The 47,014-nt window shown below is 67.4% G+C and carries 41 protein-coding genes; 21 read left to right on the top strand and 20 right to left on the bottom strand.

All coding sequences use genetic code 11. From position 1 onward, the window contains the following. Together B3K53_RS01985 and B3K53_RS01980 are read left to right on the top strand one after the other, a co-directional pair. Positions 1-569 (top strand): electron transfer flavoprotein subunit beta/FixA family protein (locus tag B3K53_RS01985; RefSeq protein WP_292082401.1); only part of this gene is annotated, 569 nt, incomplete at its 5' end. Beyond that, positions 569-1,498 (top strand): electron transfer flavoprotein subunit alpha/FixB family protein, encoded by a 930-nt coding sequence (locus B3K53_RS01980; RefSeq protein ID WP_292082400.1) that lies wholly within the window; start codon positions 569-571, stop codon positions 1,496-1,498. The genes B3K53_RS01985 and B3K53_RS01980, both read left to right, overlap by 1 nt. Positions 1,499-1,609: 111 nt before the next feature. On the opposite strand, the gene B3K53_RS01975 is transcribed toward B3K53_RS01980, so the two are convergent. From B3K53_RS01975 to B3K53_RS01965, 3 genes are all read right to left on the bottom strand, one after another. Then, a complete protein-coding gene (locus B3K53_RS01975; RefSeq protein WP_292082399.1) occupies positions 1,610-2,737 on the bottom strand; it encodes an acyl-CoA dehydrogenase family protein in 1,128 nt (375 codons plus the stop codon). Continuing rightward, on the bottom strand, positions 2,734-4,041 hold the full coding sequence (locus B3K53_RS01970; protein WP_292082398.1) for an MFS transporter: 1,308 nt from the start codon (positions 4,039-4,041) through the stop codon (positions 2,734-2,736). Before B3K53_RS01970 ends, B3K53_RS01975 begins: the two co-directional genes overlap by 4 nt. Positions 4,042-4,109: 68 nt before the next feature. Beyond that, on the bottom strand, positions 4,110-6,425 hold the full coding sequence (locus B3K53_RS01965) for a TonB-dependent receptor (RefSeq protein WP_292082397.1): 2,316 nt from the start codon (positions 6,423-6,425) through the stop codon (positions 4,110-4,112). Between the two features lie 156 nt (positions 6,426-6,581). Between B3K53_RS01965 and B3K53_RS01960 the strand changes: the two genes are divergently transcribed. The 9 genes from B3K53_RS01960 (at position 6,582) to B3K53_RS01920 (ending at position 14,799) form a co-directional block, all read left to right on the top strand. Beyond that, positions 6,582-7,229, top strand: a complete 648-nt coding sequence (locus tag B3K53_RS01960; RefSeq protein WP_292082396.1) for a TetR/AcrR family transcriptional regulator — start codon at positions 6,582-6,584, stop codon at positions 7,227-7,229. Then, positions 7,226-8,092, top strand: a complete 867-nt coding sequence (locus B3K53_RS01955) for a MaoC/PaaZ C-terminal domain-containing protein (RefSeq protein WP_292082395.1) — start codon at positions 7,226-7,228, stop codon at positions 8,090-8,092. Before B3K53_RS01960 ends, B3K53_RS01955 begins: the two co-directional genes overlap by 4 nt. After that, on the top strand, positions 8,073-8,438 hold the full coding sequence (locus tag B3K53_RS01950) for a Zn-ribbon domain-containing OB-fold protein (RefSeq protein WP_292082394.1): 366 nt from the start codon (positions 8,073-8,075) through the stop codon (positions 8,436-8,438). The genes B3K53_RS01955 and B3K53_RS01950 overlap by 20 nt, the downstream gene beginning before the upstream one ends. A gap of 100 nt (positions 8,439-8,538) precedes the next feature. Then, a complete protein-coding gene (locus B3K53_RS01945) occupies positions 8,539-9,630 on the top strand; it encodes an acyl-CoA dehydrogenase family protein (RefSeq protein WP_292082392.1) in 1,092 nt (363 codons plus the stop codon). Then, positions 9,623-10,780, top strand: coding sequence for an acyl-CoA dehydrogenase family protein (locus B3K53_RS01940; protein ID WP_292082391.1), 1,158 nt, complete (start codon positions 9,623-9,625; stop codon positions 10,778-10,780). The genes B3K53_RS01945 and B3K53_RS01940 overlap by 8 nt, the downstream gene beginning before the upstream one ends. Further along, complete coding sequence (locus B3K53_RS01935) at positions 10,777-12,018, top strand: CaiB/BaiF CoA transferase family protein (protein ID WP_292082390.1); 1,242 nt, start codon at positions 10,777-10,779, stop codon at positions 12,016-12,018. Before B3K53_RS01940 ends, B3K53_RS01935 begins: the two co-directional genes overlap by 4 nt. Then, the gene (locus B3K53_RS01930; protein WP_292082389.1) at positions 12,018-13,172 is read left to right on the top strand and encodes an acyl-CoA dehydrogenase family protein; all 1,155 of its coding nucleotides are present in this window, start codon (positions 12,018-12,020) and stop codon (positions 13,170-13,172) included. The genes B3K53_RS01935 and B3K53_RS01930 overlap by 1 nt, the downstream gene beginning before the upstream one ends. Further along, entirely contained in the window at positions 13,169-14,068 is a 900-nt protein-coding gene (locus B3K53_RS01925) for an acyl-CoA dehydrogenase family protein (RefSeq protein ID WP_292082388.1), read from the top strand. The genes B3K53_RS01930 and B3K53_RS01925 overlap by 4 nt, the downstream gene beginning before the upstream one ends. After that, positions 14,065-14,799, top strand: coding sequence for an SDR family NAD(P)-dependent oxidoreductase (locus tag B3K53_RS01920; protein ID WP_292082387.1), 735 nt, complete (start codon positions 14,065-14,067; stop codon positions 14,797-14,799). Before B3K53_RS01925 ends, B3K53_RS01920 begins: the two co-directional genes overlap by 4 nt. Here B3K53_RS01920 and B3K53_RS01915 read toward each other — a convergent pair whose 3' ends face one another. The 6 genes from B3K53_RS01915 to B3K53_RS01890 form a co-directional block, all read right to left on the bottom strand. Next, positions 14,800-15,573 (bottom strand): SDR family NAD(P)-dependent oxidoreductase, encoded by a 774-nt coding sequence (locus tag B3K53_RS01915; RefSeq protein WP_292082386.1) that lies wholly within the window; start codon positions 15,571-15,573, stop codon positions 14,800-14,802. Then, positions 15,570-17,132: a class I adenylate-forming enzyme family protein gene (locus B3K53_RS01910; protein WP_292082385.1), complete on the bottom strand. Its 1,563-nt coding sequence runs from the start codon at positions 17,130-17,132 to the stop codon at positions 15,570-15,572. Before B3K53_RS01910 ends, B3K53_RS01915 begins: the two co-directional genes overlap by 4 nt. A gap of 5 nt (positions 17,133-17,137) precedes the next feature. Continuing rightward, complete coding sequence (locus tag B3K53_RS01905; RefSeq protein ID WP_292082384.1) at positions 17,138-17,950, bottom strand: SDR family oxidoreductase; 813 nt, start codon at positions 17,948-17,950, stop codon at positions 17,138-17,140. 1 nt (position 17,951) lies between these two features. Next, complete coding sequence (locus tag B3K53_RS01900) at positions 17,952-18,746, bottom strand: enoyl-CoA hydratase-related protein (RefSeq protein WP_292082383.1); 795 nt, start codon at positions 18,744-18,746, stop codon at positions 17,952-17,954. A 16-nt stretch (positions 18,747-18,762) separates the two neighbouring features. Continuing rightward, complete coding sequence (locus B3K53_RS01895) at positions 18,763-19,914, bottom strand: thiolase (protein WP_292082382.1); 1,152 nt, start codon at positions 19,912-19,914, stop codon at positions 18,763-18,765. Positions 19,915-19,993: 79 nt separating this feature from the next. Further along, positions 19,994-20,773 carry an enoyl-CoA hydratase/isomerase family protein gene (locus B3K53_RS01890; protein ID WP_292082381.1) on the bottom strand — a complete coding sequence of 260 codons (780 nt, stop codon included), beginning with the start codon at positions 20,771-20,773 and terminating at the stop codon, positions 19,994-19,996. Between the two features lie 149 nt (positions 20,774-20,922). Between B3K53_RS01890 and B3K53_RS01885 the strand changes: the two genes are divergently transcribed. Genes B3K53_RS01885 through B3K53_RS01875 form a run of 3 tightly spaced genes read left to right on the top strand, consistent with a single transcriptional unit; the run spans position 20,923 to position 24,135 of the window. Further along, on the top strand, positions 20,923-22,089 hold the full coding sequence (locus B3K53_RS01885) for an acyl-CoA dehydrogenase family protein (protein WP_292082380.1): 1,167 nt from the start codon (positions 20,923-20,925) through the stop codon (positions 22,087-22,089). A gap of 38 nt (positions 22,090-22,127) precedes the next feature. Next, complete coding sequence (locus B3K53_RS01880; RefSeq protein ID WP_292082379.1) at positions 22,128-22,949, top strand: acyl-CoA thioesterase; 822 nt, start codon at positions 22,128-22,130, stop codon at positions 22,947-22,949. 16 nt (positions 22,950-22,965) lie between these two features. After that, a complete protein-coding gene (locus B3K53_RS01875; protein WP_292082378.1) occupies positions 22,966-24,135 on the top strand; it encodes an acetyl-CoA C-acetyltransferase in 1,170 nt (389 codons plus the stop codon). Here B3K53_RS01875 and B3K53_RS01870 read toward each other — a convergent pair. From B3K53_RS01870 to B3K53_RS01850, 5 genes are all read right to left on the bottom strand, one after another. Then, a complete protein-coding gene (locus B3K53_RS01870; protein ID WP_292082377.1) occupies positions 24,119-25,414 on the bottom strand; it encodes a spinster family MFS transporter in 1,296 nt (431 codons plus the stop codon). The genes B3K53_RS01875 and B3K53_RS01870 overlap by 17 nt on opposite strands. A 66-nt stretch (positions 25,415-25,480) precedes the next feature. Continuing rightward, on the bottom strand, positions 25,481-26,650 hold the full coding sequence (locus tag B3K53_RS01865) for an amidohydrolase family protein (RefSeq protein WP_292082376.1): 1,170 nt from the start codon (positions 26,648-26,650) through the stop codon (positions 25,481-25,483). A gap of 14 nt (positions 26,651-26,664) precedes the next feature. Beyond that, positions 26,665-28,824 (bottom strand): TonB-dependent receptor, encoded by a 2,160-nt coding sequence (locus B3K53_RS01860; RefSeq protein WP_292082375.1) that lies wholly within the window; start codon positions 28,822-28,824, stop codon positions 26,665-26,667. A 123-nt stretch (positions 28,825-28,947) separates the two neighbouring features. Then, positions 28,948-29,736: an enoyl-CoA hydratase/isomerase family protein gene (locus tag B3K53_RS01855; RefSeq protein ID WP_292082374.1), complete on the bottom strand. Its 789-nt coding sequence runs from the start codon at positions 29,734-29,736 to the stop codon at positions 28,948-28,950. Continuing rightward, positions 29,729-30,640 carry a crotonase/enoyl-CoA hydratase family protein gene (locus tag B3K53_RS01850; protein ID WP_292082373.1) on the bottom strand — a complete coding sequence of 304 codons (912 nt, stop codon included), beginning with the start codon at positions 30,638-30,640 and terminating at the stop codon, positions 29,729-29,731. The genes B3K53_RS01855 and B3K53_RS01850 overlap by 8 nt, the downstream gene beginning before the upstream one ends. Before the next feature lie 152 nt (positions 30,641-30,792). Here B3K53_RS01850 and B3K53_RS01845 point away from each other — a divergent pair, with 152 nt between their 5' ends. Continuing rightward, a complete protein-coding gene (locus tag B3K53_RS01845) occupies positions 30,793-31,998 on the top strand; it encodes an alpha/beta fold hydrolase (RefSeq protein WP_292082372.1) in 1,206 nt (401 codons plus the stop codon). Here the strand turns inward: B3K53_RS01845 and B3K53_RS01840 are convergent. After that, positions 31,919-32,842 carry an IclR family transcriptional regulator gene (locus B3K53_RS01840; RefSeq protein ID WP_292082371.1) on the bottom strand — a complete coding sequence of 308 codons (924 nt, stop codon included), beginning with the start codon at positions 32,840-32,842 and terminating at the stop codon, positions 31,919-31,921. The genes B3K53_RS01845 and B3K53_RS01840 overlap by 80 nt on opposite strands. Positions 32,843-33,026: 184 nt before the next feature. Here B3K53_RS01840 and B3K53_RS01835 point away from each other — a divergent pair, with 184 nt between their 5' ends. Beyond that, positions 33,027-35,357: a CaiB/BaiF CoA transferase family protein gene (locus tag B3K53_RS01835; RefSeq protein WP_292082370.1), complete on the top strand. Its 2,331-nt coding sequence runs from the start codon at positions 33,027-33,029 to the stop codon at positions 35,355-35,357. Between the two features lie 81 nt (positions 35,358-35,438). On the opposite strand, the gene B3K53_RS01830 is transcribed toward B3K53_RS01835, so the two are convergent. The 5 genes from B3K53_RS01830 to B3K53_RS01810 all read right to left on the bottom strand — a co-directional run bounded on the left by B3K53_RS01830 (position 35,439) and on the right by B3K53_RS01810 (position 41,521). Next, positions 35,439-35,873, bottom strand: a complete 435-nt coding sequence (locus B3K53_RS01830) for a MerR family transcriptional regulator (RefSeq protein ID WP_292082369.1) — start codon at positions 35,871-35,873, stop codon at positions 35,439-35,441. 113 nt (positions 35,874-35,986) lie between these two features. After that, on the bottom strand, positions 35,987-36,772 hold the full coding sequence (locus tag B3K53_RS01825) for an NAD(P)-dependent oxidoreductase (protein WP_292082368.1): 786 nt from the start codon (positions 36,770-36,772) through the stop codon (positions 35,987-35,989). 37 nt (positions 36,773-36,809) lie between these two features. Continuing rightward, entirely contained in the window at positions 36,810-38,165 is a 1,356-nt protein-coding gene (locus tag B3K53_RS01820; RefSeq protein WP_292082367.1) for a spinster family MFS transporter, read from the bottom strand. 234 nt (positions 38,166-38,399) lie between these two features. After that, complete coding sequence (locus B3K53_RS01815; protein WP_292082366.1) at positions 38,400-39,164, bottom strand: SDR family NAD(P)-dependent oxidoreductase; 765 nt, start codon at positions 39,162-39,164, stop codon at positions 38,400-38,402. Positions 39,165-39,286: 122 nt separating this feature from the next. Next, positions 39,287-41,521 (bottom strand): TonB-dependent receptor, encoded by a 2,235-nt coding sequence (locus B3K53_RS01810; protein WP_292082365.1) that lies wholly within the window; start codon positions 41,519-41,521, stop codon positions 39,287-39,289. Positions 41,522-42,041: 520 nt separating this feature from the next. Between B3K53_RS01810 and B3K53_RS01805 the strand changes: the two genes are divergently transcribed. From B3K53_RS01805 to B3K53_RS01785, 5 genes are read left to right on the top strand one after another with little or no spacing between them, the layout of a single operon-like run. Further along, entirely contained in the window at positions 42,042-43,139 is a 1,098-nt protein-coding gene (locus B3K53_RS01805; RefSeq protein WP_292083349.1) for an acyl-CoA dehydrogenase family protein, read from the top strand. Then, positions 43,139-44,155, top strand: a complete 1,017-nt coding sequence (locus B3K53_RS01800) for an acyl-CoA dehydrogenase family protein (RefSeq protein ID WP_292082364.1) — start codon at positions 43,139-43,141, stop codon at positions 44,153-44,155. The genes B3K53_RS01805 and B3K53_RS01800 overlap by 1 nt, the downstream gene beginning before the upstream one ends. Beyond that, positions 44,152-44,952 (top strand): crotonase/enoyl-CoA hydratase family protein, encoded by an 801-nt coding sequence (locus B3K53_RS01795; RefSeq protein ID WP_292082363.1) that lies wholly within the window; start codon positions 44,152-44,154, stop codon positions 44,950-44,952. Before B3K53_RS01800 ends, B3K53_RS01795 begins: the two co-directional genes overlap by 4 nt. Positions 44,953-44,964: 12 nt before the next feature. Next, entirely contained in the window at positions 44,965-46,095 is a 1,131-nt protein-coding gene (locus tag B3K53_RS01790; RefSeq protein ID WP_292082362.1) for an acyl-CoA dehydrogenase family protein, read from the top strand. A gap of 22 nt (positions 46,096-46,117) precedes the next feature. Then, positions 46,118-46,897 carry an SDR family oxidoreductase gene (locus tag B3K53_RS01785; protein WP_292082361.1) on the top strand — a complete coding sequence of 260 codons (780 nt, stop codon included), beginning with the start codon at positions 46,118-46,120 and terminating at the stop codon, positions 46,895-46,897. The last annotated feature ends 117 nt before the right edge of the window (positions 46,898-47,014 follow it).

Below are 47,014 nucleotides of genomic sequence, written 5' to 3'. Positions count from 1 at the left end.
TCGTCTCCATCGGCGTGACCCAAGCCCAGGAAACCATCCGCACGGCCCTCGCCATGGGCGCCGACCGCGGCGTCCTGATCCAGTCGGACGCCGACCTGGAGCCGCTGGCCGTCGCCAAGCTGCTGAAGGCGGTCGTGGACGAGGAGAAGCCGGACCTGGTCCTGATGGGCAAGCAGTCCATCGACGGCGACAACAACGCCGTGGGTCAGATGCTGGCCGCCCTGCTGGACTGGCCGCAAGCCACCTTCGCCGGCAAGCTGGTCATTGACGGCGGCAAGGCGACCGTGACGCGTGAAGTCGACGGCGGTCTGCAGACCGTGGCGGCGACCCTGCCGGCCGTGGTCACCGTGGACCTGCGCCTGAACACCCCCCGCTACGCCAGCCTGCCCAACATCATGAAGGCCAAGAAGAAGGAGATCGCGGTCAAGGCGGTTGCCGACTACGGCGTCGATGTCGCGGATCGCCTCAAGGTTCTGAAGGTGACGGAGCCGCCGAAGCGTTCGGCGGGCGTCAAGGTCGCCGACGCGGCCGAACTGGTTTCCAAGCTCAAAGACGCAGGGGTTCTGTAATGGCCGTTCTCGTCATCGCCGACCATGACGGCTCGGCCGTTCGCGACACCACCCACAAGACCGTGACGGCGGCCCTGGCCCTGTCGTCGGACGTGGACGTTCTGGTCCTGGGCCAAGGCGCTCAAGCCGTGGCCGACGCCGCCGCCAAGATCACGGGCGTGCGCAAGGTCCTGCTGGCCGAGGGCGACGCCGTCGCTCACGGCCTGGCCGAGGCCGTCGAGGCCACCGTCCTGCCGCTGGCCGCTGGCTACGACGCCGTCCTGTCGCCCGCCACCACGGACGGCAAGAACTTCGCCCCGCGCCTGGCCGCCAAGCTGGACGTCGCCCCGATCTCGGACATTGTCGAGGTCGTCTCGGCTGATACCTTCGTGCGTCCGATCTACGCCGGCAACGCCCTGGAAACGGTGCAGTCCGCCGACGCCAAGAAGGTCATCACCGTGCGCCCGACGGCCTTCGCCGCCGCCGCTGAAGGCGGCTCGGCCTCGGTCGAGAGCGTCGCCGCTGGTGAAGCGCCCAAGACCGCCTTCGTCTCTGAGGAAATGGTCAAGTCGGACCGCCCCGAACTGGGCGCCGCCAAGATCATCGTCTCGGGCGGCCGCGCCCTGGGCTCGGCTGACGAGTTCCACGCCGTCATGGAGCCCCTGGCCGACAAGCTGGGCGCCGCCATCGGCGCCAGCCGCGCTGCCGTCGACGCAGGCTACGCCCCCAACGACTATCAGGTCGGCCAGACCGGCAAGGTCGTGGCCCCGGCCCTCTACATCGCCATCGGCATCTCGGGCGCCATCCAGCACCTGGCCGGCATGAAGGACTCCAAGGTCATCGTCGCCATCAACAAGGATGCCGACGCCCCGATCTTCCAGGTCGCCGACTACGGCCTGGTCGCCGACTACAAGACCGCCGTGCCGGAACTGATGGCCGCCCTCGGTTAAGGGCTGCCTCTACGCTGAATATGAAGCGCGCCGGACGGGAGACCGTCCGGCGCGTTCTCAGTTCCGACGTCGTGCGGCGGGCCAGTGGGGGCCAAGAAGTCCCTTGGCCCCTCAGAGAGCGCGGGCGATCACCATCCGCTGGATATCGGAGGTGCCCTCGTAGATCTGGCAGACGCGGACGTCGCGATAGATCTTTGCCAGACCATACTCCTCCAGGTAGCCGTAGCCGCCGAGTGTCTGGATCGCCCCGGAACAGACGGCCTCCGCCGTTTCCGACGCCACCAGCTTGGCCATGGACGCCTCCTTTAAACAGGGCTTGCCCGCGTCTTTGGTCGCCGCAGCATGAAGGACGAGCTGGCGGGCCGCCTCGAGCCGAGCGGCCAGGTCAGCCAGTCGGAAGCCGACGGCCTGATGCTCCATGATCGCCTTGCCGAAGGTGTTCCGCTCACGGGCGTAGACGACCGCTGCATCCAGCGCGGCCTGGGCCATGCCGACACTCTGGGCGGCGATCCCGATCCGTCCCGTCTCGAGGTTGGCGAGCGCGATACGATAGCCCTCCCCTTCCCCGCCCAGCAGGAGCCCGTCGTCCAGAAGCATGTCATCAAACTTCAGGGCGCAGGTGTCGGAGGCGCATTGCCCCATCTTGTGCTCGACCTTGTCGACCACAAGACCCGGCGTTCCTGCCGGAACCAGAAAGGCCGAGAGTCCCTTCTTGCCGCGCGCGGGATTCGTCACGGCGAAGACGATCGTCAGACCCGCGATCCGACCGGAGGTGATGAACTGCTTCGACCCGTTAATGCGCCAGGCCGAGGCCTCCCTGACGGCCAGCGTGCTCAGGGCCGCCGCGTCCGAACCGGCGCCGGATTCCGTCAGGGCGAAGGCCCCGATCATCTCGCCGCTGCACAGCCTGGCCATGTAGGCGGCCTTCTGGTCGTCCGACCCTTCACTCAGGAGGGCCGCGACCACGGGCGCGTTGTGGACGGAAACCACGGTCGAAAGCCCCCCGTCGCCCGCCGCCAGCTCCATCAGGGCGAGCGCATAGGAGACATAGTCCGCCTCCCCGCCGCCATAGACGCCCGGCGCGGTCATGCCCATCAGCCCCAGCGCCGCCAGTTCGGAAAACAGCGGCTCGGGATATCGGCCCTCGGCCTCCCATTTCCTGGCGTACGGGGTCACACGGTCTCGAACAAAGGTCTTCACCGCATCGCGGATCATCGTCTGGGTTTCGGTGAGAATCATGCAGCCGCCGCTCGGATCGCCGCTTCCTTGCGCAAGGCGCGCGCGACCATGTAGTGCGCCGTGGCGGCCAGCAGGAAGAAGGGCGTCAAGCACAGCATGGCGACCGTGAGGGCGCCATCTCCATATCTCGGCGCCGCGAGATCGCTGATGAAGCCGACGAACAGCGGCCCGCCGCCCAGACCAACGAGATTATTGATCAATAGAAACAGGGCCGAGGCCACCGTGCGATTGGCGGGCTTCGCGCCGTTCTGGACCACGGCGAGAGCCGGCCCCATGAAGACGATATTGAGAGCGATCGGGATGGCGAACAGCAGGAGCGACGCCGCCCAGCCCGGGGCGATGATCGCCGCCACAAAGGCCGGGGCAGCCAGGACCAGACTGGTCGCAGGCACGAGGCCGTAGGCGGCGGGATTGCGGCGTCCAAGGCGATCAGCCAGTCGGCCGCCGAACCAGAGACCTAGCGCCATGGCCCCTGCATTGACGAAGCCCAGATACTGGGCGACCTCGCCCAGGGCCATGCCCTTCGAGCGCATGAGGAAGGACGGTAGCCAGTTCAGCAGGCCGTAGGTCACAAAGGCCGACAAGCCGCCCGCCACAGCCACGCGCCAGAGCGACGGCGTCGCGAAGAATTCCCGCACCGCGACGCCCAGAGGCGCCTGGGGTTCGATTGTCGCGGCCGCAACGTCAAGGCGGCCGGTCCGGGGTTCCTTGACGAGAAGCCAGAGCAGAAGGGCGAAAAAGACGCCGGGAAGACTGACCACATAGAAGGCCGATCGCCAGCCGAACTCGACCGCCGCCCAGCCGCCCAGCGTCATTCCCAGCAGGATGCCCAGGGGCGCGCCCAGAGAAAAGAGCCCCAGGGCCTGGGCGCGAGCCTCGGGCGGGAAATAGTCCGATATGAGAGAATAGGAGGGCGGCGCGCCCCCGGCTTCGCCGATCCCGACGCCCATCCGCGCAGCGGCCATCTGCCCGAAGTTCTGCGAAAAGCCGCAGGCGATGGAGCAGACGCTCCACACGACGCAGGAGGCGGCCATCGTTCGTACGCGCCCGAAACGATCGGCGATCCAGCCGACGGGAATGCCGAAGACCGAATAGAACAGAGCGAACGCCAGCCCGGTAAGCAAGCCAAGCTGGGTGTCAGACAGGCCCATCTCGGCCTTGATCGGTTGGGCGAGGATGGAGACGATCTGCCGGTCCAGAACATTGAAGGTGTAGATCAGGATCAGCAGGCCCAGAACGAAATTGGGCCGCTGGGTCAGACCGGTCAGACCGCGCGGCGCGGCTGGGTGAACAGGGGCGTGCATGGACTGTCCTCAGAAGAAAGGACGGCCCGGCTTGCGCACGGGCCGTGGTCGCGAACAGGAGGTCCGACCTAGAACTCGACGCCCAAGGAAACCCCATAGGTCCGGGGCTGGCCGGCAACCCGCACCACCGAGTCTTGGACGCGGATCACGCTATGCCAATAGTATTCGTCCGTGAGGTTGCGGCCCCAGACCGAAAACCGCCAGCGGCCGTCGGCTGACGTCACGCCGAGACGGGCGTCCACCAGGGTGTAGGCGTCGATGTCGAACAGGGGATTGCTGTCGAAGTCGGCGCTCGCGTCGCTGCGATAGGCGACGCTGCCGCCCACGAAGGCTTCGAGACCATTGGAAAGCGGCCAGACATAGTCGAGGTCAAGATTGGTCTGCAGCTCAGGGGCGAAGCTGAAGGGCTTGCCTGCGAAGTCCCTCTGTACGCCAAGCGCATCGAACCCGATGAACTCCTCGATCTCGGTGTCGAGATAGGCCAGCCCTCCATTGACTGTCAGACCCGTCATGGGCAGCCATTGAAGCTCGATCTCGCCGCCCTTGGCGTTGGCGCTCGGGATATTCACCAGCGCCTGAAGCGGCCCGAAGACGGGATCCACGATCTTGGACCGCGCCTGCTTGTCGATGTAGTCATAGTAGAAGATCGATGCATTCAGTTGCATGGTTCGATCGAACAGGGTGGCTTTGACTCCGGTCTCGTAGGCCGTCAGCTCTTCCTGGCGGACCGGATTATACTGGGTGTCGAACGACCCGGCGACGGTGATGGAATTGCCGGCCTTGTAGCCGCGGCTCGTCGAGGCGAACAACCTGATGTCGTCGGCCACCTCCCAGTTGAGGGCGACGCGCCACGACACATTGTCCTCGTCCAGGATCTTGTGCGGTTCGGTGGCCAGGAAATCCCGCCCCAGAACCACGCAGCCGTTGACCGGAATGAAGGGAGCGGGCGGCAGGCCGTTGGCGTTGCGGAAGAAGGCGCTGATGTTGGAGAAGGCCTGGATCGCAGCCGGTTCCGTCACATTGGTGCAGCCGACAAAGTCCAGTTCGGCCTTGGTGTAGCGCAGACCCGTGGTCAGAGTGAGGGAATCCGTGAGCTTCCAGTCTCCGGAAGCGAAGATCGCCGAGGATTTGATCTCATTGTTCACGCGACTGGAGGCGTCGCTGAACTTCACCCCGAAACTGTTCTGGACGTTGGAGGAGCTCTCGATGTTGACCGTCGAATTTTCCTCGGTGTCCGCGCTGGAGTAGGAAGCGCCGAGAACCCAGTTCAGTCGATCAGTGTCGCCAGACAGCCGCAACTCTTGCGAAAAGGCCTCGATGCTGCCGTCGAGTCCATACTGGCTGTTGTCGTTGCTCATCCCGTCACGGTCGATGTAGTCGTTGGTGTCGAGCGAGGAATAGGCCGTGATCGAGGTCAGGGTCAGAGCGTCGTTGATGTCCCAGACCGCCTTGGCGGACGCCTGCCAGAACCGGTCGTCGCGGAAGGGATCGCGCTGGTCGCTCCAGTCCGCGGCGCGGGCGTCATGCGGGGCCAGCGGATAGTTGGCCACTTCGGGCCGGACACGGGCCGGCGTCAGCGGCGTGATGGCGATGAGTTGGGTCGCCTGCGGCTCCGAGCGGTCGACATAGCCGTTCAGGTTGAAGGTCACCGAGAGATTGGATGTCGGATCCCAGTCCAGCAAAGCCCGGGCGCTGGTCCGGTTGGCCGCGCCCGTCGAATCGTCGCGGGTGTAGCTGTACTGCCAGTCGTCGCTCTGGAGGCTTTGGACCGCCAGGCGTCCGCGAAGGGTGTCGGTGAGCGGGCCGCTGACATAGCCCTCCAGTTCCGTGCGATTGAACCGTCCATAGCTGACCTTGAAGCCCGCGGAGGGATCGGCGGTCGGCGAAGCTGGAATATAATTGACCAGGCCGCCGGTCGCGTTCTGGCCGAAAAGCGTGCCCTGAGGGCCGCGCAGAACCTCGACGCGTTGCAGATCAATCATCGCGCCCTGGGTCATGGCGGGGTAAGGTAGGGCCACCTCATCCAGATAGACGCTGACCGCCGGGGCCGCCGCCAGGCTGTAGTCGAAATAGCCCACCCCACGCAGCGAATAGACCGGCGCATTGACGCCCGTGTCGGCGAAGCTGAAGCCGGGCGCGACCTTCTGGAGGTCGGCGACGGTTTCAATCCCGCGGTTTTCGAGTTGCTGCGACGACACCGCGGTGATCGCCAGCGGGATGGTGTTGACCGCCTGCTCGCGCTTTTGCGCCGTCACGACGATGTCCTCAATGGTCGTGGCCGCCTGCGACGCCGGCGCCCCCGCCGACTGCGCCAGCACGCCCGATGCGAACAAGGCGCATGGCGCGACCGTCGCGAGATACAGGACCCCCTTCAACTTCCTCATACCCTTAGCCTCCCGATGCGCGCCGATTGAGGGTCTTCGGGTTTCCGAGCCCGCGCGTCATAACCGGCCTAACATTCGGTAGGTTTTTTCACCTGTCAAGCGTTCGATTTTCTTGTGCCGGACCGACAGGTCCGCCATGATGGAGGGGCGGATTGAATGGCCGCATCAGGCAAGGACGAACGAATGGCTTCCACGGCAGGCACCACACCGCGGAAAGGCGAATTGTCGAGCAGCCGGCTTCTCGAGCTCGCGGCTGACCTTTTCCGCGAGCATGGCTACGCCGCCACGACCATGCGGGACATCGCCGACGCCGGAGGAATGAAGGCGGGAAGCCTCTATTATCACTTCAGTTCGAAAGACGAGATTCTCGACGGCGTCCTGGAGCGCGGCATCGGCGAAGCCATCAAGGGCTTTGAAGAGGCGATGGCCGCCCTCCCCGCCGACGCCACGTTCGACGCCCGGATCCAGGCGGCGACGACCGCGCATCTGAAGACCGTGTGGGAATACGGAACCTATACGGTGGCGAGCCGGCAATTGCTCAAGCACATCCCGGAATCCCTGCACGACAAGCATATCGGCATGCGGCGCCGCTACGACGATCTCTGGCGAAACCTGCTTCACGACGGTGTGGAAGCCGGCATCCTGGCAGGCGACGCCGACCTCGGCCTGACGCGCCTGTTCCTCCTGGGGTCGCTGAACTGGACCAGCGAATGGCTGGACCCCGAGAAGAAGTCCTTCGAGGATCTCGGCGCCATGGCGGCCGAGCTCTTCCTGAACGGCATGCGCGCGGCGCCGCGCAAATGAGGGCGTCGGCTCAGGCCCTGATCAATCTGTCCATTCCGGATGTCGAACAGGCCTACGCCGAACGCGACGCGATCCTCTATGCGCTCGGGGTAGGCGTCGGCGGCGACCCGACATCCCCGGCGCACCTCGCCTACACCTATGAAGACGGCCTGAAGCCCCTGCCGTCGATGGCTGCGGTCCTCGGCCACCCGGGTTTCTGGCCGCGCGATCTCGACACGGGCCTGGACTGGGCGCGCATCGTCCATGGCGAGCAGACCTTGCAGATTCACCGCCCCCTTCCCGCGCGTGGCGTCGTCAGGTCGCAATCCCGCATCAAGGGCGTCCGGGACAAGGGCGAGGGCAAGGGCGCAATCGTCGCCTATGAGCGCACCCTGACCATCGACGGCCGGCTCGCCGCCACCGTCGGCCAGACTCTCTTTTGCCGGGGCGACGGCGGGATCGGCTCTGTGGGCGAGGAGGCGTCGGCCATGACGTCGACGCCTGACCGGCCGCCGGAACACAGCTTCGAACTGCAGACCCTGCCCCAGACCGCCCTGATCTATCGCCTGAGCGGCGACCTCAACCCTCTTCACGCCGACCCGAAGGTGGCCCTCTCCATCGGCTTCCCCAAGCCGATCCTGCACGGTCTGGCGACCTATGGCGTCGCCGCCTTCAGTCTTCTGACCGAGCTGGACCTTCCGCCGGAAACCCTGGGCCGGCTCGACTGCCGTTTCAAAGCCCCCGTTTTTCCCGGCGAACGGCTCGCAACCGACCTCTGGCGCGAACAGGATCGCGTCCATTTCCAAGTACGCGCCGTCGACAGGGACCTTGTCGTTCTTTCGCACGGCCTGGCGGAGTTCATTCATGACCCACACCAAGCCTGACCAGGAGTTCCGGGCGCACCTTGCGGCCGGCCGCTTCATGATCCAGCGCAGCGCCTCCAGCGGCGCCCATGTCTTCTATCCGAGAGTGGCTGAACCCGGCACGGGCCGGCAGGATCTGGAATGGGTCGAGGCGAGCGGCGGCGGGGAGATCTACGCCCTGACCATCGTGCATCCACGCCCGCCGGAAGCCCCCTACAACGTCGCCATCATCGCTCTGGACGAAGGCCCTCGCCTCATGAGCCGGATCGAAGACGTCGCGCCCGACGCGCTGAAGATCGGTCAACGCGTCATCAGCCGGATCGCCGACCTGCACGGCGCCCCCAATGTGGTGTTCGATCTGGCCTGAGGCCTCTTGCCATCCCTCCACGCGCGCACTACCAAACGTTTGTTAGTTTCTAGCGCAAGCGCGCCGCGCGGCCCTATGCCGACGGCAGGAGGATGCAGACGTGAACCAGGACACCCGCAAGGGCGAGTTCCTGTCGATGGTGCAGGATTCGGCCCAGGCGTTCGTCGATGATCACCACCGGCGTGATCGTCTGAAGAACCCCTCCCCGTCCCTGTGGACCGGACTGGTCGACATGGGGCTGACTGCGGCCCTCCTGCCCGAAGACGACGGCGGGGCGGATATTGGCGCGGCCGGCGCCGTCCAGCTAGCTCGCCTGTTCGGCCGGACCCTGCTCCCGGAGCCCTTCGTCCAGTTGGCCCTGGTTCCATCCGTTCTCGTCGCCGCCATGCCGGCGGGGAGCCATCGCCAGGGCGCGGTGGACGGTTTGACGGCAAGGGGCGACGCCTCGGCCCTGTGCTGGCAGGAAGCAGGCGACGCAATCGACGCCTGGCCGAGCCGCACCCGGCTGACGGCGGGGCGTCTTGCGGGAGAAAAGCAGCTCTCCCCCCTCGCCGACCGCCTCTTCGTCGTCGCCGAAGCCGACGGAGACCCTGTCCTGACCGCTATTCATTGCGGCGACGAAGGCATCAGCGTGAAGACGCGTCGCGATCTGGCCGGCGGCGCGATCGCCGACATCCTCTTCCGCGACGCCCCGACGTCGGAAATCGTCCTGAAGGGTCCGGCTGCGCGTCAGGCGGTGCAGCGCGCCCTCGCCATGGGGGCGCTGGCGACGGCTGCTCAACTCCTGGGGGTCGCGGAGGGTCTGAACGCCCTGACGCTGGACCATCTCGGCGTGAGGCGACAGTTCGGCCGCCCCCTGGGCGGCTTCCAGGCCCTGCAACATCGCGCCGTGGACCTTCACATGGCGACCGCCCTGGGCGAGGCGTCGGTGGAACACGCCGCCGCCCTCTATGACGCCGATCCGGACGGCGCCGCCGCCTTGGCGGCGGTCAGCGCCGCCAAGGCGCGGGCCTGCGAGACGGCCGCTCTGGCGAGCCGTGAGGCGATCCAGATGCATGGGGCGATCGGCTTCACCGAAGAATCAGACGTCAGCCTTTTCGTCCGGGCTGTTCTGGGCCTCACGCCTCGCTTCGGCGGCGCCCTGGCGCACCGCCGAAGATTCCTCATGCTGGGAGGCGACATTGATGCCTGACGCTTTGCCGACGACCTCCGACGAGGCCTTCCGCCTGCGCTTCCGCCACTGGCTGGAAGCCCATTATCCCTCGGCCTGGCGACAGGACAGCCTTCGGCCTTTCCGACGCCTTCGGGGCGACCAGGTGCGGGCATGGATCGACATGCTCAATGCGGGCGGCTGGCGCGCGCCGTCATGGCCCCAGGCCTACGGCGGCCTGGGCCTGACCTTCGCCCAGCAGGTGATCTACGCCGAAGAGCTCGAGCGCATCGGCGCCGCGCGGGTCATCGACCTCGGCGAAGTTCAGCTGGGTCCGACCCTCATGCTCCATGGGTCCGAGGCGCAGAAGAAATTCTACCTCCCGAAGATTCTCTCGGGCGAGCACCTCTGGTGCCAGGGCTATTCCGAACCAGGGGCGGGCTCCGATCTCGCCTCCCTCTCGACGACGGGCGTGATCGACGGCGACGACATCCTCGTCACAGGCCAGAAAATCTGGACGACCCACGCCAATGAATCCACCCATGTCTTCGCCCTTGTCCGAACCGCTCGGAAGGAGCGCCGTCAGGACGGCATCACCTTCCTGCTGATCCCGATCGACACGCCAGGCGTGACCGTGCGGCCCATCAACAACCTCGCCGGAGAGGATGAGTTCTGCGAGGTGTTCTTTGACGCAGCGCGGGTCCCTCTTTCCCAGATCGTCGGTGAGATCGACCAGGGATGGTCGGTGTCGAAATCCCTGCTCGGCTACGAACGAGTCTGGATCGGAAGCCCGGCCCTCGCGGCCCGGGCGCTGACGCTGAGCCGCGCCCTGCTGGAGGCGGGCGACGCCGAGGGCGAACTCCGCGATCGCTATGCGCGCTGCGCCGTCGACCTGCATGACATACGCGCCCTCTACAGCCGGATATGCAGGGCGATCGGCGAGGGACACGAACCCGGCGCCGAAGTCTCCATGTTGAAAATCCTGTCGTCCGAGCTGCAGCAGCGCGCCAGCGAACTGAACCTGGACCTGGGCCAGGGCCGGGTCGCCGTCGAAGGCGCCTGCGAGGTCGGCGGCGTGCCGGTCGACCTGGCCTGGCAATATTACATGTCGCGTCCGCAGGCCATCTTCGCCGGGACCAATGAAATCCAACGCAACCTGCTCGCCAGAGCGGTGCTGGGAATGCCGTCATGACCTCCTCTGAAATCGTCCCCCCGCCGCTGAGCGGCCTGAGAGTGCTCGACCTCACCCGGGTGGTCGCCGGTCCGTTCGCGGCCCAGACCTTCGGCGACCTGGGCGCCGACGTCATCAAGGTCGAACGGAAGGGCGAAGGCGACGACGTGCGCCGCGTCGGCCCGCCATGGATGAAAGACGGCGATGGAGAGGACCTCGAGGAATCCACCTACTTCCAGAGCGTGAACCGCAACAAGCGCTCCATCGCCCTGGATTTCGCCGTCCCCGAAGGCGCCGAAGCCCTGCGTCGGCTGGCCGCGATCAGCGACATCCTGATCGAGAACTATCGTCCGGGCACCCTCGCCCGCTACGGCCTCGGCTATGAGGACCTTCGCGCCGTAAACCCTCGCCTGATCTATTGCGCCATCTCCGGCTTCGGGCAGGAGGGCCCCTATGCGGATCGTTCCGGCTACGACTACCTCATCCAGGGCATGGGCGGCGTCATGAGCGTGACCGGACCGCGCGATGGAGAGGACGGGGCCGGACCGGTCCGTGTGGGCATCCCGCTCGTCGACATCTTCGCTGGCATGAACGCGACCATCGGCGTCCTGGCCGCCCTGCAGCATCGCCACCGCACCGGCGAGGGCCAGTTGGTCGATATCTCCCTTTTCGATTCCCAGGTTTCGTCCCTGCTGAACACGGCCTCGGCCTGGCTGAACGCCGGAGCGGAACTCGGCAGAACGGGCAACGACCATCCGAGCGCCGCGCCCTACGGCGTCTATGAGGCCGCGGACGGTCACGTGATCATCGCCACCTTCAATGATCGGGAATTCAATCGGCTGGCCGACGTCCTGGGTCAACCGGAGTGGAAGACCGATCCCCGGTTCGCCGCCAACGGCGCACGCGTGCGCCATCGCGCCGCCATCAAGGCCGCGGTCGGCGACATCATTCGCACGCGACCGCGCGCCTGGTGGGTCGAAACCCTCAACGCCGCCAAGGTCTCCTGCGGCCCGATCAACGCCATGTCCGACCTGGAGCATGATCCTCATGTCCAGGCCCGCGACACGATCATCGCTCTCGATCACCCCCAGCTGGGCCCCGTGAGGACCATCGCCAGTCCGCTACGGCTGTCGCGCTCTCCCGTCGCCTATCGACGGGCGCCGCCCCTGATGGGGGAGCACACGCAGGAGGTCCTCTCCAGCCTGCTCGGCCTCGATCCGATGGCCCTGGCGACGCTGCGCGACAAGGGAGCGATCTGATGCCTGCGGCGCTGCACTTCCCCCACGCCCCCCTGCCGCCGGAGACGGAAGCGCTCCGCCTGGAGGTTCGCGCCTTTCTGGCGGATCATCAGGCCAGCTGGAGCGCCCGATCGGTCGCCCAGTCCTGGGTCGGTTTCGACCGGGACTTCACCCGCGCGGTCGGCGCCCGCGGCTGGATCGGCATGACCTGGCCCACGGCCTACGGCGGCCAGGACCGATCCATGCTCGAACGCTATGTCGTTCTCGAGGAGATGATGGCCGTCGGCGCCCCCATCGGAGCCCATTCGACGGGCGATCGTCAAACCGGTCCGCTCCTGCTGCGGCTGGGCACAGAGGACCAGAAGCGGGCGGTCCTGCCTCGCCTGGCCAGGGGCGAGATCTCGATCTGCGTCGGCCTCAGCGAACCGGACGCAGGATCCGACCTCGCCGCCATCCGGTCGCGCGCCGAGCCCGCTCCGGGCGGATGGCGCCTCAACGGGCGCAAGATCTGGACCACAAACGCCCATCAGTCGGCCTATATGCTCGGTCTTTTCCGCACGGAAGGGACCGCGAGCGATCGCCAGAAAGGCCTGTCGCAACTGCTGGTCGACCTCTCGTCGCCCGGGATCGAGATCCGGGGCATTCGGGACCTGTCGGGGCAAGCCCATTTCAACGAGGTGACGTTCGACGACGTCTTCGTTCCGGACGCGGGATTGATCGGCGAGGCTGGCGACGGCTGGGCCCAGGTCACCGCCGAACTGGCCTTCGAACGCAGCGGGCCAGACCGGTTCATGAGCGCCTTTCCCCTGCTGGACCGCTTGGCCCGGCACCCGGCCTGCGCCGCCGACCGGGGCGTGAGAAGCCAGATCGGTCAGGCGCTGGGCGACGTGGCTGTGCTTCGCTCCATGTCTCTGTCCCTGGCCGAGCGGCTGTCTCGCGGAGAAACGCCCAACCTCGAGGCTGCGGTTGTGAAGGAATTGGGCGTCTCATTCGAGCAGTCCGTGCCCGAATTGGCGCGAACCCTTCTCGCCGCCCTTCCTGAGGACGCCCCTGCGCCGGCGGACCTGGTGGCGCTGCTTCAGGCCACGCTGGAGATCGCCCCCACCTACTCCCTTCGCGGCGGCACGCGGGAAATCATGCAAGGCATCGTGGCGCGAGGATTGGGTCTGAGATGAGCGAATTGGACATCGGCGAACTGCTTTCGGATCAGATCCGACGGCTCATGGACGAAGCGGGCCCGGCGCCGGACGGAGCCGGCCTCTGGTCAAGCCTTCTGGATCTCGGCCTCGACCGCGCCATGATCGGCGAAGAGGCGGGCGGACAGGGCCTGGCATGGACAGATGTCGCCGCCCCCCTGGTCGCCTGGGGCGGCTATGCGGCGCCCGCCCCGCTCGCCGAAGTGCTGATCGGCGGATGGCTTCTGGGTCAGGCCGGTCTCCCCGCCCCTGAAGCGCCCGTGGTTCTGGGCGGCGGCGTCCCCGTCCCGCCCGGCGCCTGGACCCTGACATCCCATAGCGGCGATGGCAGGGATATGCTGTCTCTGATCTCGCCTGAAGGGTTCACGCAGACGCGTCCTGTCGCCGTCGGCCTGGCGCGGGCGGCCCTCGCGGTAGCGACAGCCGCACAGATCGCCGGCGCCCTCCAGCGCGCGCTGGAGCTGAGCATCGACCACGCCGCCTCGCGCGCGCAGTTTGGCCGACCGATCGGCAAGTTCCAGGCGGTTCAGCGGCTCGCTGCGGATCTGGGTCTTGAAGCGGCGGCCGCCCGCGCCGCCGCCGATTTCGGCTTTCGTCTGCTGCCGCGCGATCCCATCTTGGCCGCCGGCGTCGCCAAGAGCCGTGCGTCGCGCGCCGTCAGGATCGGCGCAGCGTGCGCACACCAGATCCACGGAGCCATCGGCGTGACCGAGGAATATCCCCTGCATCGCCTGACGATGGCCATGTGGCGATGGCGGGACGTCGCCGGCGGCGAGGTCGCCTGGGGCGACGCCCTGGCGCGGCGCTACCTGCCGACCACGGATCGGCTCTGGCCGAGTCTGGTCGCCGACTGGGATCAAGAGGCCAAGACATGAGCGTCAGGGGAAAGCGGATCATCATCACCGGCGCCGGTTCAGGGATTGGCGCCGCCGCCGCCCGAATGCTCGCCGAGGCCGGCGCCGAACTCGGGCTGGTCGATCTTGTCGAGGCCGAGACCCGCGCCCTGGGACGCGTACTCAATGCACATGCGTTTCAGGCCGACGTAAGGGACGAAACCGCGGTGGAGACGGCGGTCAACGCCGCCGTCCGCGCGCTAGGCGGCCTGGACGGCCTGGTGAACTGCGCCGGAACAGCGACTGTCCAGACGCTCGAGAACACCTCCCTGACGGACTGGCGACGCCTGGTCGACACGAACATGACAGGGGTCTTCCTCACCTGTCGCGCCGCCATCCCTGCGCTACGGGCTTGCGGAAAGGGAGCGATCGTCAATCTCGCCTCGGCCAGCGGCCTGACCCCCTCCTTCGCGGGGGCGGCCTACAGCGCGAGTAAGGCGGGCGTGGTGATGCTGAGCAAGGCCCTGTCCCGGGAGCTGGCCCCGACAATCCGCGTCAACGCCGTCTGCCCCGGGGCCGTTCGCACCCCGATGTTCTCGCAGATGACCGGCGAAGCGATCGAGGCCGAAACGGCGGTAGGGGCGGGCTACGCCCTGGGTCGGATCGCCAGCCCCGAGGAGATCGGAACGGCGATCCGCTTTCTGATCGGAGACGACAGCGCCTTCATCACCGGCGTGGCTCTGGCCGTCGACGGCGGGCGCAGCTTCCACTGATCAGAGGTGGAAGCCGCCGTCCACGACGAGGCTGTGCCCCGTGACATAAGCCGCCCGGGACGAGGCCAGGAAGACCGCCGCGTCGCCGATCTCCTCAAGCCGGCCGAGCCGGCCGAGCGGAACGGCCGCAATCGTCGCATCGACGAACTTGTCGTTGATCTGACCCGCCGTCATCATCTTGTCGAACAGACCGCCGTCCAGGACGCCCAGCGCCACGCCGTTCACCCGCACGCCGAAGCGGCCCTCCTCGCGCGCGAACCCCTTCACCATGGACTCCACGCCGGCCTTGGGCACGACCGAGAGTCCGTCCTTGATCGGCCAGCGGTAGAGTCCGGTGGTGTGGATGGCCACGGCGGATCCCCGCGAGCGCCTCAAGGCCGGAATCGCCGCATGCATCAGGGCGAAGAAGGCCAGGGTGTCGCCCGTGAGAAAGCCGGCGAACTCCTCGGGCGTGACCGAGGACAGGAATTTGAAGGGCAGCATGGGCCCGGCTGCATAGATGACCGTATGGATGGCGCCGGCCGTCCCCTCAACCTCGGCGACCAGATCCGCGACAGCCGCGTGGTCGGTGAGATCAAGCGCGAGACAGCGGGCGCTCCGCCCTAGCGCGCGAACAGCCTCGGCCGTCGCTTCGGCGGCCGCATGGCTCGATCGATAGGTCAGGACCACATCGGCCCCGTCCGCCGCCAGGGCGCGGGCGACCGCGCCGCCGACCCCGCCTCCCCCGCCGATCACGAGAGCGACTCCGGTCTCGAAGGCCTTGTTGCGCGTCATGTTTCGGTCTCCCCCTGACGCAGCGAATCCCGCAGCGCCGGCTTGTTGATCTTTCCGCTGGGCAGGATGGGCAGGCTATCGACGAAGACGACGCGGCGCGGCCGCTTGTATCCGGCGATAAGCGTGCGGCAGTGGTCGACGACATCGGCCTCGGTCAGCGTGCTGCCGGGTCGTGTCACCACCGCCGAAAGCACCGCCTCGCCCCATTTGGCGTCAGGGACGCCGACCACCGCCGCCCCAAGGACGTCGGGGTGGGCGAGGATGGCGTCCTCCACCTCGCGGGAATAGATGTTCTCGCCCCCAGAGATGATGACATCCTTCTTGCGGTCGACCAGGTAGGCGTAGCCCGCAGCGTCCATGTGGCCGACGTCGCCGGTATGCAGCCAGCCGTCGCGCAGGGTGGCCAGCGAGGCGGCGCTGTTGTTCCAGTAGCCGCGCATCACGACCGGGCTCCTGATGCAGATTTCGCCGATCTCCCCGGCCGCCAGACTGTGGTCGGCCTCGTCCAGAATGGCGATTTCGCAACCGATGAAGGCGTGACCGATCGAATAGAGGCGCCGACGCGCCGTGGCGTCTTCGGACAGCGAATGGGCCGACACCGGCAGAAGCGTTCCGATCCCCTCGGTCTGTCCGTACATCTGCTGGAAAATAGGTCCAAAGACGCTCAGGGCCCGATCCAGAAGCACGGGCGGCATGGGGGCGGCCGAATAGAGCAGGGTTCGCAGACTCGAGATGTCCCGCGTTTCGATATCGGGACAGTCGAGCAGCCCCTGGACGAGGGTCGGCGCCATATGCGTGGCGGTGATGCGGTGCGTCTCGATGTCCGCCAAAATAGCTGCGGGATCATAGGTCCTGTGCAGATAGACCACGCCGCCCACCCATTGCTGAGCCAGGGCGATCGCCTTCGCGCCGATATGGAACAGGGGCATCATCAGCAACGTGCGATCCTGCCCCCCCAGCTGCATGGCTGCGGCGATGATGGAGGCGGTGGCCACTTCGGCCTTGTGCTCCAGCATGCACCCCTTGGGACGACCGGTGGTGCCGCTGGTGTAGATCAGATAGCAGAGGTCGTCCGGACCAGGCGGCGGAAGGTCAGGACCGCTCGCCGCCCCGCCTTCGAGAAAGGCGTCCCAGGATTCCGCCCAGTCGAGGGCTTCGCCGACGACGACGAAGCGTTCAACCCCTTCCAGAGCCGCGCGGATGGCCGCGACCTGATCGGCGAAGACGCTTTCAAAGATCAGGATCCTGGCGCCGCTGTCCTCGATGATGTGGCGCATCTCCATTGGCGCCAGCCGGAAGTTGACCGTCGCCGCGACAAAGCCGTGGAGCTCGCAAGCGCCGTAGACCGTCGCCAGCTCCAGGGAGTTCATCGACAGGACCGCAACGCGATCCTGTCGCTCCATGCCAGCCTGATGTAGCGCTGACGCCAGTCGCTGGGCCGACGCCAGGAACTCCCCATGGCTCAGGCTTCGCCCCCCGCATACGAAGGCGGGTTCGTCAGCGTAGCGCAGCGCGTTGCGCAACAGCATGTCCCGAAGGGTGGTGTCCGGCGTTTGCAACGGGTTCAGGCCCCCATGTGGAAGCCGCCGTTCACCGACAGCCTCTGGCCGGTGATGTAGGAGGCGCCGTCAGACAGGAGGAAGCAGACCGGGGTCGCGGCCTCGTCCGGGAGAGTGAAGCGTCCCAGCGGGATCTTGGCCAGATAGGCGTCGCGGAATTTCTCGCCGCGCACCGTCTCCGTCATCGGCGTCTCGACCACTCCGAAGGCCACCGAATTGGCGCGAATGCCGAACCGCGCCCATTCTCGCGCCGCGCTCATCGTCGCGCCCAGCATGCCGGCCTTGGCCGCGCCGTAGTTGATCTGGCCGAAGGTGCCCTGGACGCCTGCGTCCGACGAAATATTGACGATCGCCCCGGCCACGGGATCGCCCGCCTTGACCCGCGCGATCATGGTGCGTCCGACGGCCTGGGTGAAGAGGAAGGCGCCGGTAAGGTGAACGCTGACGACGGCGTTCCACTCGTCGAGGGTCATCTTCTCGATCAGGGCGGTGCGCGTGATCCCCGCATTATTGACCAGACCGTGAAGCCCGCCGAAATGCGCGTCGGCGTCGGCGACCGCCGCCGCCACGAATTCGGGATCGGCCACGCTGCCGACATAGGCCTTGGCGCGGTCGCCCAGCGCCGCCTCGACGGCTTTCAGGGCCTCGTCCTGCAGATCAACGAGCGCCACCCTGGCGCCAAGGCTCACCGCGCGTTCAGCGATCGCCCGGCCGATGCCCTGGGCGGCGCCGGTCACGACGATGGTCCGGCCTTCAAGAGACATGGGATTTGCGGGCAGGCCTGCAGGCGAGGCCGAAGGCGTGGGAACAGCGGCCATCTCAGCGCCCCGTGTAGTCGGGCTTGCGACGTTCGCGCATGGCGGCGATCGCCTCGCCATGGTCGGCGGTGATGCTGGCCATGGCCTCATAGGCCATGCCGACGTCCATCATCTGGTGCGCCAGCTGTTTGAGGCCGATGTTCATGGTCACCTTGGACCAGCGGATCGCCTTGGTCGCGCCGGCCGCCAGACGGTCGGCGTAGGCGTCCACAGCGGCGTCGAGTTCTTCGGCCGGCAGGGAGAAGTTGATCAGCCCCATGGCGGCGGCCTCGGGCGCGGGCACCAGGTCGCCCGTGAGCAGATAGTGTTTGGCGCGAGCGTAACCGATCATCTGCGGCCAGATGATCGCGCCGCCGTCGCCGGCGACCAGGCCGATCTTGACGTGGGGATCGCCCAGGCGAGCGGTGTCGGCCGCAAAGATGATGTCGCAGAAGAGGGCCACGGTGGCGCCGAGGCCGATGGCGTCGCCGTTCACCTTGGCGATCACCGGCTTGTCGCAGTCGATCGCTCCGAAGACGATGCGTTTCGCCTCCCGCACGGCTTCGGAGAAGCCGTGCGGATCGTTCCTCATCGCCTCTATGTGCGACAGGTCGCCGCCCGCGCTGAAGGCGCGTCCGGCGCCGGTCAGGATCAGGACGTCGGTGTCGGGATCGGCGGCCACATCCGGAAAGAGATGCGCCAGTTCCGTATGCAGGGCGCCGGCGATCGCATTGAGCTGATCGGGGACGTTGAGGGTCGCGGTGAGGACCTTGCCCCGACGCGAAAAGCTGATGGATTTATAGTCTTCGAAGCGCACGATGGTCTCCTTGAAGTCAGAGGGCGGCTGCGCCGCCCAGGATCAGAGTAGCTTGGCTGGACAGGGTGCCCCCGTTGCCGTGGGCGAGCGCGATTTCAGCGTCGGCGATCTGGCGGTCGCCCGCCTCGCCCCTGAGCTGGCGCACGGCCTCGACGATGGCGAGCAGGCCGTACATGCCGGGGTGGGCGTAGGACAGGCCGCCGCCGTTGGTGTTGACGGGCAACACGCCTCCCGGCGCGATCGCGCCGCTCGCCACGAAGGGGCCGCCCTCCCCCTTCTTGCAGAACCCCAGGTCTTCCAGGAACAGAAGGGTGTTGATGCTGAAGGCGTCGTAGAGCTGCACCACATCGATGTCAGCCGGTCCAAGCCCGGCCATGGCGTAGGCGCGTCGCCCCGAGGCCGAGGCCGCCGTCGCCGTCAGGTCGGGCATGGAGGCGATGTCGGAATGCCAGGTTTCGGCCGCCCCGCCGAGGACATAGACCGGGCGTGCCGCATGGTCCTTCGCACGGTCCGCCCGGACGAGAACGACGGCCGCCGCCCCGTCGGTGATGAGACAGCAGTCGCGAACCGTCAGCGGCGTGGAGACCATGCGTGCGGCGAGCACGTCGTCGATCGTCAACGGCCCCCGGGCGAAGGCTTCCGGGTTGAGATTGGCCCAGGCCCGGGCCGACACCGCCACTGCGGCCAGGTGCTCCCGCGTGGTGCCGAACTCATGCATGTGACGCGAAGCCGCCAGGGCGTAGGACGAAAGCGGATTCAGGGGGCGATAGGGGGTCTCGTAAGGCGACGCCTGCCGCATCGACACCAGGCCGCCGGCGCCCGTACGCTGGTTGCTGCCGTGAACGACGAGCGCAACGTCGCAATAGCCGGCGTCCAGAGCCAGGGCCGCCATGACCACATGGCTCATGAAGGCGGACCCGCCGGTCCGGTTGTTGTCCGTGAAGGCCGGACGAATTCCGAGATACTCGGCCACGCCGAGACCGGAGAGCGCGTCGTTCGAGGTGCAGACGAAGAGGCCGTCGACCTCGCCGAGCCCTATGTTCGCCTGTTTGAGCGCCGCCAGGCCGGCCAGGGCCGCCATGTCGTTCGGCGTATAGCCGGGAGCCTCCCCGACGCCGAAGGTGGCTGCGCCGACGATTGCGGCCGCTCCACGCGGAAACTGATCCATTGACGCCTCCCCGGCTGTCTTCGCAGCCTCGTCGTTGACGCTAACCAGCGCCACGGTTTCTGTCTATCGTTTGTTAGATTTATTTGAAAAGAGGCAGTCGCCGCTCAAAGAAGGCGCCGATCGCCTCGTGGAAATCCTCCGACCCCGCCGCCGAGACGAAACCCGCCGCCTCGTCCTCCATCTGCGCGACGAGCGGCTTGTCCCCCGCCGTCCGCAGCAGGCGTTTGGTCGAGACGATCGCCTCACGCGGTCCGTCGCAAAGACGATCTGCGATCGCCCGGGCCTCGGCCTCCAGTTGGTCGGCCGGGAAGACGGCGTTGACCAGGCCGAGCCCCAGGGCCTCGGAGGCGGACAAGGTCTGCCCCAGCAAGGCCACGCCCATGGCGCGCCGCAGGCCGAGGTGGCGCACCAGGCTCCAGGAGCCCGAGCAGTCCGGACTGGCCGCGACCTTGAGATAGGCCATGTCGAAACGTGTCGTGTCGGCGCAGACGGCCAGATCGGTGGACATCGCCAGACTCATGCCCCCGCCCGCCACGGCGCCGTGAAGCACGGCAAGCGTAACGAGACGGCTGTCCGCTAGCAGGGCGATGGCGCGATGAAGCGGGTGGATGAGCCGCAGGGCGGCCGAGGGCGCCTCCGCCCCCGCCTCCCTGAAATAGGCCAGATCGCCGCCCGCCATGAAGGCGCGGCCCTCGCCGCGGACGATCACCACCCTGACAGAATCGTCAGCGGCCGCCCGTTCGGCCGCAGCGAGAAAGGCCTCGGCGAGCGCGGGATCAATGGCGTTGAGACGGTCCGGACGGTTGAGGATGATCGAAACCACGCCGCCGTTCTGGCGGTAAAGGACAGGATCGCTCATCGTCGCCTCCAACCAGCGCCGACAAGTCGTCCGCGCCTTCCAATTACATTCAAAGACGTTTGACACCTGTCGAACGTTCGTTAGATTTAACGCGCATACGACGACGGTTGCAAGTCGATCGTCGACGAGATTCATCGGGGAGAGTGTCCATGGCGTCCGAACTGTTGTCGGAAGAGGTTCTCATGCTGCGGGACAGCCTACGGCGGCTTCTCGACGACATCGCACCGCCCGAAACCATCGCCCGGTGGGACCGCGAAGACCGCCTGCCTCCCGAGCTCATTCACGGCCTCGCCGAATTGGGCGTCTGCGGCCTGGCGGTCCCGGAAGAGCATGGCGGACTGGGTGTGGACGTGCCCGCCCTGCTCATGGTGGTCGAGGAGTTGGCCCGCCGCAGCATGGCTCTGGCCGGCCTCTATGTCATGTGCGTCAGCTACGCCGGCCTCAACCTGGGCGAACTCGGCAGCCCCGACCAGAAGGCCCGCCTCCTGCCCCGCGTGGCCGAGGGCCGCCTCCTCTTCGCTCTCGGCCTGTCCGAACCGGACGTCGGCGCCGACCTCGCCGCGGTGGCCACGCGCGCCGAGCGCTCTGGCGACAAGATCATCGTCAACGGCGTGAAGCGCTGGTGCTCCGGCGCGGAATTCGCCGACTACATCTACACCCTGGTGCGCAGCGGCCCGCCCGAGGAGCGGCATCGCAACCTCTCTTTCCTGATCATCCCCCGGGATGCGCCGGGCGTCAGCATGACCACGACGGAAACCATGGGCGTGCGCGGCGTGCCGACCAACGACGTCGTCTTCGAGAACGTCGAGGTCTCGGTGCGCGACGTCATGGGCGAGGAGGCTGGCTGGAACCAGGGGTGGAGCCAGCTCGCCGGCCCGACGCTTGAGGTGGAGAAGCTGCAGCCCTCGGCCATGGCCATGGGCCTTGGCGAGGCCATGGTCGAGGAAGCCTGGCTCTACAGCCAGGAACGTTCCCAGTTCGGCAAGCGCATCTGCGGCCACCAGGCGGTGCGCCACACGCTCGCCGACGTTCAGACCCGTCTGAGAGCCTGCCGCCTGATGCTCGACCACGCCGCCGGCCTGGTGAAGCGCGGCGAGCCGAGCGCCGTACAGACCTCCATGACCAAGCTCTTCATTGCAGAAACCATTCGCGGCGTGGCTCTCGACTGCCAGACGGTGATGGGCGCCTACGGCTACGCCCAGGGCTTCGCCATGGAGCGGTACGTCCGCGACGCCCTGGTCCTGCCGATTTTCGGCGGATCCTCGGCCATCCAGCGGTCCAACATCGCCAACCTGATGCGGCTGCCGCGGGAATGAAGGCCGCCGATCGACCGGTCGTCCCGGCAGGCGACATATTGCGCCTGTCCCGCCTCGACGAGACCCGGTTCCGCGCGTCTGACTTCCAGCGCAATCACAGCCAGGCCATATTCGGCGGCTGTTTCCTCGGGCAGGCGATCATCGCCGCCCGGGCCACGACGCCGGATCGACCGCCTAGCGTGATGTTCGCCCGCTTCCTGGCGGGCGGCGACCCTGACCAGCCCGTGGACTACGAGGTCGAGACCGTTCGGGACGGACGCTCATTCTCGGAACGACGCGTCACCGCCCGTCAGGGCGACGGGCCCCTGGCCTTCGAGGCCATGATCAGCTTTCACGCGCCTGAGGACGGCGTCTCGCACGCTCGCCCGCGATCGTCGGTCGCGGACACGCCCCAGGACCTGCCCCGTCTGGCAGACCTCGGCCGCCTCTATCCGGACGAGATCGCATCGGCGGACGCCGAAGGGGTCGGCGGCCTCAGGGCCATCGATGCGCGGCTGTTGCAGCCGCATGACTATTTCACCCACCCCGCGGAACCGCACGGACGTTTCTGGCTTCGCGGCGTCGGCGTCGCCCCCGACACCTGCGGCTACGCCGCCGTCGCCTTCCTCTCGGACTTCATGTTGCCTGTAGCGGCGATGCTGCCTCATACCCGTTCGGCCTTCGACGGCGGCTTCACCAGCGTGAGCCTGAACCACGCGATCTGGTTCCACGCCCCTGTGCGGGCCGACGACTGGTTTCTCCATGAATCCGAAAGTCCCTGGGCGGGTCAGGCCCGGGGATTGAGCTTCGGCCGCCTGTACGCCAGCGACGGCGGCCTCGCCGCTTCCACCTCCCAAGAACTGTTGATCCGGCGCCGCTAGCGCCAAAGGAGCCCCCATGGCCGAGGCCTATATCGTATCCGCCGTCCGCACCGCCGGAGGCCGCCGCAACGGAAGGCTGAAGGCCTGGCATCCGGCGGACCTGGGCGGCGCTGTCGTCGACGCCGTCCTGGACCGCGTCGGCGCCGATCCGGCCCTTGTCGATGACCTGATCTTCGGCTGCGTCGGACAGGTCGGCGAGCAGTCCCAGAACGTCGCCCGCAATGTGGTGCTCTCGTCGAATCTCCCGGACACGGTTCCCGGCGTCTCCGTCGACCGTCAATGCGGTTCGTCCCAGCAGGCCCTGCACTTCGCGGCCCAGGCCATCCTGTCCGGCAACGCCGACGCCGTCATCGCCGGCGGCGTCGAGAGCATGTCACGGGTGCCCATGGGCCTGCCTTCGGCCCTTCCGGCGGAACACGGGTTCGGCGTGTCCCGCGGCATGCGCATGGCCGCCCGCTATCCCGGCGTGAAGTTCAGCCAGTTCGACGGCGCGGAAATGATCGCCGCCAAACACGGATTGACCAGAGAGGCGCTCGACGCCTTCGGCCTTGAGAGCCACCGGCGCGCCGCCGCGGCCGCCGGGGCGGGCCGGTTCCGCGAAGAAATCCTGCCGCTCGACATCGAAGGCGTCGACGGCCTCGAGATCCATGAGACGGACGAAGGGATCCGTTACGACGCCAGCCTTGAGGCCATGGCCCAGGTCAAGCTTCTCAAGGACGGCGGGCGCCTCACGGCCGCGACGTCGAGCCAGGTCTGCGACGGCGCCTCGGCCCTGCTCGTCGTCAGCGAGGCGGGCCTGAAGGCCCTGGGCCGCCCGCCCCTGGCCCGTATCCACCACATGTCGGCCTTCGGCGGCGATCCGGTCATCATGCTTGAGGCGCCGATCGAAGCCACGCGACGCGCCCTTTCACGGGCGGGACTGCGTCTGGACGACATCGACCTTTACGAGGTCAACGAAGCCTTCGCCTCCATTCCTCTGGCCTGGCGCAAGGCCCTCGCCGCCGATCCCGACAAGCTCAACGTCAACGGCGGCGCCATCGCGCTGGGTCATCCGCTGGGCGCGTCTGGCGCCAAGCTCATGGCGACGATGATCCATGAGCTCGGCCGACGCGGCGGCCGCTACGGCCTGCAGACCATGTGCGAGGGCGGCGGCATGGCGAACGTCACGATCATCGAGCGGCTCTGACACGGCTTGCCGGAAGGTCGCCTTCAATGCGGCTGGCTGCGGCGGCGATCGCCGCAGCGGCCGCGACATAGGCGATCGGCGCAATCATCAACGCCAGTCGAAGACCGTCCACGCCGCGGCTGGGCGCAAGGCCGTCGCTGACGGCGCCGACGATCAGCGGGCCGAGTGAGGTGCCGAGGCCGTGAATGATGAAGACCATCACCGAGGCGGTCAGGGCGCGCATCTGCACCGGCGCCATGGTCTGGGCGAAGGCGTAGCTCGGCCCCATGTAGAGCGATCCCAGGAAGAGCGGCGCCGCCAGCAGGACCAGCAGGCCCAGGCGGCTGTCCGTGTTCAGGGCGAAGTAGAGACAGGGCGCGCTGACCGCCAGGCCCAGCCCGGCCAGGATCAGGGTGCGACGCGGGCTGTTCCAGCTCGACACCCACCCGCCCACGAGGACGCCGGCGCCGGCGGCCAGGCCTGTGACGACGCCGATATAGGCGCCGGCGTCGGCGATGGAAAAGCCACGAACGCGGACCAGGTAGCTTGGGCCGAAGGTGATGATCGCGGATGTCCCGAGCGTGAACAGGGCGCCGCCCAGCGCCAGCCATTTGAACGATCTCATACGCCAGAGCGCGACCAGGGCCTCGCCGAGCGTGGCCTTGACCTCGACCCGGCGCACTTCGTCGCTTTGCCCGCGCCTCGGTTCCTTAAGACCGATCAGCATCGCCGCCGTGAGGGCGAGGCCCGCCATCCCCGCGAGCACCAGGGTCTGGCGCCACCCCATGGCTTCGACCAGGCGCCCGCCAAGGGCGAGGCCGCCCATGACGCCGAGCGCGCCGCCCGCCTGGAAGACCGCCATGGCGACGCCGCGGCGGCGTAGCGGGAAATAATCCGCCAGGATCGCCTGGCTGGGAGGCACCGCCCCCGCCTCGCCGACGGCCAGGCCGATGCGGGCCAGGGCCAGATGGGCGAAGCTCTGGCCCAGAGCGCCGGCAGCGGTCATCAGGCTCCAGAAGGCCAGGGCGCCCGACACGACCAGCTTGCGCGACGTCCGATCCGCCAGTCGCGCCAGCGGCAGGCCGAGCAGCGAATAGATGACCGTGAACATCACCCCGCCCAGGAGCCCCACCTGGGTGTCGGACAGAGCGAACTCCGCACGAATGCTCTCCAGCATGATGAAGGGCAGCTTGCGGTCGATCAGGCTGAAGGCGTTGACGAGGGTCAACAGCAGGAGGGCGAGCCAGGCGGCGCTCGTCGTCCGCGTCAGTACGGCGCTGGCGGGATTGCTCGCAGTCATCGGACCTCTCGGTTGGCGTGAAAATGTCCGGGTCGGGCGCGGCCCGACCCGGCAGTCGGGAGGCGGCTAGAGGCCGGGGAACAGAAGGGCGCCGTTCTCGACGAAGAACTTCCTGGCGTAGGTTGGATCGAGGCGATCCAGCCACTTCTGAAACTTGCCGACCGGATCCCGGCTTCCCTCGAGATGGGGATAGTCGGTGCTGAAGACATAGATTTCCTCCATGCCGTAGCGGTCGATCATCAGGGGCAGGTTCTCGTGATAGAAGGGCGCCACGCGCACGTTGCGGCGCACGTATTCGCTGGGCTTCATCGGATAGGAGCGGCCGACCTTGGCCAGGAATCCCGTCCAGAGGTCCATGCGCTCCACGCACGGGCCCACCCACCCCGAACCATATTCGATGATGCCTAAACGCAGGCGGGGGAAGCGCTCGAAGACCCCCCCCATGACGAGGATCTGCAAATAGAGCTCGGCGGGCATGTGAGCCACGAGCATGAAGTAGGGGCTGATCGCCTCCTCGCCGCCAGGGCGCGAGGCCGGGGTTCCCTTGAGAGTCTCCGCCTGGCCCCATTCCCGTCCCGGCAGGATCGGATCGGCCGCCTCGCCGCTCAGCATGCCGCCGCCGCCCAGATGCAGGGTCACCGCGACATCGGCCTCCTCGAGGCGCCGCCAGAAGGGATCCCAGGCCGAATGGGCGGGGGAAAGGCCGGCGGGCGGCGCAGCGCAGGGCAAGGTGACGAGTTTCGCTCCGCCGCGGATCACGCGGTCGACCTCCTCGAGCGCCCAGGCGATGTCGCCCATGTTGATCATGCAGGCGACCCGGGCGCGACCTCCGGTCTGCGCGCCCCAGGCCAGGGCCACGTCGTTGTAGCGGCGACAGGCCGCGCGGGCCGAGGGCGAATCCACCCGAAGCTCCTTGCCGAAGGTGTTCTGGAAGACCAGCTGCGACCGCAGGCCCATCATCTCGAGCGCTTCCACCCGTTCTTCGGCGCGTGAGAAGGAGGCGCCCAGGGCGCTGATGCCCTTGATCGACCAGATATCCTCGCGATTCTGCGCCCGGCTGGCCCTGTCTTCCTCCGAGCCGAAATAGGCGGCGATATAGTCGGAGATGGGATCGCGCCCCAGGTCTCCAAGGATTTCGCGCATGAGGTCGGGCTCAGGATAGACGTGGCCGTCCGCGTCCAGGCGCTCGCCGAAGAAAGGGTCCTTGGGCGGCGTGAGAATTTCGGAAACGCTCATTCGGAACGTCCTTCCTAGAGATCAAATTTGAGGGTGAAGGAGACGAAGCGCGGCCGCTGGTAGGCGACAAAATCACCCAGGGCCGACGTGAACATGTTGGAATAGACCGCCTCGTCCGTGAGGTTTTCGGCGGAGACCAGCGCAGACCACCGCCCGCTCGGCGAGGTCCAGCGCGCCGAGGCGTTGACCAGGGCGTAGTCGGGCTGAACGATACGGTTGAGCGGGTCCGAGTACCACCGGGCACTGCCATAGGCGTCGGCGCCAAGGCGCAGGTCGCCGCCGTAGAGCGGCAGGGTGTAGTCAAGCCCCAGGCTCCAGGTCCATTCCGGCGACCGCGAGAGGCGATTGCCGCTCACGTCGCGCACCACCTGCCGGTTGCCGGCCGGCGCGCCGTTGAAGAAGAGGGCCGGATCCGGCTCGAGCACCACCGCATCGGGGAATTCGTCATACCGGGCGTCAAGCAGGGACCCGCCGAACCTCAGATTCAACCGATCCGTCAGCGACGCCTCGATATTGGCCTCCAGTCCCTGAATGGTCGACTGGGCCGCATTGGACAGGGCGAAGGTGGTCGCGCCGTTGATGAACAGGGGGACGGTCACCTGCAGGTCCTGATAGTCATAGTGATAGGCCGCAAGGCTGAGCCGCGTCCGCTGCGCCAGATCCGTCTTGAGCCCGATTTCAAAGGCGTCGACATATTCCGGATCCGCAGGCACGGACGCTCCGACCGCCGAGGTCGAGTTGAACGTCCCGCTCTTGAAGCCCCGCGTATAGGAGGCATAGACGTTAGCGTTCCTGGCGAACTGGTAGCGCGCGACCAGCCGGGGCGAGATATCCGACCACTGGTCCTCGCCTTCCGCGGCGACCACCGTCGGCGTCCTCTGGTTGAAGCGGGCGCTTCGTTCCTCATAGGAGGCGCGCAGGCCCCCGGTCAGGAAGAGGCCGGTCACCGGTTCGAAGACCAGTTCGCCGAAGACCGAAGCGGCCTGGGCCTTTTGCCGACCCGCAAAATTGGTCGCCCCCGAGATGAAGGGATCCAGCACGGATTCGTTCGAGAAGAGATTGCCGCCGAGCGTCCAGTTCCAGCGCCCTCCCCCGCTCGAGGCCAGCACCGCCTCGAAGCTGTAGGTCGACGCCTTGAAGGTCGTGTCGTTGCCGGAGACGGCCGCGGAGGTGTTGTCGGAATCCGTGAGATTATACTGGCTGGCCTCGCTGTAGGCGAGGACGGCGCGCAGGTCGAAGCCCGCGAATTCCCGGCTGTAGTGGAGATCGGCGGCGAAGGATTCGCCCTTGGAGATCGGGATGAACTGGGTCGCCGTCGTCCAGGGCTCGCTCGGCGTCACCGACCCGGGAACCCGGCGTCCCCGGCTGTTCCCGGCCAGGGGTTGTCCGGACTGGTTGGTGTTGTCGCGTCCATCCTGATAGCTGAGCCCCAGCCACAGGCGGCTGGCGTCGTCGATGTCGAACACCAGCTTCGTCCGGGCGGCGAGGAGCTCGCGGCTGCCGCTGTCCTTGTTCAGGAAGATGTTGCGGACGAAGCCGTCGTCCTGCAGCGCCGTGACCGCCAGATTGGCGCTCAGACGCTCGGTCAGCGGCCCGGAAACATAGCCCGCGGCCTTCCAGTAGCCGAAATCCCCGGCGGACAGGGCGATGGTCAGGTCGGGATCCGCGTCCGGCATCCGCGTGGTGATATTGATGGCGCCCCCCGCCGCATTGCGGCCGAACAGGGTGCCCTGCGGTCCCTTCAGGACCTCGATCTGCTCGACCCCCTCCAGTTCGAACAGATTGCTGAACTGCTCGGGCCGATAGACGCCATCGATATAGATGGCGACGCTGGATTCGTCGCCCTGGCTGCCGTTGCGCGAACCGACGCCGCGGATGGTCGGCTGGGCGAACTGGTTGGAGCGCGCAAAGACCAGTCCCGGAGTGACCGTCGTCAGGTCCTCTGTCGAAACGATCCCGGCGTCTTCAAGGCGCTCGCTGGAGAGAGCCGTCACCGAAATAGGCACGTCCTGCAGGCGCTCCGACCGGCGCTGCGCCGTCACGACGATGTCGTCCAGGGTGGACGGCCCGTCCGACGGCGCCGGTTGCGACGTCGAAACAATATCCTGCGCCAGGACGTTTCCGGCAGACAGAACGCAAACACCACTGACAGCTCCAAGTAGCAGATACTTCATGTCTTCTCCCCTTGATTGCTCTTGTTTGACGAGCATTGGGGTTAGACTTCGGCATATCTAATGCGAACTCAATACGACGCCTCTCAACACCGCAGATGCGATGAAAGACCGAAGCAAGCCAGCCTATCTCCCCACGAAAACCACCGGTTCCTTCGCCAGGAAGGCCTTGCGCGCCGCCAGATGATCCTCGGTATTGGCCAGGCCTGGAACGGTGTTGAGCTCGAAGCGGGTCACGTCGTCGAGACCGGTCAGCCCCTGGGCCATCGCGGCCTTGATCGCCGCCAGGGACAGGGGCGCGGAGGCTTCAAACTCGGCCGCAACCTCCAACGCCCGGTCGAGGGCTGCGCCCTCGGCCGTCAGCTCGTCCCCCAGCCCTATGGCCACGGCCTCTTCCGCGTCAATCGTCCGCGCCGTCATCATCAACCGCCGCGCCCTGGCCAGACCGACGCGGAGCGGAAGGGTGTACAAGAGCCCCATGTCAGGCAGCAGGCCGATCTTGGCGAAGGAGGCGCCGAAGCGCGCGCCGCGGGCGACGACGACGACGTCAGCGGCGGCGGCCATAGACATGCCAGCGCCGAAGGCGTCCCCCTCCACCGCCGCGATCGTCGGCTTGGCGCCGCCGATAATCAGCTCGAGCAGTCGATGGACGCTCTTGAGGCGTTCGCGCACGGCGAGCGGTCCGTTGTCAGCGTCGCTGACGCGGCGCAGGTCGGCGCCGGAGCAGAAATGACCCTCAGCTCCGGTGAGAATGATCGCCCGGACGGCGGGGTCGCTCGCCGCGGCCGCGATCGCTTCGGCGATCCGGCCGCGCATCTCGGGATAGAAGGCGTTGCGCCGTCCAGGGTTGGTCATGGTCAGGACTAGCGCCGATCCGCGGCGCTGCACGACCAGTCCGTCGATGACTTCAGTCATGGGAAATCTCCAGGTTGTCACGCGCCGCGCGAAGGCGGATCTCGTCGTCGCCATAGGGCGCGTCGCGGCGATGGAGCGCGGTCTTGACGCCCTCTGCCTTGACGAGGTCGAAGAAGGCCCGCGGAGCCTCCGCCAGATGGGCCCGGGCGTCGTTCTCGGCGGCGAAGCGCTGAAGCGTCTCCCAGCCCATCAACTCCAGGCCCATGTTGACCACGCGCTTGTGGGCCGCCAGCAAGGCGGGATCGCCCAGGGCGATGCGGTCCGCCAGTGCGGCGACGGCGTCGTCCAGGTGAGCGGCCGGATGCGACTCCATGACCAGACCCAGGACCGCGGCGTCCCGTCCCCGCAGCACGTCGCCCGTCAGCAGCATGCGCTTGGCCCACTGGGGTCCCAGCAGATAGAGCCACATATGGTTGGCGGGCGACCCCAGGGATCGGGCCGCGGGAAAACCGATGCGGGCGTCGTCGGCGGCGACGACCATGTCGCAGTTCAGCGCGATGTCCGTGCCGACCGCCAGGCAATTGCCCTGGATCTTGGCGATCACCGGCTTGTGCATGCGGAAGATGTCGAGGCGAAGGTTGGACCCGTAGCGGGTGTGCCAGACATCATCCTCGAAGGCGGTCCGTCCGCGATAGTCTGCAGGATCATAGGGACGGCGACCGTCGGCGCCGGGTTCAATGCCCTCGGAGATGTCAGCGCCCGAGCAGAAGTCCTTGCCCGCCCCCTGAAGCACCACGCAATGAACGGCCTGCAAATCATCCGCCTCCCGCAGCGCGTCGTTGAGTTCTCTCAAACAACGCGCGCTTTGAGCATTGCGCTTTTCGGGGCGATTGAAGGTGATGTAGGCCACCTTGCCGCGCACCTCGAACAGCAGGGTCTCCGGCGCATCCAGCCACTTGCCCATCATCTCGCTCCTCTGTCGTTGACAGACCGATAGCATCCCCGGTCCCGGCTGGAGCATCGGGGATGCGATGTTTGCTTCGCCCCCGCGCGATCCGCGGCCGGGCCCTCTAGCCTGGCCTGCGGACCGACGCCGGTGCGCAGGGAGAATCCAAGATGAAAACCGAGACCTTTCGCGGCTTTGGCGGCGTCGTCTTGTCGGTCGAGCGCCACGGCTCTCCCGAGGACCCCGGCGTGGTTCTGGTCCATACGGGAGGCCAGAGCGCCGTCGCCTGGCGGCAGACGGCCGAAGCGCTGGTGGCCGCCGGCCGGCATGTTCTCTGCCCGGACCTGCGGGGCCACGGCCGGAGCGCACGCCCCGCGGACGGCCGCTACGACCTGGACGCCTACGCCGAGGACCTTCGCGCCCTCCTGCGCGCCCTGCCCACGCGCCCCGTGATCGTCGGGGTCGCCCTGGGCGCCGCGATCGCCCTTGCAGCGATCGCGGACGACGGCGCCCACCTGGCGGCGGGCGTCGTCACGGCGGGCGTGGCGCCAGACCTTGATCCCGAGGCGGTCCGCCGCCTCGCGCGGGACCCGCGGCCGGACGAGGGCGCCGACCCGCGCTGGACCACAGGCCTGGACATGGCGACCCTGCAACAGACGCTGGAGTCGGTGCTGGGCCAGGTCCGGCTGCCGCTCCTGATCCTTCACGGCGCCGACAACCGGCTGGTCAGCCTGGAGGCGCGTGAGTCCATGGCGCGCCGGGCCCCGAACGCCCGCCATGTGGAGATTGAGGGCGCGTCTCATGATGTCGCGGCCGATCAACCCGAGCGGTTCCAGGCCCTCCTTCTGGAGTTCCTCGAGACCGAGGCCCCGCGCGACCCCATGGCCTATCAATCGGGCTCGGATGTGCGGACCCTGCGCGACGCCCTGGGCTGCTTCGGCACCGGCGTCACCGTCGTCACCACGACGGACGGGAACGGGACCCCGGTGGGCCTGACCGCAAACTCCTTCACCTCGGTGTCGCTGGCCCCCCCGCTCCTGCTCTTCTGCCTGGCGCGGAGCGCCGGTTCCCTGGCGGCCTTCGAGACGTCGTCGACCTTCGCCGTCAATGTCCTGCACATCGGCCAGCAGCCGACGTCCGACCGGTTCGCACGCCCCGGCGAAGACCGTTTCGCCGAGACCGCGTTCGAACCCTGGCATGACGGCGTACCTGCGCTCGTAGGATCGCTCGCCGTCTTCCTCTGTCGCAAGCACGCCGTTCACGACGGCGGCGACCATCGGATCTTCGTCGGCGAGGTCATACGGGCGCGTTTCGAACCGAGACGGGATCCGCTCCTCTATTTCCGCGGCCGGTATCGACGCCTGCACTTCGCCTGAACCGCGTTTCCGTCGCGCGGCCCGACAGGTGTCGGGCCGTCGCGGCCCGGATCCGTTCGGCGAAGTCCGCGGCGCGCTCGAGCGTGGTTTGCGCGTCGCTGCCGATGCCGACGCCCAGCAACTGTCCGTCGCCGCAATCGGGTAAGGGCGCGCAGACCATGCCGCCGCCGCGCCAAACGGAGTTGGAGGTCACCGCATAGCCCAGCCGCCGGATCTCGACCGCTTCGGCGAGGACCGCCGAGGGCGCCACGCGCCATTTCTCGGAAACCTGTGCGTTCAGACGGTGGACGAATTTGCGAACGGCGTCGTCGGGCAAAGCCGACAGGAGCGCCCGCCCCATGGCCGTGTGCAGCGGGAAGGCGCTGCAGTCGGGGACAATCGTCGTGACCAGGCGGGTCGAGGGCAGAACATGGACGTACCGGACGACCAGGCCGACGGGCATGCCCAGAACCACGAACTCCCCGGTCTGCTCGTTCAGATCGGTCAGCATGTCCATCAGCGGCCCGCCGCGCAGCAGCAGGGGCGAAACCCCCGCCCCCAGCAAGGCCACGCGGGCGGTCGGCACATAGGTGCGCCGGAAGGGATCATGAGCGAGATAGCCCAGGGCGGTAAGACATTTGAGCAGTTCCGACGTCGAGGACTGCGGCAGGCCATGCGCCTTGGCGATGTCCATGACGGTGGCTTCCGGCTGTTGTCGGGTCGCGAAATACTCGAGCACCTGAAGGACCCGTTCGGCCGACTTGATGCGTTTGGCGTCTGAGGCCAGGAGCGTGGAAGCCCGGCTGGCGGTCGAAGATCGACGAGGCGCGCGTGTCGGCGCCGCGGGATAGGCACAAGCATCCATAGCTTCACTCCCTGCATCCCTTCTTTGAGGGTTTCTAACTACCATCCGTTAGGTAGAAAGCGATTGTCAACGATTTCGGGGACGAAGGCGGGCCGGCGCAACGCATATGCGGTGCTTCCCGAGGATGGATTGCCGCCCCCTCGCCGTTCCGACACCCTCGTTCGCAGTCAGGGAGATGCGGCGCGTGACCACCACCAACTCGACGAACGGCCGGGCGCTCTCCGCCCTGCGGGTCATTGATCTCGGACAGGGACCGGCGGCCGTCCGCACAGCCCAGTTGCTCGCCGAACTGGGCGCCGACGTCGTGCGCCTCGTGCGCCATGACGAGGCGGACACGGCGGAGCGGCGTGCCCTGAACCGCCACAAGCGTTCGATGCGGATCACCTTCGAACCGGACGACCGCCCTGCCCTGGAGGCCTGGCTTGGCGACGCGGATGTCGTGGTGGACGACGGCGCCCTCGCCTTCGCCGGCCTGGACCCGACCCAGCCGCCGGCCTGCAACCCCGATCTGATCGTCTGTTCCGTTACCCCCTACGGGCTGTCCGGCCCCCGACGGGACGAGGACGCCGATGAAGGCGTGCTGCAGGCGCAGGCGGGGCTGATGGCGATCACCGGCCATGACGACCGCGCCGAGGGCGGCGGCCCCATGCAGATCGGCGTCCCGCTTGTCACCGGCCTGTCTGCGATCAACGCCGCCACCGGCGTGATCGCGCTTCTGATCGGCCGCCTCCGCGGTCATGCGGGTCCCGCCTTCGTGGACGTCGCCATGTTCGACGTCGCCGTCGCCATGCAGTCGCACGTCGTCCAGAACTACCTCGTCGCCGGCCGCCAGCCGCAACGCCGCGGCAACGCCGGCAACGGCGGCCACCCCGCCCAGACCTTCGACTGCGCGGACGGCGTGATCTATATTTCTGCGGGGACGGATCAGCACTACGCCAAACTGTGCGAGGCGCTCGGCCGCCCGGAGATGATCCACGACGCGCGTTTCGCCAATGTCCTCGCCCGGGATCGAAACCGCGCCGAAATCGACGCCGTTCTCGGTCCGATCCTGAGGACCTTTGCGCGCAAGGCCCTGATGGATCTTCTGGTGAAGGCGGGCGTACCCTGCTCCGTCATCAACACCTACGCCGATCTGGCGACCGACCCCCAGGTCAGGGCCCGCGCCCTCGTCAACCAGGACGAAAACGAGCTCCCCTGCGTCGCCAGCCCGCTCCGTCTGCCGCGCTCGCCCCTGACCTATCCCGCGCCGCCACAGCCCGGCGGAGCCGACGGTCAGGATCACTCCTGGCTCCGACCGCGTCGCCTCCCGCCCCGGCCCGCCCCCAGCGTCCGTCCAGCCCAGCCGCTTGAGGGGATCAAGGTCCTGGATCTCGGTCGGGTGTTGGCCGCGCCCTGGGCGTCGCAGGTGCTCGGCGACCTTGGCGCGGACGTCCTGAAGGTGGAACGGCCCGGTCGCGGGGACGACGCGCGCCTTTACGGCCCTGACGCCCTGACGGATGCGACCGGAGCCCGCACCCTGGAATCCGCCTTCCATCTCTGCGCCAACCGCAACAAGCGCTCCATCCTCGTGGACCTCGCCTCCGCCGAGGGACAGGCGCGCGTTCGCTCGCTGGCGGCTGAAGCCGACGTGCTGATCGAAAACTTCATCGCCGGCAACCTGGCGCGCTTTGATCTCGACGCGGCCAGCCTGACGACGCTCAATCCCCGGCTGATCTATGTCTCTCTCACCGGCTATGGCCAGTTCGGTCCCTATGCCGGCAGACCCGGCTACGACGCTGTGTTCCAGGCGCAGGGCGGCCTGATGGCCATGACGGGGCGTCCCGACGGCGAGCCGGGGGGCGGCCCTTTGAAGACGGGTCCCAGCCTGATGGACGTTTCTACCGGTCAGTTCGCCGCCCTGGCGGCGGTCGCCGCCCTCCATCAACGCTTCGCAGACGCCGCCCCCGGGCAGCATGTGGACGTCGCCCTGCTCGACGTGGCGGTCGCCATGCAGGCCGGCAGTCTTCAGGCCTATCTCGAGACCGGGGTCCAGCCGCCGAGACGCGGCAATCGGGTCGGTCCATCGCCAACGGATCTCTACCAGTGCCTGGACGGACCCATCTTCCTGTCCGCGAGCCGCCCCCGCCACCTCGACGCCCTGACAATTCTGGGCGAAGAGCTCGCGGGCGAACATCCCGCGTCCGACGACCACCCCGGCGCATCGCCTCTGGAAACCGCCCTGCGACACGGGTTCCGGCGTCTGCCCCGGGCACGCCTGCTCGAACGCCTGGTGGCCCTTGGCGTGCCCAGCGCCGCCGTGAACAGCTACGAAGAGGTCATGGCTGATCCTCAGGTCTGCGCCCGAAATCTGGTTCAAAGCCTCCCCCATCCGGCGACCGCGGGGGGGTCCGTCAGGATTCTCGCTTCACCGATAAGGCTAGGCGACGGGAGACCGCCGCTCCAGCGCCCGCCGATGCTGGGCGAGCACGAGGCTGCGGGCGGCTTTCGAACTTCGACAGGGCCGGGTCGGGCCTGAAGGCGGCGTCGCCGGCCCTCACACTCCGGCCCGCGCCCTTCCTCTCGTTGGTACCTGCGCCAGGACTGGTGTGACGAGGCGTCAACCCAGGGCGACGTCCGACGCCTCTCGAAGCGCAAGATCGACGCCTCGAGGGGCGGCCTCCCGCATCCATCCCGCCGATTCGTCGGACTTGAGCCGGTCCAGAAGGGCCGAAAGCTGTTCGCGCTGGCTCTCCACGTCGGCCAGCCTCTCCTCGATGATCCGCCTGAGTCCGCCCGTGTCGCCGTCCTTAAGGATCCTGGCGATATCCGCCAGAGGGACGCCGAGGCGTCGCATCCTCACCACCTGCAGAGCCCTGCCCACCGAAGCAGGCGAATAGAAGCGCTCCTGGCGCCCCCCGCGATGCGGCGTCAGGAGGTCGAACTCCTCATAATACCTCAAGGCGCGCGCCGTCGTTCCGGCGAGTCTCGCAAGCTCCGTGATCGTAAGTCCTTGAAGGTCTCGCCTGCGCGAGGGGCGGCGCGTCCCGGCCATGAAATCGTCCTGATGCAAGACCGGCCGGCTTGCGGCGCGGACGGATTGAAATTCACCAGCCCTCCCATCGCCCGCCGCGGAGCGACGCCGACGGTGAGGCCGGGGTTTGCAGCCTAACTCCAGGCTCCTGCCGCCGCGATCGTGAGCGGAAGCCTGTGATCGTCTCCGAGGGCGGCGCAGGCCATTGCGACGTCCTTGTCGAGATAGGGCTTAATCCGCTCGAGGAGGTCGGGCGCCGTGGCGCCGCCCTGAAACCGGGACATGGCGTAGCTGGCGCCGCTGGAGGTCATGACGGCCTGAACCGTCAGGTCCGGATCCAGACCCCAATGATCGGCCTGGATCCGGACCTCAGCCGCCAACGACATCTGCGCGGCGAACAGGAGATTGTTCAGAAGCTTCGCCCGACGCCCGTCGCCCAGAGCCCCCACGTGAAGGATGCGCGAGGCATAGGACTCGAGAACAGGTCTCGCCGCCGCGAGGGCCTGAGCCTCCCCGCCAGCCATGACAGCGATACGACCGGCCAGGACGGCGTCCCTATCGCCGCTGAAAGCGACGTCCAGCAGGCTCACGCCGGCGGGTGCATGGGCGGACAGCCGCCCAAAGAGTTCAGGATCTCCGGTCGTGTGGACCATGACCACGCTGTCCGCCCGCATCGCCGCCAGCGCGCCATCAAGGATCAAGGCCTGATGGATCTGATGATCGTCGAACAGACAGACGCCGAGGATATCGACATCGATAGCCGCCTCCGCCCCGGACCCGCACGCGATTGCCCCTGCGGCTCGAACGTCTTCGCCCTCCGCCGGCTTTCGAACAAAGGCCTTCAGGTCATGGCCGGACTGTAGAATTCGCAGCGCCATCGGGACCCCGATCTGCCCGAGCCCGATCCAGCCGACCTTCATCCCGGGCCTCGTAGGCCGCCGCGCAGAGCCGTCATCCCTAGTCCTCCGCGCGCAAGGCCCGGGCCGTACGCTCATAGGGCTTGAGCCCCGACCAGGTAATCCACAGGCCGAGCAGGGAAACCGGCGCCCCGACCAGGGCCAGCGCATAGGGCAAGGCGGCGTCGCTCTTGAACACATGGTCGGTGACCAGGGCGATGGACATCGGGCCAAAGCCGATGCCCACCAGACCGCCGAACAGGAGATAGAGCGCCACGGCCTTGCCGCGCATGCGATTGGGCGTGATTTCCTGAACCGCCGTCGGCGCCGCCGCCTGAGCCATGCCGAAGCCGGTGACGACCAGCGTCAGCAAGAGGAAGCTCAGCCAGGGCGTTCCCACAAGGGACCAGGCGCAGACCGTCGGCAGCACCAGCAGCCAGGCCAGCATGGCGACCCGCAGGCGGGCCGCCGGCACGCCCTTCGTCGCCCATCGGTCGCTGATGTAGCCGCTCGCCAGGGTGCCGGCGAGCCCGCCGACAGCCACCAGGACGCCGATAATCAGACCCGAGGTCTTGGTCGGGATATCGAAGCGTCGATCGAAGAAGGTCGGGGCCCAGGCCAGGTTGCCGTAACCGATGATGGCGACAACTCCCGGATAGGTCAGCACGCGGCTGTAGGTGGACTTGAAACGCCCCAGATGACGAAGGAACTCCATCCAGGTGCCTTCGGCCCTGCTCTTGCCAGACGCCTGGTCGCGTCGGATTGGTTCGCGGATGGTCAGGACGATCAAGGCCAGGATCACCCCTGGCGCGCCGGCGATGAGGAAGGTCATCCGCCATTGCTCCATCTGCCCCACGAAGGGCAGGGCCAGCCCGGCTTCGGGCACCAGATGGGCGATCAGGGCGCCGAGGATCAGGGACGCGCCCGAGCCGATGGCCAGGGCGAGATAGTAGACGCTGAAGGCGCGGCCCCGCCGATGGGGCGCGACATAGTCGGCGATGATGGAATAGGCGGCGGGGGCCAGCACGGCTTCGCCGATGCCGACGCCCATGCGGGCCAGGACCAGGTGGTTATAGTTCTGCGCAAAGCCCGAGAGGACCGTCATGACGCTCCAGACGACCATGCCGACGATGATCAGGTTGCGCCGCACGGTCCGGTCGATCAGCCATCCGAACGGAAGGCCCGCGACGGTATAGAAGAGGGCGAAGGCATAGCCCTGGAGGAAGCTGAACTGGGTGTCGGAGATGCCGAACTCGGCGCGAATAGGCTTGACCAGGAGCGCAGGCAGTTGCCGGTCCAGCTGCGACAGCAGGGTGGCGACGAACAGGACGCCAATCACATACCAGGCATATTTGAGCGGCGGATACGGCGGCTCGACGCCGGACCTCTCGCCTGGCTTGTGTGTGGTCCCGACCATCAATCTCTCCCTCGTCTCTTGTCCGGTCGATCCCGGCCGATGGCGCCTTCGCCTGAAACCGGCGGCGCTTTCTTGTCCTGGCCGCAAGCGGGCACAGCAGCGGACAGAATACCTGCGTCGTCACAGGGGCTGTCAAGAATTGTTTTGATATCGAAATAGCATTCACATAATAGAATATTTTCGACGCAGCCATGCGCGGTGCGTCCGTCCCGGAACCGCTGACGGCCCTGATCCCTAGCGGACCATGAGCATGCCGCCGTCGATGGCGATCACCTGGCCGTTGATGAAGCGGGCGCCGTCTGAGGCCAGGAAGGCGAGCACGGGCACGAAGTCGCGCTCGACGTCGCCCAGCCGCCCTCCGAGCGGGATGGTCTGCGCCTTGACGGCGTCGTGAGCCGCCAGCTGGTCCTCGTCCATCGCGGCGCGGGTCTGGTCGTACATCGGGGTCCAGATGGCCGGCGCCACGGCGTTGGCGCTGACGCCCTCCCGCCCCCACTCGACGGCGATGGTTCGCGTCCACGCCAGGACGGCGCCCTTGGCCGCCGCATAGGCCGCCTTGCCGGGATGCCCCTTCACGCCGGCGGCGGACGCAAAGTTGAGGATCGTCCCGCCTTGCGCTCTCAGATGCGGGTAGGCGGCGCGATTGGTCAGGAAGGCGCCGGTCGCATTGACCGCCATGACATGGTTCCAGAGATCCAGCGTGGTCTCGGCGGCGGCGGCGAAGGGCGCGACGCCGGCGGCATGGATCAGAACGTCCAGCCCGCCCAGAGCCCCGACGGCGGCCTCCACGGCCGCGATCACTGAGGCTTCCGAGGCCACGTCGACCTGAAAGAAGGCCACGGCCCCGGCTTCATCGACGATCCGCGCGCCGTCAACCGACTGGAGGTCCAGCGACGCCACTCGCGCGCCCATGGCGGGAAAGGCGCGAACCATGGCGGCTCCCATGCCGCTGGAGCCGCCGGTGATGATGATGCGGCGCCCGTCCAGCGATGCCGACATGGCCATGCTCCCCGGCAAGACCGACCCTGGGAAAGGGTCGACCGAAGCAAAAAGGCGGGGCGCGGTCGCACTGAACCGCGCCCCGAGGATAGAGGGCTGGAACCCCCAGACTTACACGCGCCTCAGAAGGCGTAGGACACCGACATTCCGTAGGTGCGTGGGCTGCCGACCACGATGCTGTTGAAGTTCGCCCCCGCGAACGAGCCCGACCTTGCGGCGAAATACTCGTCCGTCAGGTTCTTGCCGTAGAGGGCCACTGTGATCGGCCGGGCGTCGAAGGTCCACGACACCTGGGCGTTGAGCAGCCCATAGGCGTCCTGGCGGATAGACTTCCGCTGGAACTCCGTCAGGTCCACCGGCCCCGCCCCGGTGATCGTCACCGTGTTCAGGAAGTAGACGTCCGAGCGCCAGTTGTAGTCGAGATGCAGGTCAAGACGTCCGGCGTTGAACTGGACGGGATAGTCGGCGCTGACCGACCAGGTCGTCTTGGCCACCGTCGGCACCTCGCTGCCCTTGTAGGGGCCGTCGGTGAACTTGGGCTCGATCAGGCCGAGCGACCCGTGCAGGCGCAGGTCGCCGAGCAAGGCCGTGGCTTCAAACTCCGCGCCGTAGATTTCAGCAGTGCCCGAGTTGAGCACGGCGATGACGACCGGCGACGTCTGCAGGACAGCATTTTGCTGGATGTCGTCGAAGGTGGAGAAGAAGCTGCTGGCGGAAAACCGCAGCCGGTTCTCGAACAGGGCCAGCTTCGCGCCGATCTCGTAGCTGCCGACGCTTTCCTCGTTGAAGGGCGTGAAGAAGGCCGCCGTCGTGCCGCTGGCCTGCTGGAAGCCGCCGGTGCGGAAGCCCTTGGAGTATTTGGCGTACAGCAGACCGTCGCCGGGAAGCCTGTAGTCCAGGCCGACGGTAAAGGGCACGGTCTCGAAGCTGATGTCGTCCGGCGTGTAGAGGCAACTCCCCGGCGCTTCATTCAGACCCATGGCCGTGAAGGGACAGGGCCCCGGCGTGATCGCCGAAGCCGGCGGTTCGGCATTGGTTGGATTGCCCGTCACGACATAGCGCGCCGGCGTATAGGTCATGCCGCGGGTGTCCTTGACGGCGCGGACGCCGGCCGTGAACCGCAGGCTCGGGAGGATCTCGTAGCTTGCCTGGGCGAAAACGCTGACTGATTTGTTGTCAGGCCGGATCGTATTGTCCTGGATGGCGGCGGGGATACGCGTCAGGGGCGTATTGCGCACCTGTTCGTGGAAATAGTAGGCGCCCACCGTCCAGTTCAGACGATCGGAAAGGCTCGCGCCCGAGAGCTGCAACTCCTGGGAGACCTGTTCGCCGTCGAGGACGAACTCGCGGACATCCGCCGTCGGCAGGGGCGTGCCGTCCAGGTCGGACGCGCCTTCGAAATAGACGTTGCGATAGGCGGAAATCGACTTCAGCACGCCGAACGGCAGTTCCGCCGTGATGGTCCCGTTGAAGTCATAGACCCTGGAGTCGTTGACCGGATTGATGCCGGCCTGGCTGATCCGTGACCCGGGCTCGGCCACATAGGGGGCGTACATGGCCGGGCTCAAACCGGCCTGATAGGTGTTCAGCACCCACAGAGGCTGGTGGTTCGAGCCCCAGTAGTGGTCGAAGCTCAGATCCACCCGCAGCTCGGGGGCGATGTCGGCCCGAACCGAGGCGCGAACAAAGTCGTCGTTCTGGTCGGCGACGTCGCTGCCCAGCGTCGGATTGCGGCCGTAGCCCGAATGCTCGACATGGCCGTAGACCAGGCGCGCCGCCAGCTTGTCTTCGACGAGCGGCAGGTTGACGATGGCCGTGGCGCTCAGGGCGTCGTAGTTGCCGTAGCCGACCTTCAGCGAGCCTCCGAACTCATAGTTCGGCTTGTTCGTGGTGATGTTCAGCGCGCCGCCGATCGTATTGCGTCCGAACAGGGTCCCCTGGGGACCGCGCAGGACCTCGGCCGAGGCGACGTCCACCAGAGCGAAATTACTGCCTTCAGGACGGGCGTAATACAGACCGTCGACATAGGTGCCGACCGCCTGGTCGACGTTGGGAAGCACGCCCCCCGGCGCGACGCCGCGGATCGCCAGGATCAGGTCATTGTTGCCGTAGGGGGTGGCCGTGAAGGTGATGGACGGCGCATTCTCGGTCAGGGCCCGCACGTCGGTGATCTGGCGGCGTTCCAGCTCCTTGACCCCGAAGGCGGTCACGGCGACCGGCACGTCCTGCAGACGCTGCTCGCGCCGTTGGGCGGTCACGATCACATCCTCAAGACCCGTCGGTCCGCTCGCAGGCGCCTCAGGCTCGGGCGACGCGCCCGTCGTCTGGGCCAGGGCGGCGGAGGGCAGAACCAGCACGGATGCGCTAGCGCAAAGCAGGGCTTTCCAATGAACAGCGGTCAACGACACTCTCCCTAATGTCCGGCGCGACGGGGGAGACCCGCCATGCCCGCGACCTTTGCCGCGAGGTCGCCCCGCCGACACGGCCGCTTGTCGTCTCCCACTCGGATATGGACTTCACCGAGTCAACAAATTTTCTCACACTAAAATTTCATTCTGAATCTAGTCCATCCCCTGAAGGTCGATTCTGAGGCGCTCGACGCCGCCGGACCGGAACCGACGCCAAAAGCCCTGGCGCGCCGCCCTCGACGGCGTCGCCCCGGGTCCGGAGTGCATCGGGGCGCCGCCCCTCTCCGGCCACCTTGAGGCCGGGCGGGGTCGAGACGGTTCGCGTGTCGCCCAAAATTCTCTGGTCAGAACCATATTCTCGGATGTATGGATTTGGGGCTTCCCAGGGAAGCGGGCCAACATCCCGGAATCACCAGTGAATCTCCTCGATCAGTTCGGCGCGCCAGCGCTCCCCCCCGGCCTTGAGCCACTGAGAGACCAGGTCCGCGCCTTCCTGGCGCAGCGGCTGGCCGACTATCCTGCTCAAGAACGCGCCCTCTCCTGGATGGGCTTCGACCCCGAATTCAGCCGGGCCCTGGCCAGGCAGGGCTGGGTCGGCCTCACCCTGCCCAAACAATACGGCGGACACGACGCGACGTCGTTCGAGCGATTTATCGTCAGCGAGGAGCTGCTTGCCGCCGGAGCGCCGGTCTCGGCGCACTGGATCGCGGATCGACAAAGCGCGCCCCTGATCCTGCGTCATGGCGCCGAGAGCCAGAAGCAGCGCTATCTTCCGGCCATCGCCGCCGGGGAGATGTACTTCTGCATCGGTATGAGCGAACCCGATTCCGGTTCCGACCTCGCCTCCGTCCGGACCCGCGCCGACCGTCAGTCGGACGGCCGCTGGCGGCTGAACGGCCGCAAGGTCTGGACCACCAACGCCGACCGGTGCCACGCCATGATCGCCCTGGTTCGCACGGATCCGGCCAGCGAACGACACGCAGGCCTGTCCCAGGTGATCGTCGACCTCGACCTGCCCGGCGTGACCATCCGCCCCATCCGCGACATTTCCGGCCATGAACATTTCAACGAAGTCACCTTTGACGACGTGATCCTGGAGGCTGACGCCCTGGTGGGAACCGCAGGCGAAGGCTGGGCGCAGGCGACCTCGGAGCTGGCCTTCGAACGCAGCGGCCCCGAACGGTTCCTGAGCGCCCTGACGCTGTTCCGATGCCTGACGGAGGCGGTCGGGGTCTCCCCCGACGCCCGCCAGGCGGTGGAGATCGGCCGCCTGGGGGCCTGGCTGGTCGCCTTGCGCGCCATGTCCATCTCCGTCACCGGACAATTGGCCGGCGGACAGGACCCGGTCTGGGCGGCGTCCTGCGTCAAGGACCTGGGCACAGGATACGAGCAGGACACCGTCGAGACAGCAATCCGCCTGATTGATTCTCTGCCCGAGGCCGATCAGGCGCGAACCACGCGTCGGGTCCTGGCCGTCACCCAGGGCATGGCGCCCTCGTTTTCTTTGCGGGGCGGCACCCGCGAAATCCTGCGCGGCATTCTTGCGCGCGGTCTGGGAGTCCGCTGATGCGCGCCATGTTCCAGGAGAGCGTCGAGCGCCTGTTTGCGGACGCGGTCGACGCCGAGACGCTGCGCCTCGCCGAGACCGGCGCCTGGTCCGACAGCCTGTGGGCTCAGATGGAGGCGCTCGGCCTGCCCCTGGCCGCCGTTTCCGAGGACCTGGGAGGAATCGGCGCAAGCTGGACCGACCTCTTTCCCGTCATCCGGGCCTGCGGCGCCAGCGCCGTCCCTGCCCCCCTGCCGGAAACCCTCGTCGCCAACGCCCTTCTGTCCGCCTGCGGCATCGCCCCGCCGGAGAGCGGCGTGACTGTCTTCGCGGCGGGCGACGCCTTCTCGGTCCTGCCCGACCTGCCCTGGGGCCGTCAGGCGCGCTGGCTGGTCCTGCATGACACGACGCGCGGACGCCTGGGCCTGCACGACATGACGGGCGCCGCCGTGGAGCACGACGTGAACGTCGCCGGCGAGCCGCGCGACACCGTCGTCCTCGCGTCCGGCTCCCTGGTCTCGGACGCGGCCTTCGACGGCCCGCCCGACACGGTGCGCCTGAGCGGCGCCCTGATCCGCTCGGGCCAGATAGCCGGCGCACTCGGACGGCTGACCGAGATGAGCGCCCAGTACGCCAACGAACGTGTCCAGTTCGGCCGCCCGATCGGCAAGTTCCAGGCGGTCCAGCAGCAGCTCGCCCTGCTAGCGACCCAGGCGGCCGCGGCCGGCGCCGTCGCGGAAGCCGCCTTCATGCAGGCCCGGCGGACGCCGCATTTCGCGACCACGGCCTCGGCCAAGGCCGTGGCCGGCGAAGCCGCGGGCCGGGGCGCGGCCATCGCCCATGCCGTTCACGGCGCCCTGGGCTTCACCCACGAACACAGCCTGCACTTCCTGACACGACGCCTCTGGGCCTGGCGGACGGAGTACGGATCCGACGCGCGATGGTCCGAACGGCTCGGTCGCCTCATCGCCGACGCTGGCGAGGACGGCCTGTGGCCCTTCATCACTGAAACCCTCAAGGAGCGCCCTCAGCCATGAGCGACTTTCTTCTGAAGTCTCGCGACGGCCCCGTGACCGTCTGGACCCTGAACCGACCGGAACAGCGCAACGCCTTCAGCCGCCCCGAGGACATGTACGCCTTCGAGGACGCCTGCGAGGAGGTCCGCGCCGATCCCTCCATCCGCGTCGTGGTCCTGACCGGAGCAGGCTCTGCCTTCTGCGCGGGCGGCGACGTCAAGGCCATGCGCGACCGCACCGGTCTTTTCGAAGGCTCGCCCTACCAGCTGCGCAATCGCTATCGCGACGGCATCCAGCGGATTCCCACGGCCCTCTATGAGCTGGAGACGCCGATCGTCGCCGCCGTCAACGGGCCGGCGATCGGCGCGGGCCTGGACCTGGCCTGCATGTGCGACATCCGGATCGCTTCGGAGAAGGCCACGTTTGCGGAAAGCTTCGTCAAGCTCGGCATCGTCCCGGGCGATGGCGGCGCCTGGCTGCTTCCGCGCATCGTCGGCATGCCGCGCGCCAGCCACATGGCCCTGACGGGCGACGCCCTGGACGCCAAGACTGCGCTGGACTGGACCCTGGTCACCCAGCTGACGGCGCCGGATGCGCTGATGGAGACCGCCATGGCCCTGGCGCACCGTATCGCCGGCAATCCCGGCCATGCCCTGCGCCTCACCAAGCGGCTGCTTCACGAGGGGCAACACATGCGGCTCGGCGCCCTGCTGGAATTGTCCGCCGCCTACCAGGCGCTGGCGCACCATACCTCCGATCATGCAGAAGCCGTGGCGGCCATGCTTGAAAAGCGTCCCGCGCGCTTCACTGACAGCTAGACGGAGCTCAAAATGCGCAAGGTCTTCCGCGAGGACCACGAGATGTTCCGCGATCAGGTCCGACGCTTCGTCGAGACCGAGATCGCGCCGCATCACGCCCAATGGGAACGGGACGGGATCGTGCCCAAATCCCTCTGGCTCCGGGCCGGAGAAGAAGGCCTGCTCTGCGTGACAGCGCCGGAAGCCTTTGGCGGCGCCGGCGGCGACTTCGGCCACAGCGCCGTGCTGATCGAGGAACTGGCGCGGGTCAATGCGACCGCTGTGGGCTTCACGACCCATTCCGACATCGCCGTGCCCTATCTTGTGAACTACGGCTCCGAGGACCAGAAGGCGCGCTGGCTGCCGAGGCTGATCAGCGGCGAGCTCATAGCCGTCATCGCCATGTCTGAACCCCAGATCGGCAGCGATCTGCGCGGCATGCGGACCAAGGCGCGCCGCGAGGGCGACCACTACATCCTGTCCGGCCAGAAGACCTTCATCACCAACGGCGTCAACAGCGGGCTCGCCATTGTCGCCGCCAAGGTGGAGGGGCAGGCCAATCCCAAGGACATCACCCTCTTCTGCGTCGAGGAGGGAACGCCGGGTTTCACCAAGGGCGCCAAGTTCGAGAAGATCGGCCTGCGCGGCCAGGACACTTCGGAACTCTTCTTCTCCGACGTGCGGGTGCCCGTGGAGAACCGCCTCGGCGAGGAGGGCCAAGGCTTCGCATGTCTGATGACGGAGCTGGCGAAGGAACGTCTGGTCATCGCCATCCGGGCCGCCGCCTCGCTGGAGGCCATGCTGGACAAGACGATCGCCTATACCCGCGAGCGCATCGTGTTCGGCAAGCCCCTGCTGGAGTTCCAGAACACCCGCTTCAAGCTGGCCGATGTTAAGGCGCGCACCACCATGCTGCGGGTCTTCGTCGACGACTGCCTGCAGAAGCTCCTGGACGGAGAGCTGACCCCCGAGACCGCCGCCATGGCCAAGCTTACCGGCGCGGAACTTCATGGCCAGCTGCTGGACGAACTGCTGCAGCTGCACGGCGGTTACGGCTACATGAGCGAATACGACGTCGGCCGCGCCTGGGTCGACGCCCGGGTCGCGCGCATCTACGCCGGCACATCCGAGATCATGAAGGAAATCATCGCCCGCACCCTTTGAGGGCGGTCGTCGGAGCAGAATCATGGACCTTGGCCTCCAGGGCAAACGCGCCTTCGTCAGCGCCTCCTCCGCCGGCCTGGGCAAGGCCTGCGCCCTGTCTCTGGCGCGCGAGGGCGCCGAGGTCTGGCTCAACGGACGCGATGAAGAGCGGCTGGCCCGCGCGGCGGATGAAATCCAGAACGCCGTCGGTCGCCGCCCGCATACGGTGGTCGGTGACATCGACGCCGCCGAAGGCCGCGCTGCGGCGCTTTCGGCCTGCCCCGCCCCGGACATCCTGGTCTGCAACAGCGGGGGGCCCAAGCCTGGCCATATGGACCAGTGGGATGAAGCCGCCTGGACCGAGGCCGTGTCTGCCAAGATGGTCTCCCCCATCCTGCTGATCCAGAGCCTGATCGGCGGCATGCGCGCCCGGAGATCAGGCCGGATCGTCGTCATCACCTCCGCCATGGTGAAGTCACCGCAGCTGCCCATGGCCCTGTCGGCGGGTCCGCGCGCCGGTCTGACCGCCTTCTGCAAGGCCCTGGCCCGGGAGGTCGCCGGCGACGGCGTCACGGTGAACTGCCTTCTCCCGGAGAAGATCGACACGGATCGCCTTGAGCGGATGACGCGGTCCCTGGCCCGCCTGAAAGGCGTCGACGAGAGCGCGGCCCGCGCGGAAATGGCGCGCTCGCTCCCGGCGGGACGTTTCGGCCGGCCTGAAGAAGTCGGAGACGCCTGCGCCTTCCTCTGTTCGTCCCGGGCCGGCTACATCACCGGCCAGAACCTTCAGCTCGACGGCGGGGCCTACGCCGGCCTCGTCTAGACGAACGGCCTCGCTCAAAGCCCCTCGCCCTGGGACCTCGCCAGGCGCCGCCGCCTGACCCTTCATCGTCAAAGACCGCCAGACGAGCGCCTGCGCGCCAATGCGGTGCGGCTGCTG

This window comes from Brevundimonas sp. UBA7506 (assembly GCF_002479495.1).
Classification (GTDB): Bacteria; Pseudomonadota; Alphaproteobacteria; order Caulobacterales; family Caulobacteraceae; genus Brevundimonas.
Note: the sequence above shows the minus strand (reverse complement) of the source record. Positions and strands in the feature narration are given on the sequence as shown.

Excerpts from the sequence above, each read along its gene's own strand:
- B3K53_RS01975 (WP_292082399.1), bottom strand. The coding sequence starts at position 2,737 with ATGATTCTCACCGAAACCCAGACGATGATCCGCGATGCGGTGAAGACC.
- B3K53_RS01970 (WP_292082398.1), bottom strand. The coding sequence starts at position 4,041 with ATGCACGCCCCTGTTCACCCAGCCGCGCCGCGCGGTCTGACCGGTCTG.
- B3K53_RS01785 (WP_292082361.1), top strand. The coding sequence starts at position 46,118 with ATGGACCTTGGCCTCCAGGGCAAACGCGCCTTCGTCAGCGCCTCCTCC.
- B3K53_RS01905 (WP_292082384.1), bottom strand. The coding sequence starts at position 17,950 with ATGGCCGCTGTTCCCACGCCTTCGGCCTCGCCTGCAGGCCTGCCCGCA.
- B3K53_RS01955 (WP_292082395.1), top strand. The coding sequence starts at position 7,226 with ATGAGGGCGTCGGCTCAGGCCCTGATCAATCTGTCCATTCCGGATGTC.
- B3K53_RS01875 (WP_292082378.1), top strand. The coding sequence starts at position 22,966 with ATGGCCGAGGCCTATATCGTATCCGCCGTCCGCACCGCCGGAGGCCGC.
- B3K53_RS01965 (WP_292082397.1), bottom strand. The coding sequence starts at position 6,425 with ATGAGGAAGTTGAAGGGGGTCCTGTATCTCGCGACGGTCGCGCCATGC.
- B3K53_RS01820 (WP_292082367.1), bottom strand. The coding sequence starts at position 38,165 with ATGGTCGGGACCACACACAAGCCAGGCGAGAGGTCCGGCGTCGAGCCG.
- B3K53_RS01980 (WP_292082400.1), top strand. The coding sequence starts at position 569 with ATGGCCGTTCTCGTCATCGCCGACCATGACGGCTCGGCCGTTCGCGAC.
- B3K53_RS01895 (WP_292082382.1), bottom strand. The coding sequence starts at position 19,914 with ATGGATCAGTTTCCGCGTGGAGCGGCCGCAATCGTCGGCGCAGCCACC.
- B3K53_RS01840 (WP_292082371.1), bottom strand. The coding sequence starts at position 32,842 with ATGGATGCTTGTGCCTATCCCGCGGCGCCGACACGCGCGCCTCGTCGA.
- B3K53_RS01915 (WP_292082386.1), bottom strand. The coding sequence starts at position 15,573 with ATGACGCGCAACAAGGCCTTCGAGACCGGAGTCGCTCTCGTGATCGGC.
- B3K53_RS01925 (WP_292082388.1), top strand. The coding sequence starts at position 13,169 with ATGAGCGAATTGGACATCGGCGAACTGCTTTCGGATCAGATCCGACGG.
- B3K53_RS01940 (WP_292082391.1), top strand. The coding sequence starts at position 9,623 with ATGCCTGACGCTTTGCCGACGACCTCCGACGAGGCCTTCCGCCTGCGC.
- B3K53_RS01870 (WP_292082377.1), bottom strand. The coding sequence starts at position 25,414 with ATGACTGCGAGCAATCCCGCCAGCGCCGTACTGACGCGGACGACGAGC.
- B3K53_RS01935 (WP_292082390.1), top strand. The coding sequence starts at position 10,777 with ATGACCTCCTCTGAAATCGTCCCCCCGCCGCTGAGCGGCCTGAGAGTG.
- B3K53_RS01790 (WP_292082362.1), top strand. The coding sequence starts at position 44,965 with ATGCGCAAGGTCTTCCGCGAGGACCACGAGATGTTCCGCGATCAGGTC.
- B3K53_RS01800 (WP_292082364.1), top strand. The coding sequence starts at position 43,139 with ATGCGCGCCATGTTCCAGGAGAGCGTCGAGCGCCTGTTTGCGGACGCG.
- B3K53_RS01860 (WP_292082375.1), bottom strand. The coding sequence starts at position 28,824 with ATGAAGTATCTGCTACTTGGAGCTGTCAGTGGTGTTTGCGTTCTGTCT.
- B3K53_RS01890 (WP_292082381.1), bottom strand. The coding sequence starts at position 20,773 with ATGAGCGATCCTGTCCTTTACCGCCAGAACGGCGGCGTGGTTTCGATC.
- B3K53_RS01865 (WP_292082376.1), bottom strand. The coding sequence starts at position 26,650 with ATGAGCGTTTCCGAAATTCTCACGCCGCCCAAGGACCCTTTCTTCGGC.
- B3K53_RS01930 (WP_292082389.1), top strand. The coding sequence starts at position 12,018 with ATGCCTGCGGCGCTGCACTTCCCCCACGCCCCCCTGCCGCCGGAGACG.
- B3K53_RS01950 (WP_292082394.1), top strand. The coding sequence starts at position 8,073 with ATGACCCACACCAAGCCTGACCAGGAGTTCCGGGCGCACCTTGCGGCC.
- B3K53_RS01850 (WP_292082373.1), bottom strand. The coding sequence starts at position 30,640 with ATGGGCAAGTGGCTGGATGCGCCGGAGACCCTGCTGTTCGAGGTGCGC.
- B3K53_RS01845 (WP_292082372.1), top strand. The coding sequence starts at position 30,793 with ATGAAAACCGAGACCTTTCGCGGCTTTGGCGGCGTCGTCTTGTCGGTC.
- B3K53_RS01920 (WP_292082387.1), top strand. The coding sequence starts at position 14,065 with ATGAGCGTCAGGGGAAAGCGGATCATCATCACCGGCGCCGGTTCAGGG.
- B3K53_RS01830 (WP_292082369.1), bottom strand. The coding sequence starts at position 35,873 with ATGGCCGGGACGCGCCGCCCCTCGCGCAGGCGAGACCTTCAAGGACTT.
- B3K53_RS01885 (WP_292082380.1), top strand. The coding sequence starts at position 20,923 with ATGGCGTCCGAACTGTTGTCGGAAGAGGTTCTCATGCTGCGGGACAGC.
- B3K53_RS01855 (WP_292082374.1), bottom strand. The coding sequence starts at position 29,736 with ATGACTGAAGTCATCGACGGACTGGTCGTGCAGCGCCGCGGATCGGCG.
- B3K53_RS01960 (WP_292082396.1), top strand. The coding sequence starts at position 6,582 with ATGGCCGCATCAGGCAAGGACGAACGAATGGCTTCCACGGCAGGCACC.
- B3K53_RS01825 (WP_292082368.1), bottom strand. The coding sequence starts at position 36,772 with ATGAAGGTCGGCTGGATCGGGCTCGGGCAGATCGGGGTCCCGATGGCG.
- B3K53_RS01795 (WP_292082363.1), top strand. The coding sequence starts at position 44,152 with ATGAGCGACTTTCTTCTGAAGTCTCGCGACGGCCCCGTGACCGTCTGG.
- B3K53_RS01815 (WP_292082366.1), bottom strand. The coding sequence starts at position 39,164 with ATGTCGGCATCGCTGGACGGGCGCCGCATCATCATCACCGGCGGCTCC.